This window comes from Bradyrhizobium sp. PMVTL-01, assembly GCF_051861855.1.
Lineage (GTDB): Bacteria > Pseudomonadota > Alphaproteobacteria > Rhizobiales > Xanthobacteraceae > Bradyrhizobium.
On record NZ_CP193983.1, the window covers coordinates 571697 to 628816 of the forward strand.

The window sequence follows — 57120 nt, forward strand, 5'->3', positions numbered from 1 at the left end:
CGCCCATGGTCACAGTATTATTGCTGCATGTTGGCGGGGACTCGTGAATTCGTCCTGAAGAATCCCATTGCAACCAAACGTGTAGTTCGCGCGATGCTCCGAGCTACGGATTTGTGCGTCAGTTCGCCAGCCCTTGTTGCGCGTCGGATGGTGGACGGGGGGTTCACGCCTCGTGAGGACTATGCGACTCAGACGCTCGCGGATGTGCCGTACAACCGCTGGCGCGAATACGATCCCGAGGACACCATCCGCTTTTACGCGCTTCGTCTGCGTGAAGCGAAGATGCTGAAATCGAACCCTGGCAAAATTATCGCGGATGCAGCCGACTGGCGGTTTCTCAAAGAGGTTCGTCGTGAACTTGGAAGCTGATTCGGCGTCGTTCCTTACTCAGCGTCCACTCCCTCCAAGATCGCGAGGAAGTGGAGAAGGCGCGTCGATAAAGGACGTTCTTCTCCGCTTTGCATTACGACCCTCACTACGCACAAAATTGCTGATGGCGTTTTTCGCCATCGAGGTGCTCTTGGTCTCGGTTGGGGTAATTGGCCTCCTCTCGCTCCGCGAGGCGGATCAGCGGGCGAATCAGGTCGTTGGTCTGCAGCAGAAGATCGAGGCATACCGGCAGATGCAGCACAATACGCTCCGGCAGCTTTATGGCGTGTCCACAGCGCTCGCCTTTCCAAATGAAACGACGTTGGCAGTCGTGCTGCGGCAGATCAATCAGTTTGGGTATGACCTTGATCGCGTCTCGTTCGTAGCAAAGGACGAGGTGGCGCTGCTTAACCAAGTTCGCGAAGAATATGCGCGCTTTATAGCCGTCGTTTCAAACATCGCCGAGCTCATCCGCGGCGGACGAGCGGCTGAGGCCAAAGAGCGAGAACTCGCGGAGCTTGGACCCCTCGCGGACAAGCTCGAACGACTGACTAATCAATTAGTCAACCGTGCGGAGGCAGACATGGTGGCCGGCATAGATGCGAGCCGACAAACCTATACCAAATCACAGATGCTCGTCGCTGTGGTCGCTCTCTCAAGTTTTGTTCTTACGCTAGTCTTGGGACATGCGATCTCTCGATCTGTGATCGAACCAATCCGCATTATTCATCACGGCTTGAACCGGATAGCCGCCGGCGATTTTGCCCAGCGCATAGAGGTGCCCAATAGTGACGAGCTCGGGGAGCTTGCGGCGCACGTTAATTCGACCTGCGACGAGCTGCAGCAGCTCTACCGGAGCCTTGAGGAGGCGAGCCGACACAAATCGCAGTTCCTCGCAAACATGAGTCATGAATTGCGGACACCACTTAACGCGGTACTCGGCTTTTCAGAGCTCATGCTGGACGGCATATACGGCGATCCGCCAGAGAAGATGCGACCCGCCATCCAAAGGATCCAACGGAACGGCAGACATCTACTCGGGCTCATCAACGACGTCCTCGACCTCTCCAAGATTGAAGCCGGACAGCTTCGGCTCTCGCTGGCCGACTACTCGGTGGAAGAGCTGGTAAACGTTGTCCATACCTCCGTTGAGTCGCTCGCCGCAGACAAGAACCTGAGTTTGAGAATTGTCGTTCCGGCTGGCTTGCCGCCCGCGCGAGGAGACGAACGCAGGCTCGCTCAGGCCCTATTCAATCTCGTTGGTAACGCGATCAAATTCACAGACCGGGGAGAGGTCCGAATAGAAGTGGAAGCGAAGGAAAATTCCTACGTCTTTTCTGTTCAGGACACAGGACCGGGCATTGACGAGGCGGACCAAGCCAGAATCTTCCAGGAATTCCAACAGGTGGATAACTCGATCACCAAGACGAAGGGGGGCGCGGGGTTGGGCCTCGCAATCGTAAAGCGCATTGTGGAAATGCATGGCGGACGAATTTGGATCCAATCTCGCGTTGGCCAGGGCGCACGATTCTCTTTTCTGGTGCCCGCCCGCCTTGAGCAGCAGGCGGTGTAGGCATGAGCAAGCGCGTACTTGTCGTCGAAGATCAAGAGGACAATCGGCAGATTCTGCGCGATCTGCTTGCAAGCGTCGGTTATGAAATGATCGAGGCGCACGACGGCGAAGGAGCGCTCATGGTGGCGCGAACCCATAGGCCGGACCTGATCCTGATGGACATCCAACTGCCTCTTCTCGACGGATACGAGGCGACACGTCGCATAAAAGCGCAGCCGGATCTTTGCGGTATTCCAATCATTGTCGTCACCTCCTATGCGCTTAGCGGCGACGAGCAAAAGGCACGCGCTGCGGGCTGCGATGCCTATGTCGCTAAACCCTACAGCGCACGAAAGCTACTTGAGACGATAAATCGATATCTGCCGTGAGGTTTCAATGCGTGCTGATGTGGAGCGGAGATGCATGTCCCACCCCAAATCTTGATCGTGGATGACAACGAAACGAATCGCTGCCTTCTTGCCGCGCGGCTCGGTGCTGAGGGTTATCAGACGGTGGAGGTTGAAAACGGCGAGAGGGCGCTCGCGGTCGTGCATGAAGTAGAGCCAGACGTTGTCCTCCTCGACGTCATGATGCCGAAGATTGATGGCTTTGAGGTCTGCCGGCGACTGAAGATCGATAAGACGCTGGGATTTCTTCCAATCATCATGGTGACCGCGCGGACCGAACCAGGTGATGTCGTCGCGGGACTCAACGCGGGTGCCGACGAGTATCTGACCAAGCCGGTCGATCATGCAGCCCTCGTTGCGCGTGTGCGCTCCATGCTCCGAATCAAAGAGTTACACGATCGAGCTGAAGCCCAGGCCGTCGAGCTCGCCGAGTGGAATAGAAGGCTCGAGCAGCGTGTTGAGGAGCAAGTTGCGCAAATTGAACGGGTCAGCCGTTTGAAGCGGTTTCTGTCGCCGCAAATAGCGGAGTTGATTCTTTCTTCATCGATGCATGAGGCGTTGGCGAGTCACCGCAGACAGGTAACGATAGTCTTCGGCGACCTTCGCGGTTTCACGGCGTTCGCAGAGATTGCTGAACCCGAAGAGGTAATGGCGGTGATGCAAGAATATCATGCCGCCTTGGGCTCCCTCGTGCACCAGTTTGAAGGCACTTTGGAGAGGTTCCTGGGCGACGGAATCATGGTGATCTTCGGCGATCCGATACCTTGTGCAGATCCATGCAACCGAGCTGTCCACATGGCGGTCGCGATGCGAAGCCGCCTATTGGAATTATCGGATAAGTGGCGGCGTGAAAGACATGACCTTGGTTTTGGAGTCGGCATTGCGTATGGATACGCGACGCTCGGCCCCATTGGTTTTGAGGGACGTTCCGAGTACAGCGCGATCGGTACCGTGGTGAATCTAGCTGCCCGTCTGTGCGCGGAGGCGTGCGACGGTCAGATTCTCGTTGATGGTAAGGTGCGGGAGGCGCTTGACGCGAGGGCGACCGCGGAGCCCGTGGGTGAACTGACGCTCAAGGGGTTGCGTCGTCCGATAGCGGCATACAACGTTGTTGAGATAACTAGTCCCTTCGAAGCGCGCGGCTAGAGGTCCGGAATTTTGCGCGACCCATCAGACTTGGATCCACTATCAATCTGAAGGGGGTTACGCCGCTGGGCCTTCTTTGGCTCGCGCGCCGCACGGTTAACTGGCGGGCATCCAAAAAGCGCCAACGCCGCCGCCACCTGCGGCGCCGCCCGCGCCTTGCGCGAACGCGGCGCTAACCGAGGCGCTGGCCGCACCGCAGCCACGAAGACTATCAGAGATTGTTTTACGCATGTCGTATTTCCTGAGGTTGAGTTCGGCGGCGAAGGCAATCGAACCTTGGACGCCCGCCGCATGAGGCTCCTGCTCGTGCGAGCGTCGGCACGTGACCCGATCGTCCATTCCGGCCAAACTCCCATTTGCCTGTCTTGGGACGACCGCGTGCAACCAGCGCGCAAGGAATACGCGCCGGCATAGTCGGACAGGTACGGCGGGGAGACAAACCTCTTGACTAACGGGCCGAATGGTCCGCACTGACGCGCCACACCGCGTTGCCGGTATCGTCAGCAACCAGCAGCGCCCCGGTCCGGTCAAGCGCTACGCCCACGGGCCGGCCCCGTACCGTATCGTCGCCGTTGCCGAGAAATCCCGTGACGACGGGGATCGGTTTGCCCTCCGGTCGCCCATTTAGCAGCGGCACGAAAATGACTTGGTAACCGTTGACCGGGCTGCGGTCCCAGCTGCCGTGCTCGCCGACAAAGATGCCATCACTGAATTTCGGGGATAGCGTCTGGCCTTTGCTGAACGCGAGGCCGAGCGCGGCAACGTGTGAACTTAGGCCGTAGTCGGGCCTGACGGCCTTGGCCACGAGGTCAGGTCTCTGCGGATGGACTCGGACGTCAACATGCTGGCCCCAGTAGCTGTAAGGCCAACCATAGAAGGCGCCCTCCTGCACCATAGTGAGATAGTCCGGAACAAGATCCGGGCCGATCTCGTCCCGTTCGTTCACAACGGCGAACAGCCGGCCCGTCTCGGGATCGACCGCCAGATTGGTCGGATTGCGCGTGCCCGACGCAAAAATGCGCTTGGCACCGGTCTGTCGGTCGACTTGGTAGATCGCGGCCCGACCCTCTTCGGCGTCAAGACCGTTTTCGGTGATGTTGCTGTTGGACCCAACGCCGACATAGAGCTTGGATCCATCCGGACTGGCCGCCATCGCTTTTGTCCAGTGGTGGTCGATCGGTCCGGCTGGAAGGTCGGAAAGCTTCGAACCTGGCTCCGTGATCTTGGTCTGTCCGAGCGTATACTTGAATGCCATGATCGCGTCTGTGTTGGCCACATAGAGCGTGTCGTCTACATAAGCGACGCCATACGGTGAGTGGAGATGCTCGACGAGAACCGTTTGCTCTTCAGGCTTTCCGTCGCCATCGGCATCGCGGAGCAGGGTGATGCGGTTGCCGCCCTTGCCGGCGGTTCCGGCCCGCGCCTTGACCTTACCTTGAATAAAGTCCTTGGGCCGGAAAGGTGTGGTACCGGGGCTGTTGCCTTCGACAACGAGGATGTCCCCGTTCGGCAGAGGATAGATGATGCGGGGATGCATCAGCCCTGTTGCCATCGCCTGAATTTTCAGTCCTCCGGCGACAGTTGGTGTCTCCCCTGGTTTCCAGCCAATCTCCTTGGGAACGCTCATGGGCGGCAACAAATAGTTCTGAGGCTCCGGCAGGTAGGGATCTGACCCGTATTGCTGCATTGGATCACCGCCTTGGTCGCTGCAGGCGGTCAGCGCGACGAGGGCGCAGAGGGCTGGCAAGGCTCGAAGCATTGCGTAAGTCACAGGCTGTCTCCGGTCGTGGTGGTACGAACCGTTGTCACCTTCCAACCGGTGGCGGCGGCCATCAGGAGCAGAATCGTCACGATTGCGGAGAGCGAAATCCCCTGCGGCACGACCGAGGTCCAGGCGTCGCGGCTGTGAACGAAGACATTGACGAGCGAGAGCAGCGCTGCCGCTGCTACGAGCAGGAAGGGTATCCATTTGATCTGTCCAGCTCGGCTGGTGAGAAAATCAATGATCAGGATGATCGTGGCGACAAGAGCCAGGACCAAACCTGCCGCGATCAACCATGTAGACGAATTCGCCCACTGCCAGTTCGACGTATTCCAGTACATGGTATCGGTCGCTAAGCCTGCGATCAGCAGGGTTGATCCGGCACCGATGAAGCCGGGATGCAGCAGTGATCTGGGACCAGCTCCGGGCGCCAATCTCGCCATTTGTCCTCCAAAAACATCGCCGCGCGGCGCGCTGTCGATTCAGACCTGGCGGGAACGCAGGAGCACTCGGGCAGTTCCTACTTGCCGGCCGGGCGCGCGCGACCAACGTTTGAGCGCGTCGAAACACGAATGGAAAGAGGCCTCGAAGCTAACAGCCTAGGCAGATACTTTTGATTTTCTTTTCCAACGCGACGTCGGGTGGATCGCGAGGACCGGTAGGTCCCACACTAGTTGGCTGTTGGCTGCTCCACTGTTCACCCGGCGGCGCTGTGAATGTGCCCACCGAGTCCGGGTGTCGATGTAAAAACGTTGGTGTTTGGTCCCAAGCGCCTGAAAGTGCTAGAATATCGCTGCGCCAACGGATCTTGGTCAGATCGCGATCGGTGGAGGCCATCGTGAAGATTGAGCGAGCACTGGCAATCGCAGCCCGGGGCACGGGTTGGTGGATTATTCCACCGATGGGCGAAACAGCGTCGTCGAGCTGTCGTCCGCCAATTAGAAAAGAATCTCCGGTTGACCAGCCTTCGGCCGGCGCCTACTAGATTAGAGCAATTCTAAATCGGGCCTTCCGTGATCGGAACGCCAGTATGCGCATCGAAGAGAGACATTATGAGCCAGGTGCGCACGACCACGCCGCTGGCCGCCGCGCTCGGCGCAGTCGCTGCCGTGTGTTGCGTGCCTCCCAGCGCGAGGGCCACCGATGAGATTCAAGTCTACAACGCGGGCATAGCGGAAGTAGGCCAGTTCACGATCCAGCAACACCTCAACTACGTGCCGCTTGGCGTGAAGAGTCCCCCGTTTCCAGGGGCGCTGGTTTCGAATGGCAGCGTGAACGGCACGCCAGAGTTCGCTTACGGTGTGACCGACTGGTGGGAGGTCGGTCTCTACCTCCCCTTCTCGATCCAGAAGCAGACCTTCTATTCTGACGCGTTCAAGTTGCGAACACTGTTCGTATCGCCGCACGCCGAGCAGCGCAGCTTCTTCTACGGCGTAAATTTCGAATTTAGCAATGAGACGCCGCCCTTCTCCCAGACACGCTGGGCTATGGAGATCCGGCCCATCATCGGCGTCCGTAACGAGCTCTATGAATTCATCGTCAATCCGATCGTCGACATCGGTTTTGGCAAGTACGGGGAAACAGACTTCGCACCTGCTGCAAGGTTGGCGCGCAAGTTCGGACCCGATCTATTCGCGGGCTTTGAATATTATGCCGATTTTGGCAGGATCGGAAATTTCAAATCGCTCGATCAACAGCAGCACACGCTCTTCGCCGTGACCGATTTTAAACTCGGCGAGTTCGACGTGAACTTTGGCGTTGGCTACGGGCTGACGCCGGCCTCCGATCGGTGGGTCGCCAAGGCAATCATTGGTTACGCGTTCCCGGCACCTGGCACGAAGGACAGAGACCATGCGACCGTGGGCCCAATCAATCCCATGGCGCACGCTTCTCAGCGCCTGGCCGTCGATCAAGTCCTGGTCCGATGACAAAGCCATTGCGATACGGGGCAGTGGCCAAGGCTTTCCACTGGACGATCGTGGCTCTGCTTCTCGTTCAATATCCGATCGGCTGGCTGATGCCGGATATTCATGGTGGGATGAAGCCGGGAGCCGGCATGGCGGTTCACGTGTCTACCGGCCTCGTCATTTTGGCTGCGACGGTGCTCCGCTTCGCTTGGCGCTTGGCCCATCCCGTTTCACCGGAGAGCTCTTTGCCCGGCTGGCGGAGACTGTCGTCCGAGGTTGTGCACTGGATGCTCTATATCGTGGTGCTGCTCACAACGCTCTCCGGATGGCTGTTCGCGTCTTTCCGCGGCTGGTCCATGTCCTTCTTCTACCTGTTTCCGCTGCCCATGCTCTCCGGCTCAAATCCGGCTGCGATCAAGTCGATAGACGGACTCCATCAGGCCGCCGAATGGATGCTGCTCGTTCTTATCCTTGTTCATGTGGGCGCAGCCTTGCTGCATCTCCTCCACTATCGCGATGGCGTCATGAAGCGAATGCTTCCTGGATGACGCCGAGCGCGCTGACCGTGACCCGCAATGTAAGCAGGCGAGTTTTCTTTAAGGTGTATCGATCGGCAAGGCTGGACACCGGCGGAGAAGTGTCTCAGATACTGGACGCGAATTTGGCAGCCATAGATGCGGAAACACCAGCTTCATTCGTGCGTTGTTCACGTCACCACTTGGAGCGCTCCGGACGCGCTGACCGTGCCGCTAAGCGCCTTGTTCCGGAAAGGCGACCAGTGGGCCGCTTTTGCCGACGAGAGGGGCGTGCCAAGACGGTGCCAGTCACCATCGGCCACCGAAACAACAGAGCGGCCGAGGTTCTCCTAAAGTACCCCCGCCGTCTTTGGAGCGGGGTGCACCACCCCTACCACCACCATCCCTGAGAAGGGCCGGACGTCCTTCGAGTACGAGCGGCAGGTGCAGCCGCGGCCAAAACTGGGACGATGGGCAGTAGAGCTTGACCGACTGCTGGCGGCGAACGCGGCTAAATCGGCTCGTGAACAGCTGGCGTTGACCACCCTTCGAAGAGCTGCGCGGTCGCGGCTGTCACGGCGGTTACGATGCAGCGCGGCAAAGAACGCGGGCAGTCGACCGTCGCCGTTATGTCCCGCTGAGCTTTGCACCCGCTAGTAATGAACGGAGTCGCCAAGCTGAACAATGTCTTGCGTTCGCGGCGAAGGCCGGTTCAACAGCGTCGGATGGCGACTTAAAGAATAGCCCGTTTGCAGCCGCGCTTGTCGAGTGACTGCCGACACCCGGTCTCGACCTGCGCAAGACGTTCGGCTTCGTCCGCGACGATGTCTTGAAGAATACCAGCTACAAGCAGGAACGTATGTCTACGGCTCGCTTGGCGGTGATGATGTGCCACTGGTTGGGGCCAAGCCGACCGCTACCGGCCCTCAAGCGAGTCCGGACGACGCTGTTCGCCGGAACTACGAGCTTGCCCTGCAACTCGGCACTCGCGATGGCTGGAATGTTTTCCTTGCCCAATACCCGGACGGCTTCTATGCCGGCCTTGGGGCCCGTGCAGCAGCGGCCGAGAAGGCAGGGCACGCCGAAGATGAGAAGGCACGGCTCACCTCTGATCGTGCCAAGAGGACCGAACAGGACAAAGCGGCCGTCGCCCCCAAGGCGGCTGAGGATGCACGGCTCGCCGCCGAGAAAGCTAAGCAGGTTGAGGAAGCGAAAGCAGCCGCCGCCGAGCAACGACGTAATGAGATTGAGGCCGCTGTTGCCAAGGCTCTGGCCGATAAGCAGGCAGCAGAGAAAAACACAGTCGATCATAAGATTGCAGCCCTCCCATCGCCTGCACCTTCCCCTGAACCGGTGCAGTCGCCGCAACAACTCACGAAAGCGGTCCAGTCCGAACTGCGGCGGGTCGGCTGTCTTGCAGATCCGGAAGAGCGAGATTGGGGTGCCAAGTCACAGCGCTCCCTGACCCAGTTCAACAAGTACGCCGGGACCAAGCTCAACACGACGCTCGCAGCACCGATGCGTTGGATGCGATCAAGCTCAAGTCAGGACGTGTCTGCCCCTTGGTGTGTGATCATGGCTTCAGGGCCGATGGAGAGGCCTGCGTGAAGATCGTTTGTCGCGGTGGCTATCGAGTCAACGATGACAACGAATGCGAGAAGGCACAGGACAAGAAGCCTGTCGTTACAAGGGAAGAGCCACGCAAGCGGGATACTGAGCGGCGACAGTCGATCGAGTAAACCGCAAGCCGCTGGCCAGTTATTCTGCAATTCCGCCGGGTGCCGTCCTGTCGGCAAAGGATGCAGAGTAGAGGCCGCTCCCGTCAGTGATCAGACCTCCCGATGGCTGGCCGCACCAGAGAGGTGTGCAATTAACGCACCGTTCCCGACAGAACTCGCCAACGTCTGCTTGTGGGCAGGTTTTTGGACGCCGGCAACAAGGTGGCTCCGCACGCTCGACTGGCCGGCGTCCAAAAAGCGCCAAGGCACGAAGTCGCGGGAGGTTTGGCACTGGCGGAGCAGCGACTGCTTGGAGATGCTCGACTTAGGCAATTCGAACAGTGGCGGCCTGGAAGGCGAGCGCAACTTAAGTGTTTTGGCACGATTGTTGCTACGCGCATCCGACAACTGTTGCGCGATTGATCGGTCGATCCGCATTCAGTGGCACAGTGTGAATCAATTTCTTAAGAGCCGAAATGCCTGCGGCACTTTCGAGCAAGCCGGTTTGCGCTGTTCGTCAAGCCAATTTTGTCATTGCCTCGTAGGCTGGTAGACGTGGCTCGTCGCGTGAGAGGGGCGTCAGCCCCAGATGTTCTTGCTGTTCTAGATCATGCCGACATGCGCGAGTTGATCGTGCCACCCCCCCGCTAACGCTGTCCTCTCGCCATCGCTACCGGCCTCTCGGCTCTTGTCACCGCGCAGCGGGCTGGAGCGCAGCGACTTTGTGCATTGGCCCGACTCGGACATTGAGGCCGCAAATGATAATTCGCTTGGCTCGGAGGCGATGCTGCCTGCTGGCGCGCGACTGCCGGTGGCGACCGTGGCTAAGCGGCTTGAGGCCCCCGACCGAGGTCGCTGTGCTGTATGCCCCGACTTCCATTCCAAACTTTCAGCGCATTTGCTGGGCTTAGCAACGCCGTTGGCTGTTGCATAAGGTTGGCAACTTCCAAGAACTTGGTCGCCAGCGCAGCATCACGTTGCGCCGCTTGGTAAAACTTCGCTATGTACCAGTTGACAAAGCGCACCTGTGCAGTCCGCTTGCCCTCAACGCGCGGGTTTTGCAAATCGCTGCCCACGACGATTTGCCAGGGAGCGTCAATGAACCGACTAGCCATCTGGAAGAAGCGCCGAGCAATTCGTTGCGTTCCGTTTGCCAAACACTCGCGCAAGGCCAGCGATTCCAGACACGCTACCGTCATTCCTTGACCATAGGCTGGATCGAAGCTGCACAAGGCATCGCCATACACCAGATAGCCTTCCGGAAAGCGGCGCAGCTTCTCGTAATGGCGTCGCAAGTTCGAAACAAACTGTATGACGTAAGCGGAGTAAGTGGTTCTGCATTCTGGATCACGTTGAATATTTCCGGCTGTTGCAAGCTACGCGCAAACTCAACAAAACCAGCATCATCCTCTGGCACTTGATCGTCTCTGTAGCCACCTAATGTCACAGTCCAACGTTCGCCCTCCTGTGGCAGAAGAGCACCGAAGCGAAAATCAGGCGAACACGCTGCCATGATAACGAACTTCCTGCCATGCAAACAATTTGCCATATGCTCGGGTTTGAGACGATAGAAGCGCGTCACATAGCCAAGATGGATGGTGATCTGCTCCTCTGGCGGCTTTGCGAAGCCAAACGCAGTAAGCCATGTGGGGCTCGATGATCCGCGACCACTGGTATCAACTACGAGATCGGCGCCTATTGTTTCCCTGTCATCTGAACCGTTTTTTGATCGGACGCGAACACCAGTCACGCGGTCTGACATTCGATCAAACACCGGCTCCACAACGTCCCGTCGCTCCAGTAGCCGAATATTGGGTAGTTTAACGAGCCGCCGTCGCACGCAGCCTTCCAGCGTCGGTCGGCTCACCCCGAGCCCGACCATTTGGCTGGGGGCGTTATGAAGATAGACGCCGTAGTTGAACCAAAGCCCATCGTTGACGAGGTCGGCGGGCACTGCCCCCTGAGCAATCATTTCCTCAGTAAAGCCGGGAAACGACTGCTCAAGTATCTCGCGGCCACGAGCAAGCAATCCGTGCGTATGCCGTCCTTGCGGAACGCCTTTGCGAGGATCAGGCAAGTCCGGAAGCGCATCACGCTCAAGTACGGTCACTTCGTCGAAATGATCCGCCAAAGCGCGAGCGGCTAAAAGACCACCAATTCCCGCGCCCACCACGATCGCGTGCTTGCCAACGTGCGCCATCGACCCCTCCCAAGCACTTAATAACCGCAGGCCGAAACAGGACAGTCAGGGAGAATCCATTGATTACGTGCGCTGAATCCTGAAGAAAATCATCCATGTCAGAATGACTCCTCCGATCGATTCAGCTCGATCTGCGCCACCGATTTTACATCGCCAATGGTTCAGGCTTGCTTCACGGCTGTCGGAAAAGTGTTTCGCAAGAGAGGATTTCGGTTTCATGCCATTTGCGCGACGAAGCAATTTCATGCCGGTTTCGTGGGTGAGCGCAAAAAGAAGTTTCATGGCGCATCGGACGCGGTGGCCGGCCAGGCAATCCGGTAATCCCAGGGGTGGGCGCTAGGTTCGCGCAATAGGATGTCAGAATCCTTCCTGGAAGACCTGCGCGATGGCCGTCGGCGCTTCAGGAGGCGCAGATGCGGCATACCAAGCTCTCGGAGCGCCCAATGCTTAATAAACGTTGCCCATGACCACCGCGCGCTGGAATCGTGGCAAGTCGGCCCGGCTGACGAGGCCCAGAAGGCGGTAGCTGCCGGATGCGATATGATTGTCGCCCAAGGGATCGAGGCGGGCGGTCATGTTCGCGGCACGGCGGGGCTCGTGCAGGTGGCCTTCTGTCCTTCTTGCGAACACGTGCCATCGGCTGGCGGATATCACAGCTAATGTGTTGGGAGGAGCAAAGCCTCAGACATTCCGTTCTATCAGCAAACAAAGGTCGAACTGGTCGTGAACAAGAACGCGGCGAAATCGCTAGGCCTTGAATTCCCCTCCACATTGTTAGCTGCCGCCGACGAGGTGATCGAGTGAGGACCATGTGAGTCGCTTATTGGACCTCCACGCCGGCAGGCAGCCTCCTGAGCTAAAAGCTGGTCAACTTGGGCAGGAGCGGACACGCGAGCCTCGCACCGCCTCGATTGAAAACGTCATTGATGACCCCGGACCGGTTATTTCTTTCTAGTATATCACAAAGCTGGGAGGGCATGTGCCTCGCAGTGCGCTCCCGCGCCGGCCGACACTTCACCTTAGCTGAGAAACCGTATTCCACGCGGTAGCGTAATCCTTCACGGTGTATACGACGGGCTCATCGTAGAAGTCTCCCGTCCTCGTGAAGCCACCGCTCACCGTCTCCAGCTCTTTGTCGTCCACCGGACGGCTTTCCAACTCTTTATTCGTAGGCATGGTCATTTATCTCCTGTTCCTGATGAAGGCCATAGGCGGCCGGTCGCGCATTAGTCGGGCAAAGAAGCGTCACGGTCTGTCATCGCCGTCACCTTTCGGCCCTTTCGGAGTTCTGCAGCGTGTCGGCTGTTGTGCATTGGCCCATCGGCGAAGTTGCGCCCTTGGCGGTCGGTAGTCCGCTCCTTGAGCCAGAGCCGACCAGATTTGCTCAACCTGAGTTCTTCGGCGTTTTGACCCACCACGGACATCGCTGCCCTGTCAAAAAGGGGAGGTGGGTATGATCCTCGCCGAGGCGACGAGATAAGATGGCCGATGATTGACTGATTCGACATCGAGGCCCGCGGCCGCGGAAAAGGACTTCACAATGGCGTCGAGTTCATGTCGCGAAATCACGTCTTCGATGCGGGCGAAGCCGTTCGGCGCTCGCTCTTCTACGAGTTGCATTGCGGCCTCAGGTCCGAGATTCCGATTTCGCAAGATGAGGTCATTCATCGTCGGCCGCCGCTCTGCGTCATAGCGTTTCAAAGCGGCGACAGGGTCAACAGTCTCGATCAGGGCGCGCGCCAGGGTCCGAGCATCCAGGATCGCCTGCGAGCCTGCCTGCCCCCCGACCGGCTGCATTGGATGTGCCGCGTCGCCAAGCAGCGTGACGCGGCCAAACGACCAGGCTGGAACTGGGTCGCGATCGACGAGTGGAAACTCAAAGATGCTAGGCGATCGTTCAATAAGCGTCGGGAAGTCAAGCCAAGGAAATCGCCAGCGCTCGAATGCCGAAAGCACCTTCTCCTTCTCGACGCGTCGATTCCAGTTTTCCGGCAGTTGCGCCTGACCTGGCACTGTCATTTGACAGATCCAGTTGGTGAGCAGCTTTCCTCCTGCTACCTTGCGGATCGGATAGACGATAATTCGCTGATCGAAATGGCCCGCAATGACTATTGTCTGACCGTCGAGGAACGGTTCGGCTTCCACCGCCGCACGCCACAGGATTTGATGCGCGAAGCGTGGCTCTCCTTCATCGGGATAGACCTGACGGCGCACGGCGGAATGAATGCCGTCGGCGCCCACAAGGATATCGGCCTCTTCAACCCGTTCAGAACCAGATTCCCCGTCACTGAAACGAGCCCGTACACTCTCCCCGCGTTGCTCGAAGCTTCTGAGTTTTGCCCCCGTGCGGATATTTCCGTCACCGATCCGCTCGCGCGCCGCCCGAAGCAGCACAGATTGCAGCTCTCCACGATGGATTGAAATCTGCGGCCAGCGATATCCCGCTGCCAGCCCCCGCGGCTCACTATGGATCAATTGCCCGATCTTGTTGCAGAGATTCAGGCGCCGCGTGCCGATACCTATATGTGCAAGAGAGTCGCCAAGTCCAAGCTCCGTCAGCTCGCGGACCGCCGACGGCTGCAGATTGATCCCGACGCCAAGCGGCAAGGGATCACGCACTGCTTCATAGACGCAGCCGCGTATTCCAGCCTGATGCAGGCTGAGCGCAAGGCTCAGCCCGCCGATTCCGCCTCCGGCGATGATGACCTGCGCAGGCTTCATTTTGCTGCCACGCGAGGGTCCCTGACGTTGTTGAAGGTCTCGAACTCGGCATTGCGCAGCTCGCCATTCACCTTCTCGACCCTCCGGATGTAGATGTTGTGCATGACCTCGCCGCTCTTGCTGTCGATGGAGATAGGACCGCGCGGGCTTTCCCATGTCATGCCCCTCATCGCGGCAACCAGGGCCGTGCCGTCAGTCGAGCCGGCCGTCTTCGCCAGCGCGGCATAGATCAAGTGCATGCCATCGTAGCCGGAGACCGCCATGAAGTTCGCGCGCACCCTCGCTTCCTTCTCGTAGGCCGCCGTGAACGCCTTGTTCACGGCGGAGGGATGGGCCGCGGAATAGAAATGCGCGGTGACCGTGCCTAGCACGGCGTCGCCCATGTTTTGCAGCGCTTCATCGTCAGTGAGGTCGCCGGGACCGATCAATGCGATGCCAGCCTTCTCGAGACCACGCTCCACGAATTGCCTGGCGAAAACCGCGGCCTGCGTGGAGGGAATGAACACGAACAGCGCCTGCGGGGCGGCGTCCTTGACGCGCTGCAGGAACGGCGCGAAGTCAGGGCTGCGGAGCGGTACGCGGATTGCCTCGGCGATTTGGCCACCGGCCGCCTTGTAGTTGTTGGTGAAAGTTTCCTCTGCCTCAAGCCCGGGCGCGAATTCGGTGACGAGCGTCACCGCCTTGCCGAGCCCGTTTTTCGCCGCCCAGTCTGCGAGGATAGCCGAGGATTGGGCCAGCGTGCAGCTTGTGCGTACAAAGAACCGCGACTTCTCGACCACCGCTGTGGTGCTTGAAATCATGATCACCGTGGGCTTCTGCGCTTCAGTGAGGAGCGGCGCGCTGGGCATAAGGTCGGCTGTCAGGCTACCCCCGATTACATCGACCTTCTCGTTGACGACGAGTTCCTGAATCAAGCGCTTGCCGGTTTCGCCGGACGAGGCATCATCCCTGACGATCAGTTCGACGCGCTTCCCGGCCACTGTCTCGCCGTGCTGCTTGATGTAGAGGCGCGCACCGGCGAGCACCTGTTGCCCTGCGGCGGCCAACGGCCCGGTCATCGGCATGACCATCCCGATCCTCACGGTGCCCTGCGCGCCGGCATTGCCGATTGCGGCGATCGAGACTGCCACAACGGCAGCCGAAAGAATGGAACTCCTTGGCATGGCTGCCTCCATCATCAGGATAGGCGCGCCCCCGGTCGGCAATTATCGCCGACTACGGGTTGAAATACTGACATTCCCCGCTGTAGTGTAAAAGTCGGTTTTGTGGACATCCCTGTAGCCCGTAGACTAAGGGGGCGAGATGGATTGGTCGGACCGGATCGGCCGCCGCATCAAGCTGCGCGACCTTCACGTGGTGCTTGCTGTAGCAGAATCGGGCAGCATGGCGAAAGCATCGCAGAAACTCGCGATCTCCCATCCGGTTGTATCCAAGACGATCTCTGATCTCGAGCATACGCTTGGGGTGAAGTTGTTCGATCGCTCCTCGCAGGGGGTTGAACTAACTAGCTACGGGGCGGCTCTGCTCAAATGCGGCGTTAGCGTGTTCGACGAGATGCGGCAAGGACTGAAGCAGATCGAATTCCTCCGCGATCCGACGTCCGGTGAACTGGCGGTCGGTTGTCCTGAGATCATGAACGCCGGTATCATGCCTGCGATTTCCGAACGCCTCCTGCAGCAGCACCCGCGCGTGCAGTTGCGGGTGGTTCATGCGGACCTGGCGCTGTCCGAATTTAATCCGCTGCGTGAGCGCAAGGTCGAACTTCTGGTTGGGCGGCTGCCCGATCCATTCGTCGAGGATGACCTGACGTTCGAGCCTCTGGTGCAGGAGCCGTTTGTCGCAGTCGTCGGCGCGAACAGCCCGTGGGCACGCCGGCGCCGCGTCGAGCTTGCCGACCTAATGGAGGAGTCCTGGGTGCTTCCTCCGCAAGGCAGCACTCCGGGCGGAATTATCTCGGGAATTTTCACTGCCAGCGGTTTAAAATCGCCGCGGCCGGGGATCGCGACACTCTCAATCCAACTGACCACAACACTGATCGCGACAGGTAAATTCGTTGGCATTCTGCCAAACTCCGTTGCGAAATTCAGTTCCCGAAGCGTTGGACTGAAAATCTTGCCTTCGAGAATTCCGACCACCCATTATGCAATCGCGATTCTCACGGTGAAAAACCGCACTCCGGGTGTGTTGGCGCAGTTGTTCATCGAACATGCGAGAGCTGTGGCAAAATCGTTGACGACCTGATTTGAGTGTCCGCTTTTATCAACGGGTTCCTCATCCGTTTTGAATTCGTAAATGACTGCTTCGCGTCAGCTTGGTGCGACGATTCATGTCGGCTCCTGGCATCGGCCCGGTCACGGCCCTTTGCTTCCTTGCGACGATCGATGACCCCGCTCGCTTCAAGAGATCACGAAGCGTTGGTGCCTACGCAGGGTTAACGACCCGCCGATACGCATCCGGCGAGATTGACTGGACGGGCCGAATCTCGAAATGCGGCGATAAGATGCTGCGAAGCGACCTCTACGAGGCGGCCAACTGTGCTGCTCACGCGCGTAGCAAAATGGTGAGCACTCAAAGGATGGGGCATTCGGCTTGCGAAACGGAGCGGGCTACGCAAAGCCAAGGTTGCAGTTGCCCGAAAACTTGCTGTCATTCTGCATCGGATGTGGATCGATGGCACCGAATTTAAATGGTCATCAAAGGATTCTGCTGATCAGCCTGCATAACAGATAACGAGTTCCCGCCGAACAGCGGGAGCGAACGTCCCTGCCGGGACGCTGGCGTTGGTGAGATCGCTCCTGGCTTTGCGGTGCTCGAAAGGGCAAAGCGCGCTTCACACATTGATCCGCTAACGTCATCTTACGCCATCATGCGGAGGGCACGCCCCTACCGCGGAGAGAACCATGGACGCGGCAAGGACTTTCAAGGAGAGCTTGACCTCACGCCCGGGATTAGAGAACAGCCAAGACCCAAAGCCACAGGGCATCTCGTTAGCCAATTTCAGCTGATAACCCAAATCCGACAAAGGCGCCCTTTGATCTAAGTCAAAGAGACGCTCCAAAGCCCATTGTTGTTTTATTTGCCCGTGCAACCTGAGCGAACCATGGCAATCCCCCGGAAAACGCATGCGGCATGGCCTGCGGTCGAGGCGCAGCAATGATGCAGCGTCAAAGCAGCTTAGATACGTGTCAGGCACACGGAGAACACATATGTTCAAGCCATCCAAAACCCATGCTGCGATTATGCTGGTACTTCCCGTACTGGCTTCTGCGTGTGGATCGGCCGCCGCGGCGGTTCGCGTCGAGGGCCAGGTGCGAGCGGGCGCTGGCGGACTCGCGAATTCGGCAGTCACGCTTTGGGCCGCGAGCGCAGGAGAGCCCAGACAATTGACGCAGGCAAGAACAGATGGTGACGGCAATTTCGTGCTCACCAGCCAGGAAACGCCCGCCGCGGATGTGATTTTGTATGTCCTCGCCAAGGGCGGCGAAGCGACGGTCAACAAGGGCGGCGGCGACAACCCTGCGGCCGCGATGCTCGCCATGCTGGGCAATGCGCCGCCAAGCAAGGTCGTGATCAACGAGATGACGACGGTAGCGTCAGTATGGACAGCAAATCAATTCATCGACGGGACCGCCATTAAAGGCAACTCGTTAGGCCTCAAGATCGCTGCCAGCAACGTCCCGAACTTTGTCAATCTGCAAACCGGTGGCTGGGGTGGGGCTATCCAAGATGTGCTCAATAGCTCGGCAACGACAACCATGGCGAACTTCGCCACGCTCGCCAGCCTGACGGCTGGCTGCACCACGCGCATCAGGCCGGATGCATGTGAACGTCTGTTCGCTGCAACGACGCCACCCGATGGTAAAGCGGCCACCGATACACTCGGCGCACTGCAGTCGGTCGCGCGCAATTCTGCGTATCGGCCCGAAAGGCTGTTTGCACTTTTGGATGTGTTCTACCCAATCCCCCAAGGCAAAAACTTACGGCGACCGCCTTACATGCCGTATCTGAACTATGCGCCGACCGCTTGGACGCTGCCGCTGAAATTCACCGGCGGCGGATTGAGCGCGCCAGGCAAAATTATGTTTGACTCTGAAGGGAATGCCTGGACGGGCGTCAACTTCATCGTAGGTACTCAGGCATCAGACGATCTGTGGGATGGCAACCTGTCGAAATTCGCCTCCAATGGCAAAGCACTTTCGCCCGAAACGACAGGGTATCAAGGCGGAGGTGTCGAAGGCCCGGGCTTTGGCACCGCAATAGATGCCAACGACAACGTGTGGGTTACCAGCACGGGCGGAAGGACGATTTCGCTTTTTGACAAGAGCGGCAAGCCACTTTCTCCTGCTGATGGATACAACTTCGGTGGGCAGCTTGGGATCATGCAGGGTATCATCGTTACGCCGAACGGGGACGTTTGGGCGCTCGACTTTGAGAAGGACCAGGTGGTCCATTTGCCCAACGGCGATGCGAGCAAAGCAAAATTCTTTTGCCGATCTACCGACGGAAAACCTAATAAAGACAGTCCGTGTAAGCTAAATGGCCCTTTCCATCTTGCGATCGATCAACAGGATCGCATCTGGATTACCAATGCGATTGGTGACACAGTCACGCGTTTTCCTGCAAACGATCCGAGCAAAGTCGAAGTGCTGCCCACGGGCGGGCACAGCGGAAAAGGTATGGCAATCGATAGTCTCGGCAATGCCTGGATCACCAATACGGCGGGGACCGGACTTGATCTTAGAGTGAAATTGAAGCTGCTGGAGCTGAAGCTCACCGGACAGATGAGCCAGCTACATCGTGTGGTCTTCGACTATTTGCACGGTAACTCCGCCCTCGGAAATATTTCAATGTTGCGTCCTGACGGGACCCCTGCACCAGGATCGCCATTCCATGGTGGCGGCACCTGGGGATCTTGGGGAGTCGTTATCGATGGCAACGATCAGGTCTGGAGTTCGAACTTCGGCGGCGCTTCCATTACGCACCTTTGTGGCGCGCGCACCGAGACCTGCCCACCAGGGATGAAAACGGGAGACCCAATTTCACCGGCCGGCGGCTATGTGGGCGGCGGAATGCAGCCGCTGACCGACATCGCCCTCGACCCGGCTGGCAACGTTTGGGTTGCAGACAATTGGCAGCGTCCACAGAGTTGTTTCGCTCCATATGCAAACGAAGCGACCTCAACGCTCTGTGGCGGGAATGGACTGACGGTATTCTACGGCATGGCCAAGCCTGTGCGCGCGCCACAGATCGGTCCCGCCCGCGCGTATTGAAAGTGGAGCGACGCACTGTTGCCCGGAAGGAACTGGAGGCGTTCCGCTGACGCCCTGAGGCGGCATACGATGTCGCCTTCTGGCGACATATTGCAGCCGCGGGACTTAAACTAATGGGGCGAACCGGACCTATTCGGCCCTGCCGTCATGCGTGACAGCGACGCTACCGAGGCGGACATTTTCGGCTAGGTCCCGATACAAGAAACGTCTGGGTCGGAATAAGCGGCTACTGCAAACATTGGGCTGGCCATGGAAATTCTGACGCACTACCCTCTGCTCTTGTTCGTGGCTTCGTTCGTGGCGCTATCGATCGTCGCAGCAGCAGCTTCCTGGTTGCGCGGGCGTTATCGGGACATCGACAATGAACATAACGAGCATCTGGGTGTCATCCTTGCGGCCACCCTGACGCTGCTCGGCCTGATCATCGGCTTCAGTTTTTCAATGGCGATGACTCGCTATGACCAGCGCAAGAATTTCGAGGAGGCGGAGGCCAACGCCATCGGAACTGAAATGTTGCGTGCCGACTTTCTGCCTGCTGCGGATGCCGCAAACGTCCGCAAGCTTCTTGCTGAATACACCCGCCTACGAATCCAGTTCTACCTCAACAAAAACGACGATCAGCGCAAGTGGATCAACGAGCGGACGGCTCAGTTGCAGGCGGATCTCTGGTCTGCAGTCCGCGCTTCGTCGGCAACACAGCCAGCGCCGGTCGAGGCGCTGGCGCTTGCCGGCATGAATGACGTGATCAACTCGCAAGGCTATACGCAGGCGGCATACTGGAACCGGATCCCAATCGCCGCGTGGTATCTCATGGCGATCATCGCGCTATGTTCCAACGCGCTGATGGGCTATCGGTCGCGAAGCGGCAAGGCCGGGCGAGGGCTCGTGTTCGTGCTGCCGCTGATCGTTTCGTTTGCGTTCCTTTTGATCGCCGATATCGATGCTCCGCGGCATGGCTTGATCGAGGTCCGGCCGCAGAATCTGGAAAGCCTGGCGAAGACCCTTGGTGGTTAAGTGCAGGTCATGCACGCCCACACATCGCCCGTAGCACGCAGCAAAGGGTTGAAATGGGCCTTGTTTCCCTGTGCGGCCTCTGCTCATAGGCCGACGAGATAAAGCGCGTAGATCACCGCCATGAGAGCGTCGCCAATGGCCATCATTGATGCGGTCGGCCGCTGCCGCAGGGGTGTCCCGAGCACACACGCTGCGAACACTGCCTTTTCTACTAGGGCAAACAAAACTGCGGCTTGACGTATCGCCGGATCAAAGGCGGAGCGCACCAGGAGCGCGCCGACGCAGAACAGCAGCAACCCCCAGTGTCGCGCCAACACCATACTCGCGGCGCCAGCCGGTATCTCTCCGAACGTACGATGAAGGACCCAGGATGGGGCAATGAACTGCACAAGCATTGTCGCAGTAAGCGCTCCCGTCACTATGAGGATGACCTCAATGTTGAACGTAATCACGGTGATGTCGATTCAGTTCTCAACGTAAGGCATGGGATCGACGAATTCTTCGTCGCTGCCGTCCCAGTGCTCTTCTCGTTGTTCTTTGATCGCGCCATCGTTGAAATCGAGGAAATACCGCGCGATAAGTTGACCCGGGTCAAAAGCGGTGAATTGCCCGTCCTCGTCGTACGTTCCGAGCCAGGTCTTGCCGAGAAAAATGGGTCCGTACTTGCCTCGTACAGCCACCTGCACGTCGTAACACTGAATCTTAGTGAGGATCAGTTCCAGCCAGTACGGTCTTGTTTGCGGGTGCGCATAGTTCAGAACCACGACATTCGATGTCGTGTCTACAGCCAAGGGATCGCTGTCAAGAAGCATCGTATCAAATCTGGCCATTGGTACGATCGGAGAACGCGGCAGCGTCAAAGATTCCTTGATTCGGTTTCTGCCTTCGGAAACGCTCCTGTTGTTGGACGGGAAAAATACCTTGCCTCGCCAATTCCGCCCTACGATGTACTCCAAGGCATCGTGAACGAGTTGCTTGCTGTCGATTTTGAAATACCTGCTGTTGATCGTCAGATAGTTGAGCGCTTTTGGAATGAGACTGCTAAAATCTAGCAGGGGAACACCGGTGCCTGCCGCAAGGCCTACCGGCAACGCGTCCATAGTCAGGCCCTTATTGAACAGATCGTCCAGTTCATTGAATTGCTTTCCCTGAGCCATCTTTTGAAGCGTCCACACTGTAAGGCCATCCGCCCCGGTTTGGAGACTGGGATCGCCATGGTTGTAGGGCGCTACCGCGACCAATCGGTTCGGCTTTCTCGTCTTACGCTTCACCTTGGCAGCCGATCGGTTAGAGGCCCTCGTCTTCGTCGCTTTGGTGGCGGGGTTACCGGCCTTCCGCTTCACTTTAGGCGCGAGCTTACTGCTCCTCTGCTTCTTCATACTGGCCTCCTGCCGCCGCTTTGGCTTTCACCACGCCTAGTGTTTAAGCGGATCATCGCGCAAACTATCTCGCGCGGAATCTCTCATTACCTCCAGCGTCGATTGTGCCGGGGATGAGTGTGGCTTAACGTCTTAGTCAGTCAACATGACCAATCGAACATCTGAAGCGGTGGCACGTTGGCAGTGGCACAACCTTCCTTTGTTGATCTAGATCAATGGCGGCCGGTGGCTGTTGCTTGCGCGCGTTGCCGGTCATTTTTTAAGGCTTTGTTGGGCCCCTTTGCCTAATCCGTTCAACGATCTGGGCGTCTTTCGGCACCATCGGAGCTATCTTCCGAGGGGCTCGACTTTCGCCAGCATATCGGGGGCGCGGCTCACTCGGTAGCTTCCATCGCTGCACTTGATACCCAGACATCATGATCGGCCCGGGACCGCTTCCTGTCCTTTGTCGCTCCGAGAGCCTTCTAACATTTGAATCCTTGCGTGCGAATTTGTGCGGCGAGCATCTCTGCACGGTCTCCTAGGCAGCCTGCACGGACGTTCCGCCGACTGCCATAACGCCAGCCAGCCCGCAGGCCGACAAAAACAACGTGCGACGAGATTTCATATCCCTCGGCTCCCTCGGCGCGTCGCCCGAGATCATCCAAGTTGGGCTCATTTGCATCCTCCATGATCAAAATTGGAGGAACAAGTCTGGCTTAACACCGGCGAGGAACATTGATGGGGATCAACCTTGACCACCGGCCTGGAGCTGTTGTCTCCTTGGCGTCAATCGCGACGGTTTGGCCGGTTTAATTTAGGTCCGGTCTACCCCTGATTGTGTTGCAAAACTCCCGTTGAGACGACTCGCGTTCCGTGATTCCGTTGATTCTGAGGATCATTGGCGGGGGAGCGGTGCATGATGGGTCGGCGGGAGAACGGCCAAGGTCAGTTCTTCTATTCGTTTGACTTGGACAAGGTGGTCCCTCCGACCATTTGGTTCGCCAGATCGATCGCGTACTCGATCTAGGCTGGGTCCACGACGAGCTTGCACCTTATTATTCGCATACGGGCCGGCCTTCGATCGATCCGGTGCTGATGATCCGGATGCTGTTGGTGGGCTATGTTTTTGCAATCCGCTCAGAGAGACGGATTTGCGCCGAGATACAGGTGAACCTGGCCTATCGCTGGTTCTGCAAGCTCGGGATCGAAGACAAGATACCTGACCATTCCGTGTTCTGCCGTGCGCGACAGGAACGCTTCCGCGAGAGTGACGCCTTGCGGCGGGTCTTCGAGGGTGTAGCGGGTATGAGCATTGCGGCCGGGCTGGTCGGCGGCGAGGCGTTTTCCGTCGATGCGAGCCTGATCAAGGCGGACGTCGACAAGAAGAAGCGAATGCCGGGTGATCAGCCGATTGCCTGGCCGAAGGCAGAAGAAGCTTCCCATGCGGTCCGCGAGTATCTCGCCGTCCTCGATGCCGGCAATGATCAGGATCGCGGACGAGACGACGACGGCCCCGGTGAAGGAGGCCAACCACGCACGCCTCCCAAGGAGGTCTCGCTGACCGATCCGCAAGCAACCTGGGTTGCGAGGCCGGGTGTCGATCCTTTCTTCGCTTATGATGCAAACTATCTGATCGATAACAAAGCTGGCATCATCATGGATGCCGTAGGTACGCGAGCGAACCGATCGATCGAGATCGCGGTCACCCAGACCATGGTGGACCGTGTCGATCGCCGCTTCAATCTGCGGCCCAAAAGGCTCGCGTGCGGCACGGTCTATGGCGCAGTCAAGCTGCTCAAATGGCTGACAGATCGCAACATCACACCGCACGTTCCCGTTTGGGACAAATCGGTACGCTCCGATGGCAAGTTCAGCAGGGCAGGCTTCGTCTTCGACCAGGCCCGCAATGTCTATGTTTGTCCAGGTGGAGCCGAACTGAGCAGCACAGGCAACATCGACCAAGGCCATACAGTTTATTACAGAGCCAGCAAGAATGATTGCTCGCGCTGCTTGCTGAAGCCCAAGTGCACCACGGCCGTGGCGCGCAAAGTGACCCGCGACCTCAATGAAGAACTGCGCGATCAAGTCCGGGCTTTGGCCAATACCGAGGCCTTCCAGCAGTCGCACCGCGAGCGCAAGAAGGTCGAGATGCGATTTGCCCACATGAAAAGGATTCTCAAGCTCGACCGGTTCCGGCTGCGCGGCTTGAGTGGCATCAAGGATGAGGTCTTGCTGACGGCAACCGCGCAGAACCTGCGGCGGCTCGCCAGACTCCTCAACCACGCACCACCGCCTTTGACGGTGCACTGCCTTGCGTAGGTGTCCCGTGATGAGTTCAGAGCGTCAAAGACCCCAAAAGGGGTGCGATCGACGAACGCTCAGACTTGAAACCACCGCCCGCCATCGAGGCTCAAGGAGTTTTGCAACAGAATACCCCTGACACCCGACATATCCTCGGCCGTGGGATGTGGCAGTCATTCGCGAATGCAAAGGCCGCCAATTGAGGCAGAGACCGCGCGGGCGGACCCACTTCTCAGCGGCGATGTTTTTTCGGCTTTAACGATGCAGCCGGCGCCGTCATTTGTGCGCGGACATCGCCCAAGCCTGATGCCGATGCCACTGGCGTTTCGACTTCCCGGCGCGGCCACGTAAAATCGTCAGCGCGACCGGCCGGCGGCGACAAAGGCTCACCTTTGATCATGACCCGCGCGGCAAGCGCGTCGACCGCGGCCGGCGGCGCCTCCGGACCCCCGAGCAATTGGTCGCTGTTAATGGTGGCGGCGACCAGCGGCACGACCGGCCCCGCCAGCGGACGCGGCGCGGGCTGACCGGGGGCTACCTTGGAGTCGGGGATCGCAGGCTCGGTGGGTAGCGCAATCGTCCCCGAGCGCGCAGCGAGAAGACGGCTGATTTCGCGCTCGACATAGTGGGCGAGTTTGCGCGCTCCGGGCTTGGTGAAATAAACGCCATCAGAGGTGCGCAACTGGCGGATCTGGCCTTCGAAATCGGGGCCCTTCTGCAGGAGGGCCCCGGTCTCGTCGACAAATCCGTCCCAGATATCTACATAGGTGATCCCCGCGCGCCCCGCGGCGTCGCGGTAGAGCGCGTCGAGAAACAGCATGTCCAAGGTGCTCTTCTGTCCGAGGATCGCGGGCAACCCCACCCAGACCACCGGCACGCCCTTCGACTTCACGACCGCGATCATCTCGTCAATCTTCTTGCTGTAGAGCACACCCCAGCGGTCGTCGCGAAACTCAGAGATGCCATTCGGCGAACGCGTGCTCTTTTCCAACGCCACCCGCGGCGCGTCGGCATTCTCTGCATCGTCGGCCGCCAATTCGCTGTCGGCGGCCTTGCCGTCGGGTTTGGCCGCGTCGTTGCCCGCATTCTCCTTCGACTTCGCATCTGCGGGCTTTTTGTCTGGCTTACGCGCGCTCTTGTCGCTCTTCTTGTCGGCTGGCTCGTCGCTCTTCTGGGCGGCCGGCTCGCGGATCGCCATACGATCGCTGAGACCTAGCATCACCACGATGACGTCGGGTTTTTCGTTGGCGAGGATGTTCCTTGCAGCGGCCGTCCAATCGGCAGGCGCGCCCTTGGGCTGGTACTGGATCAGACCGGAGATGGTTTTCACCTTCCGGATCACGCCGACGGCGGGCTGCTCGGCGTAGGCGTCCTCAAGGCCGTAAGCGAGCCAGTCGGCCATGGCATCGCCGAGCACGAGCACATTGCGTTCGGGAACCGTGTCGCGCTTTTCGGGCGGCGGCGCCCTCGAAAAATCCTCGCGCACGGGCGTCCGGACCCTCCGCCTTTCCCACCGAGGCTGGGGCGCGGGCTGCTGAAACGGACTAAATGTGTCGTTACCAAACCAGCCGCCGAACCCGCCGCCACCGCGTTGTGGCGGCGGCCGCTGCTGAAATCCGCCAAAATTGAAAAACTGCGCCGAGGCGGGTCCGCCAACGCCGAGCACCGCCGCAATTGCCAACGCGATCAGCGGGCGGCTTCCGGTCAAGACGCCAATTTTGTTTGACTTGTCGAACACGTTCTTTAACCGCAATAAGACCCCAACATCGTATCACTAAGGCTCTGTGACGAGTCTCAGATCACCGTGATGTGCGTTTCGTCAATTCGGACAAGTCGCGCATGCAGATTTCCGCCGCGGAACGTACGCTTTTTTGGTGAACGCCTGCCCTTGCTCACTTCTCCTGATGATCGCTTGCTGCACCGAGTCTGAACTCGTAAGCGCCGCTCAAGATAATCTGTACGACGCTGTTCTTGACTCGGCACCGTTGCAGCCTCGGCTGGAAGAATCGACTGCGATGGCACTGTCGGCTGGATCAACGTTTGCGACTGGAGCGCATCCGAAGGATGGCGTGCCTTGCACGGCCCCTTAAGCGAGGGCGTCCATCACTCGGTGCATCGCCGGATGAGACCGATTCTTGACCTTGATCCAGTATTTCGATCGGCCGGCCTGATAGGGTCGATCCCGGTGCTTGGGGCCGATGCCCTCCAAGCCCATTCTACAGGCCGCCCGAAATAGGTCCGGCCCGATCTCGCCTTGCTCAAACGGGCTGACGAAGATGCGTTCTGGACGACGCGCGAGCAGGCGCCGGAGAGCATTCTTTCGAAGGTGGAGGGGTAGCTTGCGGAGATCGTCACCGCTCTCGACCAGGAGGTCGAATGCGCAGAGCTGAACCTCCTCGTCATGCTGCCGGCTATGCAGGGCGTTGAAATCCGGGACGCCTTCCACGCCAAGCACGACGGCTTCCCCATCCAGGACAAAGCGATTCCGGCGGATCTTGCGGGCTGCCTCAATGATCCATGGAAAGCGGGCGGTCCAGTCGTAGCCATTGCGCGAGAACAGCCTGACACGATCGCCGTCACGATCAATCCTGACGCGGTATCCGTCCATCTTGACTTCGAGGAGCCATTCGAGGCCGTCTGGCACGGCTTTAGCTGCCGTGGCAGGCAAAATTCGAAGGATCTGCGCATGAGCGGCATGCTATGCGCGGAGAGCCGAAATGCGAGTCTTCAGAGCGGCAAAAGAGGAACGGGACTTCGGCCGACGAGGAGGGCCGTTGCTCGTCAGGGAACTAGCGCCACGGTCGCCAGTTGAATGACCAGTCTTGCGTGGATGATCCTTTCGCAAGACTGTCGCCCGAAACTAAGCTCCAGCTCGCTCCCCCCGTGGGCTGGAGCATTCCTTTTTTCGTCTTCGGCGGCTCCCGGGTGCCACTCGGAATTGCCCTGAAGGTGGCCTTACTGCCGTTCGATGATGGGGGGCTGCGCGTGACTCCCTGGCAGAGTGGCCGTGTCTTTGACCTGAGCCCTTTGCGCTTTATCGAAGAGGTCTAGCGCCATAATGTGCATCGCCCGGGCTTTCTCCGGGTCCGGTTCTGTTAACGCCAGGCGTGATGCGAGTTCAGCTTGCTTCAAATAGTACTCGGCAGTCGGCACTTCGTTTTCCCCGCACGTTCCACCTGCTTAAGCGGAAGCTAGGGGCTTAAGTGCCAAAGTGCACATTTGTTCCCGGGCTGCGGGAAATCTTAGCCGGGTCGGACGAATTTGAGGGCCTCAACTTGGTGCTGGCGAAGTTGAGGCCCTCGGTCTCACGTTGTCGAGGCGTGATACCTGGATCAACAACTTAGAACGTCGCGGCGAGTTCCACCTATCTGCATCGGGGCGGCCCGGCCTTGCAGCGCAGAGACGGAGCCAGCTCTTACTTGGAGCCCATGGCCGGACGGCTCCGCCGGCTCGGCAGCGAGCCGCGGGAAGGTAAGCCACGTTCGGCAAAACGGAAACGTGTCGCTGGCGACCTCGGCCGCTTGGCCACAGGATGATGACGCCAATGACTATCGGAGCCAGGCCCAAAAGCCAATGCCACCCAGAACATGGGCTCTTGGAGGATGTAGAGGATTCCGAGCATGCGTAAGCATAGCGGCACCTAAACGCGCGGTCAGTGTGGGGTTGCTCCGTGATAATACGGGCGCGGGGTGACGCCGATCATTGCTGGTCGAACCAGACGGTCTAGACTGATGCCGATCTGCCAAATCGATTCGAAAGAGAAATGGCGAAGTCTTCAAAACTTGTCGTCGCAAAGAAGGGCCGCGTCCTCCTCGTCAGACGACGACGCGACAAGCTCTGGATGTTTCCGGGCGGCCGCAAGCGTGCAGGTGAGAGTGAAAGGAAGTGCCTCCGCCGAGAGATCAAGGAAGAACTGCCGAAGCTCAAGCTGAGCCCGGTGAAGCTCTGGAAGGAAGTGAATGCAAAGAATCGGCGGTCGGGTCGCAAGATGAGTGACGCAATCTTCTTAGCTAAGGACGCGGCGGGCGCCCTGAAGATCGACGACAAGAAGGAGATTGATAAGGCGGTCTGGTGCAAGCCACGAGGAATCAGGCTAACGCCGACTTCGCGGTACATCCGAGACAAGTTGTTTCCGAAGTGAAACGTGCTTGGGCGGCTTTCGTGGAGCTTGAGCCAGCCGCGCTCTACCGCAAACTTGATGCCGGCTCCGAATTCCGCGCCCGTGGACTTGAAACCGTCCTTCGACAGGAACGGCGCGTTGATCTTCTCGATGTAAATGCGGCCGTCCCGGACCGCTCGACGCTCTTGGCGATACTCGATGAGCTTGCGACGCCGGCCTCAACTTGGGTTCGCCTTCCTGTCCTTAACGTGGCGCCCCCGCAACAATAGCGGTGTTCTTTTCTGGAACAGGATTTCTCGACTCAAACTGCGCAGCAAATTCTGGAATCAATCCGATCAACCGGGCCGGAAGTGCCCATTCAATAAACAGTCAATTTTCCCGGACAGGCCGCAGGACCGGAGCTGGCAAACCAATTTTTCCTGTTCGGTAAAATTGGCGAGTAGGTCCTGCGGCCATTTCCCCTTTAGCTTCGCCGGGAAACCTGAAGCGGTAAAGCAGTTGAAGCCCGGCGGCTGGAGGAGGCGCGACGCATCAGGGCGGGCTGGGCCTCCCTTGCCGTTCAGTCGATTAGTACAAGCATCCGAGAATGCCATGTCGTGTAAAGCAGTCGTCTCGGTTTATGTTCGTTTGAGGAACCAGCAGGCCCTGGAAGACATGAGAGATCTTAGGCGCGAATTGCTCCAATCCATGTCTGGCCCGGCAGCCAAGTACGTTCGGGATGATCTCCGATTAATCGAAGATGGGCTGGAAGAGCTCCGCCAGCCCAGGCGTCGGGAGCGCGACTCTCCGGGGCTGCGGGGGCGGTGAAGCTTTATTCTTGGTCGGAAAACTACGGTTGAGGTCCCCCATTGGAGGGGCTCTTGGGTCTTCCGACCTAAGAAGGTGTCGTTCGCCTTGAGAGGGCAGAGCAGCCCCGGCCACGCCTCGGAGGCCATCTCTTCGCTAGCGGAACGGCGATGAAGTTTGGCTTTCTTTTCAAAAGAGAGAGCATTGCTGGAGGCCTCGGCCGGACGCCCAGCCCCTCTGGTCGGGGCCCTTCCGTCGGAGACAAACAACAACGCCGCCCGCTTAAATGCAGCGCGAGCGGCCGCGTAGGCGATGCCGGCACCGCTTTCTTCGCCCCTTCAGCCTCTCGATCGCCTACTGTTTGTCAGGTGTTTCCGGCGCGGCGGGTTCGGCGGCCGGTGTACTGCCCCGGAGCTCTGACGGTGTGACACAATCGCCCGCCCAAAGCTTGGTCCCCTTCACCATTCCCACGAGCTTACAACCCATCGGGGCCATCGGCTGTTTTTGCGGCTTGGCCGCGCGGGCTTTGGGAGGCGCGGTCGCCTTGGGCGCCGCAGTTTGAGCGAAGGCCGATGCCGAAAAGCCAAGAATGGCGGCGGCCAGAATCAGCGGAGTCCTCATGATTCATCCTTCTCCCCAGATTTACTCGTTGGCGTCGGGCGCAGAGCTGATTCGGCGAGATCGTCGGATCAGCAGGCCCAATGCGCCGAGAACAATCAAGACGCCGCCCACGATTATGAGCCAATGCCCAAGCCTCAGCGGCTGGAGTAGCTCACGCGTCCAACCCCTGTTGCTTTTCCAGATTTTGCTGCGCGGTTTGAGTCGAGAAATACTGTTCCAGAATGAACCCCAGCGTCCTAAGTTGAATTTGCTAGTGTCCCAAGGTCCGCTCATGGCGGCAGAGCGGACCAGATTTGCTCAACCAGAGATCTTCTCAGGTTGCCCCAAAGCCGACCCGGAGCTGGGCTCCGCTTGATGCTGGCTGCCAGGTGCCCTCGCCTGGTCGCGCTATAACGACAGGATAGACGACTTACATTCCTGCTAACGGCGGCATATGCTCGCGACCGAACGTTGCTTTGAGGCGTCAAAAGCAACTGGGGAATGTGCATTGCGCACAAATGAGCGACGGAGCGCCCCATGTTCGACCCGGGGGCTGGAAGTGCCCATTCAATAAACAGTCAATTTTCCCGGACGGGCCGCAGGGCCGGAGCTGGCAAAGCAATTTTTCCCGTTCGGTAAAAACGGCGAGTATGCGCCGGATCAACCAACATCTGTTTGCTATGTTGGTACGCGAGCACATGAAGGCCGATCCGTTCTCGGGTGCTGCTTATGTGTTCCGTGCCAAGCGGGCGGACCGGATCAAGCTGATCTTCTGGGATGGTACGAGTTTGTGCCTGTTGGCCAAGCGGCTCGAGTGATGCGTTTGACGGCGGCGGAATTGTCGGCGCTGCTCAAAGGGCTTGATTGGCGGCGTGTCCACGCGTCACGGGAGACGGTCGTCCCGAGACAAGCCGGATAATGTGGGCCGCACTGCGGCGAAGTGAATCAGGGGCATCGAGCACGTCGTCAGGCAGACGCGAATATGCTCTGATTGCCTGTGAGCGATAACCTTCCTGATGATCCCCAGACGCTGAAGGCGATGCTGCTTGCCGAGCGGCACGAGAGCGAGCGGCTGCGACAGATCATCAAGGAGCTGCAGCGTCATCGCTTTGGCCGGAAGGCAGAGTGGCTTCCCGAGGAGCAGATGCTTCTCGGTCTCGAGGACGTCCAACAAGTTGCGGCCTGTACGGAAGCCAACCAAGACGCGACACCTCGAGCGGAGCGCGCACGCAAGCGCCGCAACAATCGCGGAGTCAGCCTTCGGCCATTCGGTCTTGCTCGACTGCGACTACGAATGACGTGCAGTGCGCGAATAGCTGCGATGGATTTTAGCCACGTGTCTTGAGGTGCGGGCTTCTTCGGCTTGCGTGAACGTATCGAAGGGCGAGCCGCCGATCTTGTTCGCGCCTTTGCTGATATAGAGCGGGCGCCATGAGGCTCTTGCGCTCCATACTTCCATTGCTCGACGGCACGGGGAATTGGAGGGCCATCAAGTGATTACCCTTTTGGCAGGCCCAGCGCTTCGACGGCCCTCAAGCAGATTTGCGCAGGGTCTTTGAGGCCGGTCTGCCCGACCTCGATGATCTTCTTGGCGATCAGTTCGGTTAGCGGGTCATTCCGATCTTCTACGCCAATGGTACGCAGAGCCTGCTCGTAGGCAGCCGAAAGTCGGGCGATCTCTTCCGGCCCGAGAGGCAAGTTTTGCAGTATTCGGTAGATGGCCAACTGCTTAGTCCCCAGACTGGGATACAGCATATAGCACTAAGTCGCTGACGTAATCTTGCGACTTAGGAGGTCACCTGCGTGTGCGGCCGCCCGGTCCGACACCTGTCACCTACTCGTGAGTTGGGTCCGCTGCCTGCGCGGGTCTACATCAAAGGCGGGTTGATCGAGACGGTCTCTCGCACCACAAAGCGCCATAGGGCCAGCGCCGATAGTGCCAGTGCCCGACGGGGCCAGTGCCGACAGTGCCAGCGTCCTAGCGGCCAGAGAAAGCGAGCATCAACCTCCGCGCCCACGCGGCGCAAGCGCTTGCGCTGCGACGGGCGCGGTTACGGTTTTGACATTTCCAACTGACGATCCTGGACTTCTTCGCATGCTTCTTGCGGGGAGGTTCGGCGTGATAACGCTTAAGCGCACGCAACGTCCCGATGCGAGCGAACAAACACGGGAGGTTGGAATGGAAACTGTAGGCCGCATGCGCGCAATGGCTTCGCTCTGCCGACAGAGTGCCGCGTATCATCCCGATAGAAGCTGGAAGTTGCTCGCCGAGGCAGAGTACTGGGAGCACATGGCAAGTGCCGCGCTGCTGGAGCCAGAGTGCGCAGCAACCTCGAATGACCTGATGAAGCCACAACAAACCACCGATGCGAACGACGCGCACCGGACTGCGGCCGCGTGAGTGCGCTGAGGCGGTTTGGCGCCGGTGGGGCTGCACCGGGTCTGGCTTTGGTCGAACTCTCCCAGAGAGCGCCCAGCCTTGAATGGGGTGCCTCACGATCCTAGAGAACATCCCGGGCAGGCAGACCCAGCCCAGATTTCGTTCAGACGCGGCGGGACCGGTTCGAGAACCGGTCCCGCGGATGACGCCGCATAAGGTTAACGATGTGTTGCCAGTTGCCTTCAGGCAACACTCGCCGGAAAAGATTGATGATCAGCATTTTTCGCCATTGCGTGTCCATGACCTGATCCGACAATCCCGAGTGTCACATACTTGGCTGTGCAAGCTAGCTCCGCGGGAGCCTTGGAGGCTGGGGATGAGGAGCTCGCGGCGAAGGAAGGTAGCGGCGTTGTGCCGGAGGGTCGTTCTCCCGAGCTGGATTGTCGCCTGCCTTGCTGCTTTCGGCTCGACCGGAATCGGGAATAGCGGCGCGCCAGCCGTCGAGCGCACCGCACCCATTGTCGTCGCCGGCGCCGTGCCCGGCGCACTGCCGGCAACCGTCATCGGCAACGCCCCTGCCGCTTTCGCCGATGTGGCAACCACAGCCAGATCGGAGACGGTGGTCGCCACCGACACCACGACAACCTCGCCCAAGGTGGAAGCGATGACCGATCCGGCCGAGGTGCTGCCGCCTCAAGCGCAGCCCGTGGAAGTGTCGACGGCGAGTACGCCGGAACCGGAGCCGCGCGGCGCAAGCAAGGGCGAGATCAAGCCAACTGTCGGCTCCATCGAAATTCTCGACGAATGCTGGACCGTCGACGTCTGCGTCGACTGCTTCCTGTGGGCGCTCTATCAGCGAACGCTGAAGGAGGACACCATCAAGGTGCCGGAACAGCGGAAGGTGACGGTCAAGCGGAAGGGCAGGATAGTGACGGTCACCAGAACCTTCACCAGGCTCGTCGATGAGGATTTCGCCTGGAAGGATCCGAAGGCGGCCGAGCGAGCCCGTATGTCCATGCAGGACTACGTGATCGGCGGCATGGATCGGCGCTTCAAGCTAAAGCTCTTTCATGCGCTTCACGCCGCGGAGCAGGCCGGCCTGTCGCCCGGCATCACCAGCGCGTTCCGCGACGACTTCCGCCAGTCGATTGCCAGCGGCCTCAAGGCGGCCAGCACCAGGTCGTTCCATGGCGGCAGCTTGCGCGGCGGCTATGGCCATGGGCTTGCGGCGGACGTCGTCAGCGTGACCGGCGGAACACGCGACGAGCGATGGACGTCCTCGGAAAAGCTCTGGAAGTGGCTCGATGCCCACGGCAAGGAGTTCGGCGTCGGGCGACCCTATCTCAATCGGGATCCGCCGCATCTGGCGCCGACCGACGGCTACGAATATGCCGCGCACAACCGCGGGGCCAAAACGCGGCTGGCGGGACGGGACGTGAAGGAACGCGATCGGCTCGCCGGGCGCGATAATCGCACCGGGGCGAAGCCGCCGAAGACCGCGAAATCAGCGAAGGTGCGAACGATCTGACTTGACTCCGATCGCGCGATATCCGCTTTGTACCGGAGGTGATGCTTGTGACCGGGAATTTCCGAGTTGGCCTGACCGGCATGACGCTAATCTCCTCGCTGGTGTTCCTCGGATCACAGGGATGCGCATGACCCTTGGGCTTGCGAGCCGGAAGCGGAATCGGCAGTCGCCTGCACGTCTTGCCATTGCGGCGCTGGCCCTGCAGATCGCGGCGGGAGGCGACGCCGGCGCCAGGAGCGCCGGCAGCGCCCGTCCGGTCGAGTCCATCGTCTCGCGCCCGGCCGGCGACCCGGTCCTGGCCATCGTGTCGCTGCAACGGCAGCGGATCACCATTTATGACGCGCAGGGGTGGATCCTCCGGGCGCCGGTGTCGAGCGGCCAGAAGGGACGCGAGACGCCGTCCGGAATCTTCAGCGTCATCGAGAAGCAGGCGGAGCACTATTCAAACCTCTATGACGACGCCTCGATGCCTCACATGCAGCGCCTCACATGGTCCGGCATCGCGCTGCATGGCGGGCACTTGCCGGGATATCCGGCGTCGCATGGCTGCATCCGGATGCCGTTCGATTTCGCCGCACGCCTGTTCGACGCGACGCAGCTGGGCTTGCGGGTGATCGTGGCGCCGACCGACGTGGCGCCGGTCGAGGTCGTTCACCCGCTGCTGCTGCGGAGCAAGCCGGATAGCGCCGCCGCGGCCGCTGCCAGTATCGCCGAAGCGAAAGAGGCGGCCAGGAAAGACGAGCAGGCGAGGGGCGCGGCCGCAATGGCCTATCGCGAGGCGATGCAGGCGATGGTGCTGATGCGTTCGGCGGAAGCGCTGAAGGCGCGGGCCGACGCGCGACTGGCCGCCGTCGAGACTTCGCTCAGCTCCGCAAGCTCGGCCGAGGCCAAGCAGGATTTAGAGGACGCCAGGGTGAAGGTGGCTGCCGACATCGTCCAGCTGGACGTGAAGCTGGCCGCCGTCAGGGACGAGCTGCAGCAGAAGGCCGATGCGCTCGCGACGGCACGCGAGGCCGCCAAGGCCGCGCAGGCCGCGCGGACCACGGCGTCAGCGGCAGCGCGCCAGGCCGCCCGCGAGCTCGAGCCGATCTCGGTCCTGATCAGCCGCAAGACCCAGCGGCTCTATGTGCGGCGCGGTTTTGAACCGGTCTACGAGAGTCCCGTCACCATCACCGATGCCGACCGCCCGATCGGCACGCATGTCTTCATCGCAATCGAGCGCGCCAGCGGCGAGAACAGCGCGCGATGGAATGTCGTCTCGCTGGAGAGCGGACGGTCACGCGTCGCCGAAGTCGAGCGCCGTCCTTCCGCGGCGCCGGGCAACGCGCTCGATGTCGAATTGCCGCCCGAGCCGGACCGCGCCAGGGCCGCGCTCGACCGGATCGTCATTCCGCAGGAGGCCCTCGATCGCATCGCAGGCATGACGCCGCGATCGTCCGTGATCGTCACCGATGAAGCCTTGAGCCCGGAAACCGGCAAGGGCACCGACTTCGTGATCGTTCTGAGTGACGAACCGCAAGGCGGCATCATGTTCCGAAAGCGCCGTCCGGCGCCCGCGTATTACGGCTACGAACGTCCGCGCAATCACCAGTTCTATTGGGGCTCGCCGATGAGGAGTCCGTTCTCGATCTGGTAGGATCGACGCTCGCAGCCGTCTCACGCCGCCCCGCGGCCGGCCTGCCAACTCGCTTGCGACACGACGGCGGCGGTCCGACAAGGGCCTATACGTTGGAGCGATCTGGTGACCACAGAATGCTCCGTACGCAGCCACAACAATGATTTCGTCGTCCACAACGCGGGTTCGAGCCGACGCTACCTCATCGCGAGGCCGCTTACCTTCCACTCGAAGACAAGTAGCGGGGCGAGCAACTCACGCAAATGTCGTCGCAGTCCTTCACCAGCAGCGAAGACCAGTAAGGCTCGAAACGCTGCCGCGCCGCCCTTCACGTAGAGCAGTGACGCGTTCCACGCCCAACCGATCTGGCCAGCCTGCTCATGGTTTAGGTGAATTTTGAGCTACGTCGACGAAGAAATTCATCGCGGACGTGGAAATCAAGGCCGCGTATTGGGAAAACTCAGACGCCCATCAGTCCGGCTGATGAGGCCATGCACTGTCCCGATTACGCGCAGCACCTCCGGACGATAGCGAAATGTTTACGGATGGATGTACTGGAGCGCAAACGTGTCGCCGGCTGAAGCTCAACCGGCAAAGCGTTGCGGCAATCGACCACTACTTTCAATTCGAAGGCGGTAAAGTTGCGAAATTTTGGGGCGCCCGTGATTTCTGTCACAGATAGAAAAACCACCCTCCGATATCAACACGAGCGGTGGGAGGCACTGGCTTGCTTTGGGCCAGAAGCTGTTCACATGACAGGATGGAAGATCACGCCATGCCAGCATTAATTATCGGAGTGTTTCTCGTTGCTGCGTTCGCGATCAGTAGGCTCGTTTAGTAGGTTGAAGTCTGCTCCCCAAAGTCTTTCAAAGCAAGCTGCGCATGGTGAGACGCATCACAGATTGAATAGCAAGGCCGCCCTATTCTTCGCGATCAAGGGAATGGTCACTCTTGATAGTAAAAGGAGCATTCAATATGGCCGAGATTATTCGATTTGTGTCGAAGTCTGAGCGCGAGCGAGCCCGCTTACTTCGAGAAGCCTTCGCGATATATGACAGCATCTTCCCGGCGGCTGACCTCGTCAGGGAGCAGCATGATAAGGCATCGGTAAGTCAATTCTTCAGCGGCGCCAAACCCCATCGCAGCGACGGGGGATCCCTGTCGTGATCAAGGTCATCGCTGTGCTCTGCAGTCTCTCTTCTCCGACAAATTGCCACGAGCAGATCGTCACCAGCTCGGACTTCGCCGACGTCTCGATGCAGTCCTGCCTGATGGGTGCGCCGCAGCTCGCCGAGTGGATGAACCAGCATCCGGCGGAGCGCCTGGCGGCATGGCGCTGCGTGATTGGTAACCAGGATCGCAGGGGCGCTTAGGGTGGAAAGCAGCCTCCCAAGACGCTTTGAAGCGCTTAGCCACAATCGCTGCGGTTCCTGACTGCGACCGGCCTGCCCATCGAGCAAGTTCTCGTTTGCGAAGCATGTCCGGAAGTGGCCGCTCATTGCGGCTAAGCACTAGATTTGCTTAACCAGAGTTCTTCGGAGTCTGACCCAATGTATGGTCCGGTCGTGCGTGCAAGAGGTTCGTCGATCGGGTGGTGAGTGGTCTTGCATCAATGTATCCGGCCTTTGATTGGAGCATTTTCTCCGGGCCACCATGGATATCAGCGCGCGTGCGTTCTTATTACCGTACAGGCTTGGATTGGGTCATTTCGGTCACCAGTGTTCGCATGCGCCGGGAAGACCGAACCTCCATCTCGTCTCATCCTCTCGCAGACCTCGGCTGGAACCGGTTGATGGGGTTACGTCATGGCTTGCTCCTCGTACCTCGTAGTTCCTTTGTTCGAGCCAGGGGCCGTTCCTTCGTCCTGGCCCGCAGGACGGCGTCGCGCCGCGCGCAGGGGCGGTCAACGCCGGCCGTGGCGCTTGGCTTGCGGCTGGCTCCGGCGTTGCCAGGCCGCGCCTTGACCGCGCCGAGCACGGCGCGAGGATCAAGCGGGTCGGACGCCTGCATCGTTGGTCCTTGTCAGTTCGAAGGCGCGCCCCTTCGCCAGCACCGCCCAGGCGATGCGGGCAAGCTTGTTGGCGAGCGCGATCGCCAGCACGTTGTGGTGCAATCGCCTCTTGGCGGCTTCGATCCAGGATCTGAGCCCGTAGCGTTCCCAGTTCTTTATCCTGACCAGCACAACCCATGCTGCCTGGACGAACAGAACGCGCAGATAGCGATTGCCGCGCCTTGAGATTTTGCCAAGGATCGTGCGGTCTCCCGTCGAGATCTGCCTGGCACCAGTCCGAGCCAGGCGCCGAAGTCACGGCCTTTGGAGAAGACGTCTCCAGTGGTGATCGCGGCCACCATGGCGCTCGAAATGATCGGCCCGATGCCGGGCACCGTCATCAGGCGCGAACCTGCCTGATCTTGACCGGCCAGGGCTTCGATCTCGCGGGATAGGCCATCGATGCGCTGATCCAGCCGACGCCAGTCGCCTGCCAACTCCTCGATGATACGCAACATGCGTGGCGACAGGGCATCGGTGCGCGTCGCAAGGATGGTGGGTAGTTCTGTGCGCAAAAAGCCGATCCCCTGGCGCACCGCGATCCCGCGTTCCAGCATGAAGGCGCGAATCTGGTTGATGATGCCGGTGCGTTGCGACACCAGCCGCTCGCGCACCCGATGCAGCGCCTGCAGATCCAGTTGCTCCGCGGTCTTGGTTGCTACGAACTTCATCGTCGGGCGCTGCACGGCTTCGGCAATCGCTTCGGCATCATTGATGTTCTTTTATCCCTTGCTATAGGGGCGGACATATTTGGCCGGCATCAACCTGGCATCGTGACCAAGCGATGTGAGTTTGCGGCTCAATGGTGTGCGCCGACGCAGGCGTCCATGCCGATCACGGCAAGGCGCCATATTGGCGAGCCGCGCTTCCACTTGGCCACGCGACCACTTTTGCCGTAGCACGATGGCGCCGCGTGCATCGTGGCCCATGACGTGAAACGAGTTTTTGCCGATATCTCGATGCCGATCACGGCGATCGCGGTACTGGGTGTCTTGGACATGGCGTGCTCCTTGTCTTGGCGCCCCTGGCCAGCTTATCGCTGGCGGGGCAGGAGCACGGCCGGACCATCCCATTACCGGCCTGGACGAAACACCAGGCCATCCGCATTGTCGGAATGGTTGGCTGGCAGCGCTGGGGTACGACAATGCTGACGCAAATTTACGAAGTTGCGACACCTGCGCTGAATTGCACTCTCTTTCAGGCCCGAAGGCGAAGATCGTACTTCGTCGGGGCGCGTCGGCAATCGAGGCCAGAACGGACATGGCGGAAACGCGCCCAAATCGTCGGGAATGACCCAACTCGGACTTCCCGCATTGACGCATGCGCCATGCGCCATGCGCTTGGCCAGTGAGAATGCAATTTGCGCAATTGCTCCCACAGCCCGCCGCACGGTGCTAGTCTAGTCATCCATTAGCGTGGTCCTTAAGGGAGGGATACATGCGGCGGCGGGAGTTCATTAGGCTTGTGGTATCGAGCGCCGCTACATTGTCACAGATCGACGCACGGGCACAGCAGTCGCCGCCAGTTATCGGTATCTTAGGAAGCTCAACGGCTGGGGACTACGGTCCGATGATAGCTGCCTTTCGAAAGGGGCTGAGCGAGGCGGGCTATCTTGAAGGAAAGAATGTCGGTTTCGAATACGCATGGGCAGATGACCATTATGATCGGCTTCCTGCGCTCGCCACCAAGCTAATTGAGCGACAGGTTAACGTGATCTTGGCCGCGGCGACGCCGTCGGCGCTGGCCGCAAAGTTGGCGACCACAACCATTCCCATCGTGTTTGCGATCGGCGGTGATCCTGTCAGGACCGGGCTAGTGACCAGCCTCAATAGTCCGGGCGGAAATGTCACCGGCGCGGCACATATCAACGTCGATACAGCGCCAAAACGTTTAGAACTGTTGCACGAGCTTTTGCCGAGCAGGAATTCACTTGGGCTGCTGACGAATCCGGCTAATCCCTTGACACCAGCGGTTGAGAGCGGAGTAAAAGCGGCGGCCGGCGCTTTGGGCATTAGGCTGACGACGTTTCACGCGAGCACCGACGAGGAGATCAGCGCGACGTTCAAGAATGCTGCCGGTCCCGTCGCGGGATTAGTGATCGGTACTGACCCGCTGTTTACGAGCCACGCCACCGCGCTGGGTGCGAAGTCCCTCGAATACAAGCTTCCGGCCATCTATCAGTATCGAGACTTTGTGGTAGCTGGCGGCGCAATGAGCTACGGCGGCGACATTAGCGATTCCTATTATCGTGCGGGCATCTACGCCGGGCGAATACTTAACGGCGAGAAACCGGCCAATCTCGCTGTACAACTTTCGACACGGGTGCGACTCATTATAAACCTAAAAGCTGCCAAGGCTCTCGGCTTAGAGGCGCCCATCGCATTGGTTGCACGCGCCGATGAGGTGATCGAATAACCACCCCCTATGCTGCGTGCATCAGTCCGGATGTGGCCCGCCCGCGAAGTTACGATGCCCCTGCCGGAGGTCCGTTCACCGCTCCAGAGCGGCTCAGATTTGCTTAACCTCCGCCGAACCAGCCTATAAGTGGTTTCAAGTCGATGATACTATTTCTATCCAGATAATCGGCAGTCTATGGGAGAATGATTCTCGTGACAAACCGTTATGTGATAGCAGTATCAATGCTCGCGGGCGCTGCATTTAGTACCGCTCCACTCGGTGGACTAAATGCACAAGAAGTCGATAGTGCGATCCAACAGAGCCACGCTGCTCTAGCAGCAATTTTGAAGGGCGATCCCAGCTTGTACAAAGCTTTGTTCTCCAATCGCGACGACGTAACTCTGGGTAATCCTTTTGGGCCATTCGTCGGCGGTCGAAGCAAGGTTGAGGAAACAGTAACAGCCGCCGCTTCGAATTACCGTGATGGAGAGGTCACAGGTGTTGAACTCGTAGCGAAGTACGTGTGTGGTGATCTGGCCTGCGTCGTCGAGGTAGAGCGGGGCCGCGCCAAAGTCGGCGGCGCGAATGAAACCGCACCTGTTGCCCTTCGTGTGACCAGTCTCTTTCGCTTGGAGAGCGGCGCCTGGAAACTTGTTCATCGGCACGCCGACCCGATTACGTCAGCGCGTCCCGCAGCGTCAGTGATCAACAAAGAATGAGGTGATAAATCTAGTCCGGATAATATCCGCAGACCACAACATGACCTGCTGCCAGCGCGCGCGCAGAGCCAGGTGCAGTCCAGGCGCTTAAGATCCTTAGGCCGAGGCCACCTCGATCGGTGGCCTCTTTCATTTTTCTCACCGTGCGATGTCGCCAATTGTGCAGGTTTTTGGACGCCTGCAACAAGGTGGCTCCGCACGGTCAACGGGCGGACGTCCAAAAAGCGCCAAGGCACTAAGCCGCGGGACGTTTGGCACTGGCGGAGCAGCGAGTGCTACGAGGTGCTTGACTTAGGAGAATTCGAAGAGTCGCGGCCCACCTGCGCGCATTCCAATTGAAAAACGTCTCCGCGTAAAGCTGTCACACGATCACTGGTCGCGCCTGAGGCAAGGCTCATGAGAAGACGGGAGTTCATTGCGGCTCTTGCATGCGCTGCTGTCGCTTGGCTGGAGACGGCACGCTCACAACAGGGAAAATCCTGGCGGATCGGGTACCTGATGCCCGGGTTCATCATCGGCCCCGACCTCAAGCTGTTTGAAGTATTCAGAAACGAGCTGAGCTCTCTCGGATATGTCGAGAGGAAGAACCTAATCACTTGCCTGCGTTGGTCAGCGAAGTCATCGCGCTCCATCCCGATGTGCTTGTTACCGTGGCAACGCCGGCGATCGCCGCCGCGCAGCGAGCAACATCGACCATCCCTATTGTGATGACGCCTGCGACTGATCCAATTGGGTCCGGCTTTGTGAAAAGCTTTGCTCGTCCTTGAGGCAATATAACCGGCTTAGCCAACATGTACGGCGACACCACTGCCAAGATCTTTGACGTGATCAGGACCATTCTTCCAACTACCAGAAGGATCGCGATCTTGATGTCATCAAATCCCACCCACCCAGGACTCTATGAGGTGTCACGCGCCGCCGCGCATACCGTTGGACTATCGACGGTTCCCATTGTTGCGGCAACTCCAGCCTATCTGGAGCGCGCGTTTCAGGATATAGGGAAGGAGCAGTGCGATGCAGTCTCCAACATTGCTGGGGCGCGCTGATAAGGTCATCGGGTAGCCAAAACAATCGTAGTCTTTGGTCTTTTTTGGCCGGCTCCTGCTGATCGCGAGCTTTGGGGTCAGGTCGGCTACTAAAGGTAGACCGGAAGGCTCCGTCCTTCTTGGCGGGTGGCGCTCGTGACCTCGTGCGAGCGCTTCTGCAATTTTCATTCCCGCTGATAACGCTCTGAATCATATTCTGGGTGCCTTTATTGGCAATATCGGCCGCCCTTAGCGGACATTCTTTAGATGATCCGACACCCGAGAGTGTTACAGTCGTCGAACTTACGTTTAGCCTGGATGATTGAACGCAAGAGATGGGAGCGAACAATGCCAGCTTACATGATCGCTCTGAACAGAAGCGTAAGGGATCGAGCGGGATTGGAAGCTTATTGGAAAGCGGCCCCTCCAACCTTTGAGGGACGCGGTGCCAGGTTTCTCTCGGTTTATGCGCCGCTGACTCCGTTGGAATTGATGTCTTCGCTCGAAGGCGTCGTCTTGATTGAATTTCCTGATGTGGCGGCGACTTCGTCATCGGGCGCAAGACGATCAAGAAACGGATGCGAGCCAAGCTGCTGGCGATCAAGATGGAGTTGCGCAGGGTAATGCACGACCCCATCGCGAAAACCGGGCCTGGGTGAAACAGATGCTGAAAGGGCATCTGAACTACTTCGCAGTCTCGGGCAACCACCCGAGCCTGTGGTGGTTCTTCGTGAAGCGGCTCTGGCTCACATCGGTGAAACCACGCAGCCAAACGGCACGCCTCAACTGGGAGAGGTTCATCCAACTCGTCGACCGCTTCTTTCCGCCAATCAGAACCATACACCCGCTGCCTTGTCAGCGCTTTGACGCCAGAACCCAAGGGAGGAGCCCGGTGCGTTAGCAGCGCACGCCGGGATCTGTACAGGGGGCGGCTGGCGACGGCCGCCCTACCGTGACCGAAAGGATGGTTGCAGTGAGCAACTTTACCTACGAATGAAGCTCGGTGTGCGCCGGCCCGCAAACATGATCGGGTCGTTGTCCGGATCCAGCACGATGAAGCAAAGTTCGTTCTTCGATTTCAAACAAACTTACAGCAGCAGGGCGGAATTCAGAAAAGAGGTCTGATTGCAGCGGCGGAGTCGACAATGATTGAGGCTGCCGAGCTGCAGTTCGCGTTAGCGAATGTCTCGCAACAAGAGCCAGTGCACGAACAAGCCGCATGACAGGCATATTTTTCGATCAGCCTGTGAGCTTGGCCGCCAGGTCCTCTGCTTCGGTCTCCCAGAGCGGGCCTTGCTAATTCGGCCGAGCGACGTATTCTGATGGGGCCGTTCTGAGGGGAGCGCAGAATGGAACGCCGTGTCACCGCTATTCTTGCCGCCGACGTGGTCGGATACAGCCGTTTGATGGAGTTGGACGAACTGAGGACGTTCGGCAGATTAAAAGAGCTGCGGACAGACCTTGTCAATCCAGCCATTGCGGGCTTTGGCGGACGTATCGTCAAGCTCACCGGCGACGGGTTTATTGCGGAATTCACCAGCGCAGCAGAGGCCGTTCGGTTTGCAACCCATCTGCAGCTGGCTATCGCAGCCCGAGAGAGCGCCATCCCTGAGCAGGAGCGGATCGTCCTCCGCATTGGGATCAACCTGGATGATGTTATTCTGGATGAGGGCGATGTCTACGGTGACGGAGTCAATGTTGCGGCCCGCCTCGAGGGCATGGCCGAACCAGGCGGAGTGTTGATTTCCCAATCGGTCCAGGAAAGCGCTGCGCCGTCTCTTCACGTGACCTTCTTCGACAACGGGGAGCGAAAGTTCAAGAACATTGTGCGTCCGATACGGGTCTGGTCGTGGCCGAAGCGGCTGAGTAGCCTGCGTGCTGAAGGCAAGCCCCGACTATTTCTGAGCCAATTCGACGGCCAGGGCGAGCTCGAACAACGGCTCTCGAAAGCATTCGGTCACGAACTCGAGTCGTGCCTTGGGCGCCTAACCGGCCTTGAGCTCACCCCTAATCGAACCAAAGCGCATTACGTACTTGAGGGAGCAGTCCACATTGGCGATGGCCGGCACCGAGTTTTTGGGCGGCTGCTGTCGGCCGAGGCGGAAAAGCAGATTTGGTCAGAAAGATACGATGAGCGGAGTGATACGCCATTCGATATTCTCGACCGCTGTGCGCCGCGGATGGCCATGAGTGTGCGGCGCCGGGTGGCCGCCGATGATGCCGAGAGACTAGCTGGTCGGCCACTGGACGAACTTTCGGTGGAAGAACTCCTGGCCCTGGCTGGGGTGAGCTTCTTTACGCCGACAAAGGAAGGTTGGCACGGCGGAGGAGTGATTGCCGAGCAGATCCTAGAGCTCCAGCCGAAAAATTTCATGGCCCTGATGATGGCAGGCTCGGGCCTAGGGACGGCAGAGTACCTGTACGGATTCGGCAAGCCTGACGAGGACACCTTGAATGTGGCCATTCGCAGGGTCGAGGAATCAATTCGTGTGAACAACAAGAGTGACGTAAACCATACCGCACATTCACTGCTGTTGCTGTTCGGACGGCGGCGCCATGCCGATGCCCAGGCCGCCGCGCGGCGTTCGCTTGAGCTCAACCCGGATTTCAATATGGCCATGTGGGCGCTGGGAGCAGCCTTAGTATTTTCAGGCGAAGCTGATGCCGGAGCTGAGAGCGCAATGCGAGCGGTCGGCATCGAAACCCGGGATCCCTATGTGCATCTGTACAGCAGGTTCGCCGGCTATGGGCACCTTGACGCAGGTCGGCTCGATGAAGCCAGGTCATGGTTCGAACGGGCCAACCAGCTTGCCCCGGGGGTTGGCCCCAACCTGGCAGCCCTCGCAGTTACCTGCTGGCGAGCCGGCGACTACCACGCGGCTAAGGACGCCATCGCCGCCCTTTTGGAACATGAACCCGATTTCTCGGTCCGGGGCTGCTGCCCGCTTCCCTACCGCCGTCCCGAGCCGTGGTTCAAGTTTACCGAAGCGCTCCGCGCTGCCGGCGCTCCGGATTGATGTTCATCCGTCAAAGACTCTCCTGTGCCGCCGAATTGTGAAGGCAGATCCTTGAACTTGGGTAGGCCATCGATCGGAAACGGGCGTGCGCTTGGCGCACGAGGTCCTGTACCGTCTCGATGGCCGGTCAATATGTAGCGCCAGTGCCCGCGCTTGGGCGGCGAGAGCGTATCCATCACGTCAGATCCTGTCAGGCAACGACCGGACTCCCGGCCGGCCCGGCACCCTATCGGGGAGCGGTCGTGGACGCTGGAGGCCTGGGTGTCGCCATCCGTGCCAGCCGGCAGGACCACCCCAGCCCCGACCGCGCCGCCAGTTAAAGCCGCACCGATACCAGCCTGCGCCGCGCCACCCGCGGCTGTACCAACAGTAGCGGTGGCCTCTCCAGCGGAATTGGACAGTCTCCGCAAGCCGAAGATCATCGGCGGCCTCATGCAGGCCCGGCGGTCCTCCGATAATTCCGGCATGCGAGCGACTGCCCGTCATCGTCACCACTGCCAAGGCAGCCGCAAGAGCGAGCGTCCCAAAAATCGATTTCGGCATGTTTTCCTCCTCGGTTCTTGAGCCCCAGGAAGAAAATTCGCCAAACGAAGGACCGAATGCTCGGTCGGCTCTTTCGCACGCGAAACTGAGGAACGACCTATACCGCTCGCGCGCTGACCCGGCGTCCGGACGAGCGAAGGACGTGGGGCGACTGCTGTGACGGCGAACAGTGCTTTCGGGTTCAGCTCAAACCCTCGGCTTTGCCTCACACGCCTAGGCAGCCTTGGCTTGGGTAGCGGCTGCAAGAGTGTCGCGCAGGTGTTGTTCCTTCTTTTCGTCGAGAGAGGTTTTCAGGACGGTCCCTCCCGCGTCCTTGATTTCGTTGAGGACCTTGTCTGCAGTCATGCTCTTGATCAGCAGGAACAGAACGGCATCCCCCGATTTCACCTTCGAGCTGAGGTCCTTCATGAACTGATCGTTAATGCCGAAATCGGTCAGCGCGCCGCCCAATGCGCCGGCGCCCGCACCAAGAGCTACGCCGATGAGCGGATTCAGGAACACGATTCCGAACAGCAGCCCCCAGAAGCTTCCTCCTGCGGCGCCCGCCATGGTCGTGTTCACCAGTTGATTGAGTTTGACCGTTTCGCCGGTTTTGACTGCGATCACCGCATCTTGGATCGCAATCAGATATTCTTTCTGAAGCTCAAGGATTTTCTGTCGAACTTCTTCTGCTTTGGCCTCGGATGGATACACGATCGCGACTAGATCCGACATGGAACTCTCCCGCAACGATGTGATGTCCCGCCCCTTCACACACGCTTGATATGTGCGCCCGAAATCTAACACAGAACTGAAAACTGCATTGCCGCTCAAACGCGGACCACCCATTCACAATTCAGAGATGTGATGTACTCTCTATGCAATTGAGTACGCATAGCTGTCATATGTAGGGTGGGGAGCTGGTGCGCGAGCGTCCGGATTGGCACGAACTTAGCAGAGCGCCGAGCGTGATGCGAAAGCGCTTCAACGTTTCGGATCGCTTCGACCCGAGTGATAGCCGCGTGGGCGGTGAGCGTTGGATTGGCGAGTGCCCCGAGCGTCGACCTGCGGTAGGTGCGCAGATTTCCTGAAGTTATCTAGCACAATGCTCCAGCTCGGTGATGCCTCGGTCAGTCGAGGTCAATGTCCCGCCGCATATTTTTGACCCACCGGGCGGTCTGCTCACTCACTGACAAACAGTACGGGGATTTTCGCGTGCGTGAGCACCTTGTTCGTAACGCTGCCGAGGACCATTGCGGATAGTCCGCTTCGTCCGTGCGATACATAACGATGAGATCGCAGCCGCGGTCGGGGACGCGATCGCCGTCACGATCAATCCGGACGCGGTATCCGTCCATCTTGACTCCGCGGAGCACTCGGGGCCGTCGGGCACGGCTTTAGCTGCCGGAGGCAAGCAAAATTCGAAGGAGCTGCGCATGACGTGCGATTGATTGATCGAAGGCCTCGGCACACACCAGAGTCAGGGGCAATAACGGCAATAACCAGGCTGCTGATGCTTACGCGGTGCCATTGCTCCAGGGATCAGAACCTTAGCGGTAATGACGACATTGGCGCGCAAAATTATACACGGGAGCCAGCGGGCGCGAAGGAGATTCGATGTCCACATTCGTCCGCGCTGCAAATGCGAACGTAATCCCCGACAACCCGGGTTCCGAGTTCTCCTTTGGGTCCGAACGGGAAAGTGACAGCCAATCGGACCCTTTCCGCGGCATCCCCGAGACGTATCAGCGTCGAGACCCTGGTGCTAGACTTCTTGCTCCTACCGATAAGGAGGACGAATATGCCCGATAGCGTCTACAAGGTCATAGAACTGGTCGGTACCAGCGCCGACTCATGGGAGAAGGCGGCCGCTAATGCGGTCCAGCAAGCTGCTAGATCTCTCCGAGATCTTCGCATTGCCGAGGTCGTCAAGCTCGATATGCAACTGGATGACAAGGGGAACGTCGAGGCCTATCGCGCCAAGCTCAACGTATCGTTCAAGTTCGAGGGCTCCTGAGCCTCAGCACCTCGCCCCCTCTCGGGCGAGGATGGCTCGTGACATTCCTGGCTTGGCTTTGCGACGGGGGACCCACGCGGCAGCTCCTCGTCCATCTCGGCCTAGACCACCAGACGGGCGGGGAGCTCGCGCGCCGAGTTCGAACTAATCATCGATGCGCGGTTATCACGGCATGCAACGCATCGGGTATTTTCTTGCCTTCGTCCGTTACCATCGTCAGCTTCTGGCTATTGGTCGGGTTCGACCGGCTGGGGTGAACCGCCGCGCGGCCCGCGTCGAGCTGCCCTATCGAAGAATTTGAACGTCGCGAAACTCCCATGCGCTCGCGCCGTTGGAGTAGGCATCCGCTCGCTGTCGAGAGTTTTCTGATGGGCAAGATTGCAATCTCTCAAGAGGAGCTAACCGGGAAGGTGCTCGCCGCCGTCCGAGCGCATCAGGGGTGCGAGCTCGTAAAGCAAATTGCGATCACGCCGGTTGAGATCGTCGGAGAAGGCACGACCTGGCATGCGAACCTCCTTGATAGTGGCTCCGCGGACTGGCAGCTCGCCGCCAGCGTGCTGAGACAAACCAGGGATGAACTAGAGCCTGCGTTCGAGCTACGAAGCCGACAAGACGACCGTCAAGACCAACGAGGGTAAACTCTCGCGGAAACAGAAAGCGAACCTGTGACGGAGATCGCCGACCATCTCAACGGGCACGCTTACCGCGAAGAACACGAAAGATGGACACCGCAGCGCGACTGAAGGTCTGCTACTCAAGGCAGCGTTTGGCCGTCGGCTAGCCCGTCCGAGGGCTCATCGCGCTTCACGCTTATGTGTCCGGCGACGCCGCACTGCCGGAGAGACTCCTAATTGCATTACGGTCGTAATTTTATATTATGACCGTAATGAAATCGAGGGTACGCGGCAGAGAGATGCCACGTCGCAGCTCATTGCGAGGATTTCCATGGACGATACGATCGCCACTTCACAGCGCAATGGATCGCGAGAAAGCACCGACCTGATATCGCTTGGGGTCGCAGCCGCTGCAGCCGCAGTGCGTAAGGGCGACATCACGTCGGAGGACTACACTACGGCGCTTCTGCAGCGCGCCCGAGCGCTTGCCGGGCTCAACGCCTTCATCACAATCGACGAGGCCGCCGTGCTCGCGGCCGCAAGGGACGCTGATCAAGCGCGTGCGGCGGCTGGCTCCCAGGCCCCACTCCTGGGCGTGCCGCTCGGGGTGAAGGACAGCTATTTGACGAAGAGCCTGCCTACAAGCCTAGGACTCGACGGTCTTGCTCACTTCGTGCCGCGGGAAGATGCGGACGTTGTCCGCGCCATCAAGGGTGCGGGCGCTCTGGTCCTTGGCAAGAACAACCTTGTCGAGATGTCCTACGGCTTGACCGGTCACAATGCCCGCTAGGGCCAAGTGAAGAATCCGGTTACGCGCGATCGGGTTTCGGGCGGCTCCTCGAGCGGCTCCGCAGCATCCGTCGCCGCCAACATCGTGCCCTCGTCGCTTGGCGGCGATACCGTCGGGTCGATCCGGGTGCCGGCATCGCTCTGTGGCGTGGTGGGATTCAAGCCTACGAGTGGGCGATGGCCCCGCAATGGCGTCGCGCCGATCTCACATACCCTCGATACAAGGCGTGTTCGCCCGGAACGTTGAGGATTGCGCTCTTATAGATCAGGTAGTGACCGGTGAGATGGCCGTGGAGCCATCCGGGCGCAGATACGGCGTGAAGCGGAGACGGCTAGCCTACGCGCCGCGACAATTTCTCGAACTGGTCGATCAAGAGGTCGAGGCCCGCTTCCGCGATGTCGTGCGGCAGCTGCGGGAAGCCGGGGCCGAGGTCGTGGAGGTGGACCTCGGCGATGACTTTGGCGCCCTCACTCAGAGCGCGACCTGGAGCATCTTCTTCCACGAGACAATGGGCGCGATTTCGGAGTTTCTTCGTCGCCACGATATCCCGACCACGTTCGAGGCGATCTACGCGGACATCAAGCCCGAGCTTCGGAACGTGTGGGGGCGCATGGTCCTACCGGCAGGCGGAGGCGCTATCTCAGCAGAGGCTTATCAGACCGCGTTCGTCGTCAGCCGCGCTGAAATCCGGCGTCGGCTCGATCGGGCGTTCGTTGGCCATGGGGCGGAGGCCATCCTGCAGCCAACGACGCCCTGCGCGGCACCTTTGATCGAACAGCAGGCGAACTTCCATATCGCGGGGCGGGAGGTCAGCCACCTCGCCCTGGCCAACCACACCGTGTCGGCGAGTAGCGTTGGTCTGCCAGCTATTAGCCTTCCGGTAGGCCCATCGCGCGGCGGCCTCCCCATCGGCGTGGAACTGGACGCTCCCTTGGGGAGCGACTTGACGCTTTTGGACCTTGCACGCCAGATCGAGGGCGTCTTGAGCGCCTAGCCGGCCGCAGCCAAATCTGGCGGCGAGGAAGTCGACTGAAGTGGCGTAGCAGCTTGATCGCGACCTGTCCGCAGTTGCTTGAGGCGGCTACGACAGAGCGTTAGTAGGCTGGAGAACGGAACGATGCGTTTCGAGAAGGGTCATAAGGCAGCGACGCGGCGGCATATAATCGATGTCGCGTCGAAGTGCCTGCGCCGAGACGGCGTCGCCGCTGCCGGGATCGCCGGGATCATGAGTGAGGCCGGCCTGACCAAAGGGGCATTCTCTCCGCATTTTGAGTCCAAGGAAGAGCTCGTTCGTGAGGCGGTAGCAAGCGCGCTCGCCGACCAGCGACATCGCCTCGATGAAGAACAGCAAAGAGGTCTGGACCTCGAGGGCGCGATCCGGAGGTACTTGAACCGCGCTCACCTTGAAAACTCGGCAGGCGGGTGCCCCTCGGCAGCGTTGCTCCCGGAAATCGCCCGCCAGCCCCTGTCCACCCGGCAAGACTACGAAAAAGGGCTGCGAAGCTACGTGTCGACGCTGGCCGCACTGCTCCCTGATGCCGTTTCGTAGCGAAAGGTCGCCGCGCGACGGCCATCTTCGGCCCTTATGGTGGGCACGCTCCAGTTCGCGCGGGCCGTGCCCGACGCTGCCCAGGCGGAGCAGATCCTGGAAGGCGGCATTGAGGCTGCGTTGTGCTTGGCACGAGCGCCATCTTCCTAGCGGTCGCCTGAGCTAGTGGAGATAACATGAAATTCGTTTCTGCCGCCGCATTGGCACTTATTGGCTGCCTTGTTGGCTTCAATTCCGCAAAGGCACAAGGAGCCGTTATGAGAACGACGCCGACGACCAAAATTCTTGCCATCGGGACCATCAGTCCCGGTTTTGAACAATCGCAGGTGTTTGCTGTCCTGCCGGACGAAGTTCGGGGAACTGTCGACCTCTACCTCGATGGCAAAATCGAGCAGTGGTACTCGCTGCAGGGAAGGCCGGGCGTGGCGTTCATCATCAACGTCACCGATCCGGCAGTCGCTCACGAAATGCTCGAAAAGCTGCCTTTAGGTAAAGCACATATGATGAGCTTCGAACTGATCCCCATTGGCCCGCTCAACCCGCTTCGCTTCTTGCAGGGCATGCAGCCGAAACCTTGAGATATGCAGGGCCCTACTTGGACGTTATGCGCGGGCGCGAGGTGTTCAGTGCCACTGTATGATGGCAATCGTTCACATCGATGACGCCGCCGTCGCGACGGTCGCCACGCTGACTCCCGAGCCGGGTGGTAACAACGTCGAAAGGATAGACATCATGTCACAGCCGGTGAACGACGACGCGATCGATTTCTTCGAGCTCGACCAAGATCTCACGCTCAGGCGCATGGTTCTGCGCAACTCGAACCCAAAGGGGACCGTTCTCTTCCTGCATGGTTTTCCGGAGACCCTGCACGCCTGGAAGGACATCGCCAAGGCTCTGGCCGATGACTACGAGGTCCACGCTTTCGACTGGCCGGGTTATGGCCTCTCATCCCGGCCAACGGTCGACAGGTTTTCCTATGCGCCCAAAGACTACGCGCATGTTCTGGATCAGTACATCGCGAAAGCAGGCATCAACACATCGAAGCTGACGATCTACGCAACCGATATCGGCGCGCTGCCGACGCTCCTGCTGGCCGTGGAAAGACCCGATATCGCAAGGACGATCATCGTGGGCGATTTTGCCCCGTTCAACAGACCCCAGTTCATGTACGCAAGCCTGCAAAGCTTGAAGGAGGGACCTGCGATGGATCGGGTCCGCGCCAACCTGAACAGCAATCGCGACGAGATCCTGCAGAATACATTCACGAGAGGTTTGCCCGAGGAAGAGCATTTTGAAGTCGCGCGTGAGCTCAAGGACGACATGTTGCGTGGGTGGACCCAGGGAGCGATGACGTCGGCAGACGCGTTCTCCCACTACTACTCGCACTTTACTCGAGACCAGGATCACTTCGAATCACAACTTGCCCGGCTCAAGACGCCCGTGAAGGTCGTTTGGGGCGAGAAAGACCTCTACATCCACAAGGAGATGGGAGTAGAGTTCGCAGAACGACTGCGCGCGAAACTGACCCTTCTTCCGGGCATTGGGCACTTCCCCCATCTGCAGAATCCAATGCTGGCCATCGATGAGGTTCGTGACGCTTTCCGATGAGCCGCCAGCTGCTGCAGCTTGAGCCGATGCGCTCCGCTCGTCGAGCCAGAGCGGACCAGATTTGCTCAATCTGAGTTCTTCGCATTTTGACCCTAAGCGGTCCTTGCGGACTTAATCGTTAGAGTGTTTTATTCGCTCCACTATCCCTTGAGCGTGTTGAGTTTCGACATGACCCTCAAGCGAACGGCTTGCGCGAGCTGGCGGGCGCCAAGTCGGTGCATCATACGCGCGCGGTGAACTTCGACCGTTCGCACGCTGATGCCGAGATCATAAGCAATCACCTTGTTGGGGTGACCGTCCAGCAATCCGCTCTCTGGCGTGGTTACGAAGCCGAACCGCTTCCGCAGCTAGCCGCGTCTCGAGGTTTTCTACCTGCTTGATTCGACGTCGTGTTTGGTCATGCGGTGGCTCCGTAAGCCCCCGACCAACATTCCACGATTGGATGGGTTTCTAGTTTCCGGCGAAGCAGGATGCCGTATTTCTACTTAAGACCTAAGGGTCAAATACGACAGCACCCGAGTCCTCGACCCGCTCGGGCCGGTTCAAACCCAGCTTGGCGCGCTCGGTGCCGCAAACGTCGGCGATATTGGCGGAGCAAGCTCGCGCCGGACGGCGGCGCGAGATTCACTAGGAACGAGTGCCCCTAAGCGCAGTTCAAGGACGAGTCTTGCGTGCTCTCCTTCCGCGAGACCTGTTGCCGACTAAGCTCCAGCCCGCTCTCCCTCGGGCTGGAGCGCTCTTTTTGCGTCGGATTCACAAATGTGAATCCCCCTGGTATCATTTTTCGGGATCAAGTCAGACACCTCAGTCCCAACTCGTTCTTCGATCCGGAAAAACGGTACTGTCCGTATTTGACCCCTAGTGTCGTAAGTAGAATCCCGGGGTGTCCTAATTCACTAGCATCGGAACACTTGGACTATAGGTCCATTGATCGACATGACAGACCGATCAGGGTTGGCTTCATGGGCATCGAGCGCCGGTACTCGCCTAAGTATTTTCGAGACCGCGCGGCGGAGTTCCGGGCAAAGGCTGACAATTGCGAGCACGAACAGACTAGGCAAACGCTTAGCAAAGCTGCCAATGCCTTTGACGAATTAGCCCGACGCGCCGAGTTGATCCGCACCGCCCAAGACGCCGCAGAGTAAGGCCGCCTCATGTGTGGATGTATATGGACCCCGCCCGATTGCGGCGAGCGCGACGGGCAGATTTGCGGGATTGGGTCACGGTCATGAGGTGTCGATCCTGATGCGGCTCGTTGGGGCTGTCGGCCGATGCAGTGGCGTGCGACCGCGCGAAGACCTCGATGATGAACATGCGACCGCCGCAGCATGGACAACTCGGCTTGTTGGCATCGGCAGCGGCGTTGGTAGGTTGGCCCTCGGGCTTTGCAACGGTGAGCAGCTCACGGGCGCGTGCGATGTTGTCGGCGCAGGCGCCTTTGGCGAACAGGCCGTAGTGGCGGATGCGGTGCAAGCCTTTTGGCAGCACGTGGATGAGGAAGCGGCGGATGAACTCGAAGGTGGCGAGCGTCATCTGCTTGTAGCGATCGCGGCCCTCGATGCGGTACCTTCCATTTGAAGGTGACGCCGCGCTCGTCGACGGTGATCAAGCGGCTGTTGGCGATGGCGACGCGGTGGGTGTAGCGCGACAGATAGGCCAGCACCGCCTCAGGTCCGCCGAACGGCCGCTTGGCGTAGACGACCCACTCGGCCTTGCGCAGCGGTGCGATATAAGTCGCGAAGGATTGCGCCTCGGCGAGATTGATGTCGTCGCCGAAGAAGCTCAGGCGGCCGGTTTGATGCGCGGCGACGAGCTTCTCCAGGAACAGGCGCCGGAACAGGCGGGAGAGCACGCGTACGGGGAGGAAGAATCCGGGCCGGCAGGACACCCAGCGCTGGCCGTCGGGTGAGATGCCGCCACCCGGGACGATCATGTGCACATGCGGGTGATGGGTGAGCGCCGAGCCCCAGGTGTGCAGGACGGAGGTGATGCCGATCCTTGCCCCCAAATGCTTCGGATCGCCGACGATCGTCAGCATGGTCTCGGCCGAGACCTTGAACAGGAGATCGTAGAGGATGGCCTTGTTCTGGTAGGCGATGTCGGCGATGGCCGCCGGCAGCGTGAACACCACGTGATAGTACGGCACCGGCAACAGCTCGGCTTCGCGGTCGGCGAGCCAGTCCTTCGCGGCGGCGCCCAGGCACTTCGGGCAGTGCCGGTTGCGGCAGGAGTTGTAGGCGATGGTGGTATAGGCGCAGTCCGCGCAGCGCGCGACATGGTCACCGAGCTCCGCCGTGCGGCAGCGCTCGATTGCCGACATCACCTTCAGCTGGTCGAGGCTGATATGGCCGGCATGGGCTTGGCGCCATGCCGGACCATGGCCGCGGAACATATCCGCGACCTACAGAGCCGGGCGCGACATACGCGCCGCGTCAGCCGGGCGGCCGGACCTCCTTCAGCTTGAGCGCGATGTGCTCCAGCGGGCTCATGACCTCGCTGATCGTCTTGGTGGCTACCCGGGTATAGCGCGCGGTGGTGTCGAGCTTGGCGTGACCGAGCAGCACTTGAATGACGCGGACGTCGACGTTCTGCTCGAGCAGGTGGGTGGCGAAGCTGTGCCGCAAGGTATGCAGCGAGATGCGCTTGTTAATCTCCGCCATCTGCGCAGCGGCGTGACAGGCGCGATTGAGCTGGCGCGTGGTCATCGGCTGGGCCGGATCGCGGCCGGGGAACAGCCAGCCCTGCGGGCGCGCCGCCTTCCACCAGTTCCGCAGCTACTCGAGCAGGTGTGGGGACAGCATGACGTTCCGGTCCTTGCCGCCCTTGCCGTGTTCGACGCGGATGATCATGCGCTTGCTGTCGATATCGGAGACCTTGAGCGAGACCACTTCGGTCGCACGCAGGCCGGCGCCATAGGCTACGCTCAGCGCCGCCTTGTACTTCAGCCCCGGCGCGGCATCGAGCAGCCTTGCCACCTCCTCGACGCTGAGCACCACCGGCAGCTTGCGCGGCTCGTGAAGATGACATGGGTATGCTCGATGATCTCGTGGCGCTTCAGCGTGACCCGGAAGAAGAACCGCAGCGTCGAGACGGTCTGGTTGATGGTCGGCACGCCAACGCCGCTCGCGGCCAGATGCAGCTGGTAGCGGCGCACGTCCTCGAAGCTCGCCGTATCCGGAGATCGCCCGAGAAACACCGCGAAGTTCTTGACCCTTTGCACATAGTCATGTTGGGTCTTGGGCGCGAACTTGCGGATCGTCATGTCTTCGATCATGCGCCGGCGCAACGGGCTCATTGCCTCGTCGGTCATGGGGATGCTCCTGTCTGGAGTGAGGTTGTCGCAACCCCTCATCTCAAGACAGGACGCCCCTTGGCGCTATCGGCTTGGCAATCCGGCTTGCCGCACCGCCCTACCGCGCGAGCGGTTTAGTCCTTCGGCCCGACTCGGACCTCTCGTTATGTCCGCTCTCGCGCCGCTGTCGGGGGTATAGCGGACATCAAGCGCGCACTGGCTCACGCCGGGCGCGCTCCGATCCAGCTCCACCAAGCGTAACGTGGTTGTCACGTAGCCGCGATGAAACGTTCAAAAGCGCATCGCAAGCCTATCGCGGTCGGGGAGGTCTTTGGCGCGACCTGGCAAGTGAATTGTGTTGCCATGGAGCCACTTCAGGGCTTCGAGCATGGGGCCATCGTTCTGCGCCAGCAGGCGATCAGATACATGGAGGCGATAATCCGGATCGATGCCGATCAGATGCGCGTCGAACGCCGCGTGATGGATTTTGGACAGCGGGATGCCATTGGACACCGTACCGCTCGTTCTGGTCAGCGACCGCCGCGAGAAGAACCGGCTCGGGTAATCCAGACAATGCGCAACGACCGTTGGAGGCGGTGATGAGGCCATGCGGAATGACACCTGGTGCAGTCGTTGCTTGGCGGCACGAAGGGCGTAACGCCGCCACGTGGCGCGACAGGTAGAGGAACCAAACCCCGCGAATGAACTTGGGGTATCAAGGTCGTGTTCAGCCGCACCGCCATGTACGATCCGCAAACCTATTCTGCGATCCAGCGCCCACGGCGTCCGCGACGCCGAGCCCGTTCTGCGGCGCAGCGTGTTTGGCCCGCAGTGACTGGACTTGAACGCTTGACCTTGCCGCCCACCAAGTGCGAACACATACACGACGCGCAAGCCGCTGCCCGTCGGATCAGGTCCAACCGAATGGTAGCAAAACCAGGGCCCCGATGTGATCCGGCGGCCGCCTAAGCGCTCCCCAACTGGCCAAGAGCAGGGAGGTAACGGTGCCATGGACGAGATCGAAGCAAGGACCATCCGCAAGGTGATGTGGCGGTTGCTGCCCTTCCTGTTCATCTGCTACTTCGTCGCGTACCTCGACCGGGTGAACGTCGGTTTCGCCAAACTACAGATGAACTCGGCGCTCGGCCTGTCGGAGGCGGCATACGGCTTGGGCGCGGGCCTGTTTTTCATCTCCTACTTTTTGTTTGAAGTACCGTCCAACCTCGCGCTGGACAGGTTCGGCGCACGGCTCTGGATTGCCCGCATCATGTTAAGCTGGGGCATCATCTCAGCTCTGTTCGCCTTCATCCCGGCGATCTCAGCGACGACCGGGATCTCGACCGAGTGGGTGTTCTACATCCTGCGTTTCCTGCTCGGTCTCGCCGAGGCTGGTTTCTTTCCCGGGATCATTTTCTACCTAACACTATGGTTCCCCTCGGTTTACCGCGCCCGGGTCGTCTCGCTGTTCATGCTGGCCATCCCCTTCTCGTCGATTGTGGGCGGACCGATTTCCGGGGCTCTGCTGAACATCTCCGGCGCTGGACTCGATGGCTGGCAATGGCTCTTCATCCTCGAAGCCTTGCCGTCGATGCTAATGGCCTTCGGGGTCATCTTTTACCTGACCGACCGGCCGGCGCTCGCGACGTGGCTCGCCAACGACGAGAGGGGCTGGCTCGAACGACGGCTGGAGACCGAGAGGCAGCACAAGGTGGCGGTCGAGCACGTTGGCATTGTCAAGGCGCTCACCGACCTTCGCGTCCTCGCCTGCGCGTTCGTCTACTTCTGTCTGAACGCGGCGAGCTATGGTGTGGCGTTCTTCTTGCCGACGATCATCAAGAACTTCGGCGTGAGCAACTTCCAGACCGGCCTGCTATCCGCTGTACCCTTCCTGTTTGGCGCCGTCGGGATGGTCCTGCTGAGCCGCAATTCCGACCGCACGTTGAAGCGTCGGGAGCACGTTTGCTTCGCCATGCTCCTCGCCGCGGTCGGCCTTGCGGGAGCGGGCCTGGCGTCCGCCCCGGCGCTGGTGCTCGGCTTGCTCTGCCTGAGCCAGATCGGCGTTTCCGCGACGCCCCCTCTGATGTGGCCGATACCGAGCGCCTTCCTGACGGGCACTTCGGCTGCGGCCGGGATCGCCGCGATCAATTCGCTCGGCAATCTGTCCGGGTTCGCCGGACCGTACATGATGGGCTACCTCAAAGACACGACCGGCAACTTCACGGCCGGGCTGCTGGTCTTGGGCGGATGC

The 57120-nt window shown here is 59.7% G+C and carries 46 protein-coding genes and 11 pseudogenes (2 of these 57 only partly in view); 34 read left to right on the forward strand and 23 right to left on the reverse strand.

The window, feature by feature from the left end; translation table 11 throughout:
- The 4 genes from ACRQ5Q_RS43625 to ACRQ5Q_RS43640 form a co-directional block, all read left to right on the forward strand.
- On the forward strand, positions 1–369 hold the 3' portion of the coding sequence (locus ACRQ5Q_RS43625; RefSeq protein ID WP_439400415.1) for an ABC transporter substrate-binding protein. The gene continues 645 nt to the left of window position 1, outside the view; the window shows 369 of its 1014 coding nt (coding positions 646–1014); the start codon falls outside the window, past its left edge; the stop codon is at positions 367–369.
- A gap of 124 nt (positions 370–493) precedes the next feature.
- Positions 494–1942, forward strand: coding sequence for an ATP-binding protein (locus ACRQ5Q_RS43630; RefSeq protein ID WP_439400416.1), 1449 nt, complete (start codon positions 494–496; stop codon positions 1940–1942).
- Between the two features lie 2 nt (positions 1943–1944).
- Positions 1945–2310: a response regulator gene (locus tag ACRQ5Q_RS43635; RefSeq protein ID WP_439400417.1), complete on the forward strand. Its 366-nt coding sequence runs from the start codon at positions 1945–1947 to the stop codon at positions 2308–2310.
- A 30-nt stretch (positions 2311–2340) separates the two neighbouring features.
- Complete coding sequence (locus ACRQ5Q_RS43640) at positions 2341–3474, forward strand: adenylate/guanylate cyclase domain-containing protein (protein WP_439400418.1); 1134 nt, start codon at positions 2341–2343, stop codon at positions 3472–3474.
- 96 nt (positions 3475–3570) lie between these two features.
- Here the strand turns inward: ACRQ5Q_RS43640 and ACRQ5Q_RS43645 are convergent, their stop codons facing one another.
- The 3 genes from ACRQ5Q_RS43645 to ACRQ5Q_RS43655 all read right to left on the reverse strand — a co-directional run bounded on the left by ACRQ5Q_RS43645 (position 3571) and on the right by ACRQ5Q_RS43655 (position 5679).
- Positions 3571–3813: a hypothetical protein gene (locus ACRQ5Q_RS43645; protein ID WP_439400419.1), complete on the reverse strand. Its 243-nt coding sequence runs from the start codon at positions 3811–3813 to the stop codon at positions 3571–3573.
- 109 nt (positions 3814–3922) lie between these two features.
- Positions 3923–5233, reverse strand: a complete 1311-nt coding sequence (locus tag ACRQ5Q_RS43650; RefSeq protein WP_439400533.1) for a PQQ-dependent sugar dehydrogenase — start codon at positions 5231–5233, stop codon at positions 3923–3925.
- 8 nt (positions 5234–5241) lie between these two features.
- Positions 5242–5679 carry a DUF2231 domain-containing protein gene (locus ACRQ5Q_RS43655; protein WP_439400420.1) on the reverse strand — a complete coding sequence of 146 codons (438 nt, stop codon included), beginning with the start codon at positions 5677–5679 and terminating at the stop codon, positions 5242–5244.
- 609 nt (positions 5680–6288) lie between these two features.
- Here ACRQ5Q_RS43655 and ACRQ5Q_RS43660 point away from each other — a divergent pair.
- From ACRQ5Q_RS43660 to ACRQ5Q_RS43675, 4 genes and pseudogenes are all read left to right on the forward strand, one after another.
- Complete coding sequence (locus tag ACRQ5Q_RS43660) at positions 6289–7164, forward strand: hypothetical protein (protein ID WP_439400421.1); 876 nt, start codon at positions 6289–6291, stop codon at positions 7162–7164.
- On the forward strand, positions 7161–7691 hold the full coding sequence (locus tag ACRQ5Q_RS43665; RefSeq protein ID WP_439400422.1) for a cytochrome b: 531 nt from the start codon (positions 7161–7163) through the stop codon (positions 7689–7691). The genes ACRQ5Q_RS43660 and ACRQ5Q_RS43665 overlap by 4 nt, the downstream gene beginning before the upstream one ends.
- Positions 7692–8072: 381 nt before the next feature.
- Positions 8073–8310 (forward strand): annotated as a pseudogene (locus ACRQ5Q_RS43670) (IS21 family transposase); the annotation flags it as partial.
- Positions 8311–8346: 36 nt separating this feature from the next.
- A pseudogene (locus ACRQ5Q_RS43675) lies at positions 8347–9532 on the forward strand (caspase family protein); the annotation flags it as partial.
- A gap of 668 nt (positions 9533–10200) precedes the next feature.
- Here ACRQ5Q_RS43675 and ACRQ5Q_RS43680 read toward each other — a convergent pair.
- From ACRQ5Q_RS43680 to ACRQ5Q_RS43710, 7 genes are all read right to left on the reverse strand, one after another.
- The gene (locus ACRQ5Q_RS43680; RefSeq protein WP_439400423.1) at positions 10201–10623 is read right to left on the reverse strand and encodes a hypothetical protein; all 423 of its coding nucleotides are present in this window, start codon (positions 10621–10623) and stop codon (positions 10201–10203) included.
- A complete protein-coding gene (locus tag ACRQ5Q_RS43685) occupies positions 10572–11576 on the reverse strand; it encodes an FAD-dependent oxidoreductase (RefSeq protein WP_439400424.1) in 1005 nt (334 codons plus the stop codon). The genes ACRQ5Q_RS43680 and ACRQ5Q_RS43685 overlap by 52 nt, the downstream gene beginning before the upstream one ends.
- A gap of 63 nt (positions 11577–11639) precedes the next feature.
- Positions 11640–11858, reverse strand: a complete 219-nt coding sequence (locus tag ACRQ5Q_RS43690) for a hypothetical protein (protein WP_439400425.1) — start codon at positions 11856–11858, stop codon at positions 11640–11642.
- Between the two features lie 165 nt (positions 11859–12023).
- Positions 12024–12152 (reverse strand): hypothetical protein, encoded by a 129-nt coding sequence (locus ACRQ5Q_RS43695; RefSeq protein ID WP_439400426.1) that lies wholly within the window; start codon positions 12150–12152, stop codon positions 12024–12026.
- Between the two features lie 438 nt (positions 12153–12590).
- The gene (locus tag ACRQ5Q_RS43700) at positions 12591–12758 is read right to left on the reverse strand and encodes a hypothetical protein (protein WP_439400427.1); all 168 of its coding nucleotides are present in this window, start codon (positions 12756–12758) and stop codon (positions 12591–12593) included.
- Positions 12759–13010: 252 nt separating this feature from the next.
- Complete coding sequence (locus tag ACRQ5Q_RS43705; RefSeq protein ID WP_439400428.1) at positions 13011–14297, reverse strand: flavin-dependent oxidoreductase; 1287 nt, start codon at positions 14295–14297, stop codon at positions 13011–13013.
- The gene (locus ACRQ5Q_RS43710; protein ID WP_439400429.1) at positions 14294–15460 is read right to left on the reverse strand and encodes an ABC transporter substrate-binding protein; all 1167 of its coding nucleotides are present in this window, start codon (positions 15458–15460) and stop codon (positions 14294–14296) included. Before ACRQ5Q_RS43710 ends, ACRQ5Q_RS43705 begins: the two co-directional genes overlap by 4 nt.
- A gap of 139 nt (positions 15461–15599) precedes the next feature.
- Between ACRQ5Q_RS43710 and ACRQ5Q_RS43715 the strand changes: the two genes are divergently transcribed.
- From ACRQ5Q_RS43715 to ACRQ5Q_RS43730, 4 genes and pseudogenes are all read left to right on the forward strand, one after another.
- Positions 15600–16538 (forward strand): LysR family transcriptional regulator, encoded by a 939-nt coding sequence (locus ACRQ5Q_RS43715; RefSeq protein ID WP_439400430.1) that lies wholly within the window; start codon positions 15600–15602, stop codon positions 16536–16538.
- 76 nt (positions 16539–16614) lie between these two features.
- Positions 16615–17020 (forward strand): annotated as a pseudogene (locus ACRQ5Q_RS43720) (transposase); the annotation flags it as partial.
- A 483-nt stretch (positions 17021–17503) separates the two neighbouring features.
- Complete coding sequence (locus tag ACRQ5Q_RS43725) at positions 17504–19567, forward strand: hypothetical protein (RefSeq protein ID WP_439400431.1); 2064 nt, start codon at positions 17504–17506, stop codon at positions 19565–19567.
- Positions 19568–19816: 249 nt separating this feature from the next.
- Positions 19817–20581, forward strand: a complete 765-nt coding sequence (locus ACRQ5Q_RS43730) for a hypothetical protein (RefSeq protein WP_439400432.1) — start codon at positions 19817–19819, stop codon at positions 20579–20581.
- An 83-nt stretch (positions 20582–20664) separates the two neighbouring features.
- On the opposite strand, the gene ACRQ5Q_RS43735 is transcribed toward ACRQ5Q_RS43730, so the two are convergent.
- Together ACRQ5Q_RS43735 and ACRQ5Q_RS43740 are read right to left on the reverse strand one after the other, a co-directional pair.
- A complete protein-coding gene (locus tag ACRQ5Q_RS43735; protein WP_439400433.1) occupies positions 20665–21033 on the reverse strand; it encodes a hypothetical protein in 369 nt (122 codons plus the stop codon).
- Positions 21034–21045: 12 nt separating this feature from the next.
- Positions 21046–21960 (reverse strand): hypothetical protein, encoded by a 915-nt coding sequence (locus ACRQ5Q_RS43740; RefSeq protein ID WP_439400434.1) that lies wholly within the window; start codon positions 21958–21960, stop codon positions 21046–21048.
- A gap of 898 nt (positions 21961–22858) precedes the next feature.
- Here ACRQ5Q_RS43740 and ACRQ5Q_RS43745 point away from each other — a divergent pair.
- Positions 22859–24261: pseudogene (locus ACRQ5Q_RS43745) on the forward strand (IS1182 family transposase).
- A gap of 214 nt (positions 24262–24475) precedes the next feature.
- Here the strand turns inward: ACRQ5Q_RS43745 and ACRQ5Q_RS43750 are convergent.
- Together ACRQ5Q_RS43750 and ACRQ5Q_RS43755 are read right to left on the reverse strand one after the other, a co-directional pair.
- On the reverse strand, positions 24476–25981 hold the full coding sequence (locus ACRQ5Q_RS43750) for an SGNH/GDSL hydrolase family protein (RefSeq protein WP_439400435.1): 1506 nt from the start codon (positions 25979–25981) through the stop codon (positions 24476–24478).
- A gap of 348 nt (positions 25982–26329) precedes the next feature.
- Entirely contained in the window at positions 26330–26887 is a 558-nt protein-coding gene (locus ACRQ5Q_RS43755) for an ATP-dependent DNA ligase (RefSeq protein WP_439400436.1), read from the reverse strand.
- A gap of 1119 nt (positions 26888–28006) precedes the next feature.
- Between ACRQ5Q_RS43755 and ACRQ5Q_RS43760 the strand changes: the two genes are divergently transcribed.
- On the forward strand, positions 28007–28384 hold the full coding sequence (locus tag ACRQ5Q_RS43760) for an NUDIX hydrolase (RefSeq protein ID WP_439400437.1): 378 nt from the start codon (positions 28007–28009) through the stop codon (positions 28382–28384).
- Positions 28385–29503: 1119 nt separating this feature from the next.
- Here the strand turns inward: ACRQ5Q_RS43760 and ACRQ5Q_RS43765 are convergent.
- A complete protein-coding gene (locus ACRQ5Q_RS43765) occupies positions 29504–29770 on the reverse strand; it encodes a hypothetical protein (RefSeq protein WP_439400438.1) in 267 nt (88 codons plus the stop codon).
- 497 nt (positions 29771–30267) lie between these two features.
- Here ACRQ5Q_RS43765 and tnpB point away from each other — a divergent pair, with 497 nt between their 5' ends.
- Positions 30268–30567 (forward strand): IS66 family insertion sequence element accessory protein TnpB, encoded by a 300-nt coding sequence (gene tnpB / locus ACRQ5Q_RS43770; protein WP_439400439.1) that lies wholly within the window; start codon positions 30268–30270, stop codon positions 30565–30567.
- A 221-nt stretch (positions 30568–30788) separates the two neighbouring features.
- Positions 30789–31001 (forward strand): annotated as a pseudogene (locus tag ACRQ5Q_RS43775) (transposase domain-containing protein); the annotation flags it as partial.
- A 245-nt stretch (positions 31002–31246) separates the two neighbouring features.
- On the opposite strand, the gene ACRQ5Q_RS43780 reads toward ACRQ5Q_RS43775, so the two are convergent.
- A complete protein-coding gene (locus tag ACRQ5Q_RS43780) occupies positions 31247–31474 on the reverse strand; it encodes a hypothetical protein (protein WP_439400440.1) in 228 nt (75 codons plus the stop codon).
- A gap of 454 nt (positions 31475–31928) precedes the next feature.
- On the opposite strand from ACRQ5Q_RS43780, the gene ACRQ5Q_RS43785 reads away from it, so the two are divergent.
- The 5 genes from ACRQ5Q_RS43785 (at position 31929) to ACRQ5Q_RS43805 (ending at position 36645) form a co-directional block, all read left to right on the forward strand.
- Positions 31929–32150, forward strand: coding sequence for a hypothetical protein (locus ACRQ5Q_RS43785; protein ID WP_439400441.1), 222 nt, complete (start codon positions 31929–31931; stop codon positions 32148–32150).
- A 355-nt stretch (positions 32151–32505) separates the two neighbouring features.
- Positions 32506–33657: a peptidase M15 gene (locus ACRQ5Q_RS43790; RefSeq protein WP_439400442.1), complete on the forward strand. Its 1152-nt coding sequence runs from the start codon at positions 32506–32508 to the stop codon at positions 33655–33657.
- A 121-nt stretch (positions 33658–33778) separates the two neighbouring features.
- Entirely contained in the window at positions 33779–35293 is a 1515-nt protein-coding gene (locus ACRQ5Q_RS43795) for a L,D-transpeptidase family protein (protein ID WP_439400443.1), read from the forward strand.
- A 954-nt stretch (positions 35294–36247) separates the two neighbouring features.
- Positions 36248–36439, forward strand: a complete 192-nt coding sequence (locus tag ACRQ5Q_RS43800) for a hypothetical protein (RefSeq protein ID WP_439400444.1) — start codon at positions 36248–36250, stop codon at positions 36437–36439.
- Positions 36436–36645, forward strand: coding sequence for a hypothetical protein (locus tag ACRQ5Q_RS43805; protein WP_439400445.1), 210 nt, complete (start codon positions 36436–36438; stop codon positions 36643–36645). The genes ACRQ5Q_RS43800 and ACRQ5Q_RS43805 overlap by 4 nt, the downstream gene beginning before the upstream one ends.
- 614 nt (positions 36646–37259) lie before the next feature.
- Here the strand turns inward: ACRQ5Q_RS43805 and ACRQ5Q_RS43810 are convergent.
- Positions 37260–38322 (reverse strand): annotated as a pseudogene (locus ACRQ5Q_RS43810) (IS110 family transposase).
- Positions 38323–38807: 485 nt separating this feature from the next.
- Between ACRQ5Q_RS43810 and ACRQ5Q_RS43815 the strand changes: the two are divergent.
- From ACRQ5Q_RS43815 to ACRQ5Q_RS43845, 7 genes are all read left to right on the forward strand, one after another.
- The gene (locus ACRQ5Q_RS43815; protein ID WP_439400446.1) at positions 38808–39737 is read left to right on the forward strand and encodes an ABC transporter substrate-binding protein; all 930 of its coding nucleotides are present in this window, start codon (positions 38808–38810) and stop codon (positions 39735–39737) included.
- Positions 39738–39931: 194 nt separating this feature from the next.
- The gene (locus ACRQ5Q_RS43820; protein WP_439400447.1) at positions 39932–40438 is read left to right on the forward strand and encodes a YybH family protein; all 507 of its coding nucleotides are present in this window, start codon (positions 39932–39934) and stop codon (positions 40436–40438) included.
- A 638-nt stretch (positions 40439–41076) separates the two neighbouring features.
- Complete coding sequence (locus tag ACRQ5Q_RS43825; protein WP_439400534.1) at positions 41077–41205, forward strand: ABC transporter substrate binding protein; 129 nt, start codon at positions 41077–41079, stop codon at positions 41203–41205.
- 24 nt (positions 41206–41229) lie between these two features.
- Positions 41230–41484, forward strand: a complete 255-nt coding sequence (locus ACRQ5Q_RS43830) for a hypothetical protein (RefSeq protein ID WP_439400448.1) — start codon at positions 41230–41232, stop codon at positions 41482–41484.
- A 339-nt stretch (positions 41485–41823) separates the two neighbouring features.
- Positions 41824–42087: a DUF1330 domain-containing protein gene (locus ACRQ5Q_RS43835; protein WP_439400535.1), complete on the forward strand. Its 264-nt coding sequence runs from the start codon at positions 41824–41826 to the stop codon at positions 42085–42087.
- Positions 41984–42364, forward strand: coding sequence for a hypothetical protein (locus tag ACRQ5Q_RS43840; protein ID WP_439400546.1), 381 nt, complete (start codon positions 41984–41986; stop codon positions 42362–42364). The genes ACRQ5Q_RS43835 and ACRQ5Q_RS43840 overlap by 104 nt, the downstream gene beginning before the upstream one ends.
- 448 nt (positions 42365–42812) lie before the next feature.
- Positions 42813–44480: an adenylate/guanylate cyclase domain-containing protein gene (locus tag ACRQ5Q_RS43845; protein WP_439400449.1), complete on the forward strand. Its 1668-nt coding sequence runs from the start codon at positions 42813–42815 to the stop codon at positions 44478–44480.
- Between the two features lie 756 nt (positions 44481–45236).
- On the opposite strand, the gene ACRQ5Q_RS43850 is transcribed toward ACRQ5Q_RS43845, so the two are convergent.
- Both ACRQ5Q_RS43850 and ACRQ5Q_RS43855 read right to left on the reverse strand, forming a co-directional pair.
- Complete coding sequence (locus ACRQ5Q_RS43850) at positions 45237–45737, reverse strand: DUF1269 domain-containing protein (protein ID WP_092229196.1); 501 nt, start codon at positions 45735–45737, stop codon at positions 45237–45239.
- A 447-nt stretch (positions 45738–46184) separates the two neighbouring features.
- Positions 46185–46312: pseudogene (locus ACRQ5Q_RS43855) on the reverse strand (universal stress protein); the annotation flags it as partial.
- Positions 46313–46803: 491 nt separating this feature from the next.
- Here ACRQ5Q_RS43855 and ACRQ5Q_RS43860 point away from each other — a divergent pair.
- The 5 genes and pseudogenes from ACRQ5Q_RS43860 to ACRQ5Q_RS43880 all read left to right on the forward strand — a co-directional run bounded on the left by ACRQ5Q_RS43860 (position 46804) and on the right by ACRQ5Q_RS43880 (position 51580).
- On the forward strand, positions 46804–47019 hold the full coding sequence (locus ACRQ5Q_RS43860) for a dodecin family protein (RefSeq protein ID WP_439400450.1): 216 nt from the start codon (positions 46804–46806) through the stop codon (positions 47017–47019).
- Positions 47020–47964: 945 nt separating this feature from the next.
- Positions 47965–49417: pseudogene (locus ACRQ5Q_RS43865) on the forward strand (amidase family protein).
- Positions 49418–49540: 123 nt separating this feature from the next.
- Positions 49541–50122 (forward strand): annotated as a pseudogene (locus tag ACRQ5Q_RS43870) (TetR/AcrR family transcriptional regulator).
- Positions 50123–50148: 26 nt separating this feature from the next.
- Positions 50149–50550, forward strand: a complete 402-nt coding sequence (locus tag ACRQ5Q_RS43875) for a hypothetical protein (RefSeq protein ID WP_439400451.1) — start codon at positions 50149–50151, stop codon at positions 50548–50550.
- A gap of 154 nt (positions 50551–50704) precedes the next feature.
- Entirely contained in the window at positions 50705–51580 is an 876-nt protein-coding gene (locus ACRQ5Q_RS43880; protein WP_439400536.1) for an alpha/beta fold hydrolase, read from the forward strand.
- Between the two features lie 140 nt (positions 51581–51720).
- Here ACRQ5Q_RS43880 and ACRQ5Q_RS43885 read toward each other — a convergent pair whose 3' ends face one another.
- The 4 genes and pseudogenes from ACRQ5Q_RS43885 to ACRQ5Q_RS43900 all read right to left on the reverse strand — a co-directional run bounded on the left by ACRQ5Q_RS43885 (position 51721) and on the right by ACRQ5Q_RS43900 (position 55385).
- Positions 51721–51885, reverse strand: a complete 165-nt coding sequence (locus ACRQ5Q_RS43885; protein WP_439400452.1) for a LuxR C-terminal-related transcriptional regulator — start codon at positions 51883–51885, stop codon at positions 51721–51723.
- Positions 51886–52806: 921 nt separating this feature from the next.
- A pseudogene (locus ACRQ5Q_RS43890) lies at positions 52807–53972 on the reverse strand (IS91 family transposase).
- 40 nt (positions 53973–54012) lie between these two features.
- A pseudogene (locus ACRQ5Q_RS43895) lies at positions 54013–54890 on the reverse strand (tyrosine-type recombinase/integrase).
- Positions 54891–55163: 273 nt separating this feature from the next.
- Complete coding sequence (locus ACRQ5Q_RS43900; protein ID WP_439400453.1) at positions 55164–55385, reverse strand: HNH endonuclease; 222 nt, start codon at positions 55383–55385, stop codon at positions 55164–55166.
- A 496-nt stretch (positions 55386–55881) separates the two neighbouring features.
- On the opposite strand from ACRQ5Q_RS43900, the gene ACRQ5Q_RS43905 reads away from it, so the two are divergent.
- Positions 55882–57120, forward strand: the 5' portion of a protein-coding gene (locus tag ACRQ5Q_RS43905) for an MFS transporter (RefSeq protein ID WP_439400454.1). It continues 102 nt past the right edge of the window; 1239 of the gene's 1341 nt are visible here — the first part of the coding sequence; it begins with the start codon at positions 55882–55884; its stop codon lies beyond the right edge, outside the window.

What these genes read in the sequence shown, in the direction of transcription:
- ACRQ5Q_RS43690 (WP_439400425.1), bottom strand. Translation starts at nt 11,858, where the DNA reads ATGAAACTTCTTTTTGCGCTCACCCACGAAACCGGCATGAAATTGCTT.
- ACRQ5Q_RS43645 (WP_439400419.1), bottom strand. Translation starts at nt 3,813, where the DNA reads ATGGACGATCGGGTCACGTGCCGACGCTCGCACGAGCAGGAGCCTCAT.
- ACRQ5Q_RS43700 (WP_439400427.1), bottom strand. Translation starts at nt 12,758, where the DNA reads ATGACCATGCCTACGAATAAAGAGTTGGAAAGCCGTCCGGTGGACGAC.
- ACRQ5Q_RS43640 (WP_439400418.1), top strand. Translation starts at nt 2,341, where the DNA reads ATGCATGTCCCACCCCAAATCTTGATCGTGGATGACAACGAAACGAAT.
- ACRQ5Q_RS43835 (WP_439400535.1), top strand. Translation starts at nt 41,824, where the DNA reads ATGATCGCTCTGAACAGAAGCGTAAGGGATCGAGCGGGATTGGAAGCT.
- ACRQ5Q_RS43860 (WP_439400450.1), top strand. Translation starts at nt 46,804, where the DNA reads ATGCCCGATAGCGTCTACAAGGTCATAGAACTGGTCGGTACCAGCGCC.
- ACRQ5Q_RS43715 (WP_439400430.1), top strand. Translation starts at nt 15,600, where the DNA reads ATGGATTGGTCGGACCGGATCGGCCGCCGCATCAAGCTGCGCGACCTT.
- tnpB (WP_439400439.1), top strand. Translation starts at nt 30,268, where the DNA reads ATGAGCGACGGAGCGCCCCATGTTCGACCCGGGGGCTGGAAGTGCCCA.
- ACRQ5Q_RS43695 (WP_439400426.1), bottom strand. Translation starts at nt 12,152, where the DNA reads ATGACCGCCCGCCTCGATCCCTTGGGCGACAATCATATCGCATCCGGC.
- ACRQ5Q_RS43635 (WP_439400417.1), top strand. Translation starts at nt 1,945, where the DNA reads ATGAGCAAGCGCGTACTTGTCGTCGAAGATCAAGAGGACAATCGGCAG.
- ACRQ5Q_RS43785 (WP_439400441.1), top strand. Translation starts at nt 31,929, where the DNA reads ATGGAAACTGTAGGCCGCATGCGCGCAATGGCTTCGCTCTGCCGACAG.
- ACRQ5Q_RS43875 (WP_439400451.1), top strand. Translation starts at nt 50,149, where the DNA reads ATGAAATTCGTTTCTGCCGCCGCATTGGCACTTATTGGCTGCCTTGTT.
- ACRQ5Q_RS43725 (WP_439400431.1), top strand. Translation starts at nt 17,504, where the DNA reads ATGTTCAAGCCATCCAAAACCCATGCTGCGATTATGCTGGTACTTCCC.
- ACRQ5Q_RS43760 (WP_439400437.1), top strand. Translation starts at nt 28,007, where the DNA reads ATGGCGAAGTCTTCAAAACTTGTCGTCGCAAAGAAGGGCCGCGTCCTC.
- ACRQ5Q_RS43800 (WP_439400444.1), top strand. Translation starts at nt 36,248, where the DNA reads ATGGCCGAGATTATTCGATTTGTGTCGAAGTCTGAGCGCGAGCGAGCC.
- ACRQ5Q_RS43665 (WP_439400422.1), top strand. Translation starts at nt 7,161, where the DNA reads ATGACAAAGCCATTGCGATACGGGGCAGTGGCCAAGGCTTTCCACTGG.
- ACRQ5Q_RS43790 (WP_439400442.1), top strand. Translation starts at nt 32,506, where the DNA reads ATGAGGAGCTCGCGGCGAAGGAAGGTAGCGGCGTTGTGCCGGAGGGTC.
- ACRQ5Q_RS43655 (WP_439400420.1), bottom strand. Translation starts at nt 5,679, where the DNA reads ATGGCGAGATTGGCGCCCGGAGCTGGTCCCAGATCACTGCTGCATCCC.
- ACRQ5Q_RS43730 (WP_439400432.1), top strand. Translation starts at nt 19,817, where the DNA reads ATGGAAATTCTGACGCACTACCCTCTGCTCTTGTTCGTGGCTTCGTTC.
- ACRQ5Q_RS43795 (WP_439400443.1), top strand. Translation starts at nt 33,779, where the DNA reads ATGCGCATGACCCTTGGGCTTGCGAGCCGGAAGCGGAATCGGCAGTCG.
- ACRQ5Q_RS43705 (WP_439400428.1), bottom strand. Translation starts at nt 14,297, where the DNA reads ATGAAGCCTGCGCAGGTCATCATCGCCGGAGGCGGAATCGGCGGGCTG.
- ACRQ5Q_RS43880 (WP_439400536.1), top strand. Translation starts at nt 50,705, where the DNA reads ATGTCACAGCCGGTGAACGACGACGCGATCGATTTCTTCGAGCTCGAC.
- ACRQ5Q_RS43830 (WP_439400448.1), top strand. Translation starts at nt 41,230, where the DNA reads ATGTACGGCGACACCACTGCCAAGATCTTTGACGTGATCAGGACCATT.
- ACRQ5Q_RS43650 (WP_439400533.1), bottom strand. Translation starts at nt 5,233, where the DNA reads ATGCTTCGAGCCTTGCCAGCCCTCTGCGCCCTCGTCGCGCTGACCGCC.
- ACRQ5Q_RS43765 (WP_439400438.1), bottom strand. Translation starts at nt 29,770, where the DNA reads ATGAGGACTCCGCTGATTCTGGCCGCCGCCATTCTTGGCTTTTCGGCA.
- ACRQ5Q_RS43630 (WP_439400416.1), top strand. Translation starts at nt 494, where the DNA reads ATGGCGTTTTTCGCCATCGAGGTGCTCTTGGTCTCGGTTGGGGTAATT.
- ACRQ5Q_RS43685 (WP_439400424.1), bottom strand. Translation starts at nt 11,576, where the DNA reads ATGGCGCACGTTGGCAAGCACGCGATCGTGGTGGGCGCGGGAATTGGT.
- ACRQ5Q_RS43845 (WP_439400449.1), top strand. Translation starts at nt 42,813, where the DNA reads ATGGAACGCCGTGTCACCGCTATTCTTGCCGCCGACGTGGTCGGATAC.
- ACRQ5Q_RS43660 (WP_439400421.1), top strand. Translation starts at nt 6,289, where the DNA reads ATGAGCCAGGTGCGCACGACCACGCCGCTGGCCGCCGCGCTCGGCGCA.
- ACRQ5Q_RS43850 (WP_092229196.1), bottom strand. Translation starts at nt 45,737, where the DNA reads ATGTCGGATCTAGTCGCGATCGTGTATCCATCCGAGGCCAAAGCAGAA.
- ACRQ5Q_RS43710 (WP_439400429.1), bottom strand. Translation starts at nt 15,460, where the DNA reads ATGCCAAGGAGTTCCATTCTTTCGGCTGCCGTTGTGGCAGTCTCGATC.
- ACRQ5Q_RS43740 (WP_439400434.1), bottom strand. Translation starts at nt 21,960, where the DNA reads ATGAAGAAGCAGAGGAGCAGTAAGCTCGCGCCTAAAGTGAAGCGGAAG.